General features: G+C 59.6%; 52 protein-coding genes and 1 pseudogene (1 of these 53 only partly in view). 23 read left to right on the top strand and 30 right to left on the bottom strand.

The genetic code is table 11. From position 1 onward, the window contains the following. A protein-coding gene (locus JJD74_RS18090) for a sulfate/molybdate ABC transporter ATP-binding protein (protein WP_042557078.1) crosses the window boundary here: on the top strand, positions 1-148 show its final stretch. The gene continues 842 nt to the left of window position 1, outside the view; only the last 148 of its 990 coding nucleotides appear in the window; its start codon lies off the left edge, out of view; it ends in the stop codon at positions 146-148. A gap of 82 nt (positions 149-230) precedes the next feature. Here the strand turns inward: JJD74_RS18090 and JJD74_RS18085 are convergent, their stop codons facing one another. After that, positions 231-755, bottom strand: coding sequence for an Mpo1 family 2-hydroxy fatty acid dioxygenase (locus tag JJD74_RS18085; protein ID WP_200616388.1), 525 nt, complete (start codon positions 753-755; stop codon positions 231-233). An 82-nt stretch (positions 756-837) separates the two neighbouring features. Here JJD74_RS18085 and JJD74_RS18080 point away from each other — a divergent pair, with 82 nt between their 5' ends. Next, positions 838-1,515, top strand: coding sequence for a Crp/Fnr family transcriptional regulator (locus JJD74_RS18080; RefSeq protein ID WP_200616387.1), 678 nt, complete (start codon positions 838-840; stop codon positions 1,513-1,515). A gap of 65 nt (positions 1,516-1,580) precedes the next feature. On the opposite strand, the gene uraH is transcribed toward JJD74_RS18080, so the two are convergent. Further along, positions 1,581-1,991, bottom strand: a complete 411-nt coding sequence (gene uraH, locus JJD74_RS18075; protein WP_200616383.1) for a hydroxyisourate hydrolase — start codon at positions 1,989-1,991, stop codon at positions 1,581-1,583. A gap of 14 nt (positions 1,992-2,005) precedes the next feature. After that, on the bottom strand, positions 2,006-2,488 hold the full coding sequence (locus JJD74_RS18070; RefSeq protein ID WP_200616380.1) for a GlcG/HbpS family heme-binding protein: 483 nt from the start codon (positions 2,486-2,488) through the stop codon (positions 2,006-2,008). Between the two features lie 136 nt (positions 2,489-2,624). On the opposite strand from JJD74_RS18070, the gene JJD74_RS18065 reads away from it, so the two are divergent. Together JJD74_RS18065 and JJD74_RS18060 are read left to right on the top strand one after the other, a co-directional pair. Continuing rightward, positions 2,625-3,305: a heavy metal response regulator transcription factor gene (locus JJD74_RS18065; protein ID WP_042557086.1), complete on the top strand. Its 681-nt coding sequence runs from the start codon at positions 2,625-2,627 to the stop codon at positions 3,303-3,305. Beyond that, positions 3,295-4,680: a heavy metal sensor histidine kinase gene (locus JJD74_RS18060; RefSeq protein WP_200616377.1), complete on the top strand. Its 1,386-nt coding sequence runs from the start codon at positions 3,295-3,297 to the stop codon at positions 4,678-4,680. The genes JJD74_RS18065 and JJD74_RS18060 overlap by 11 nt, the downstream gene beginning before the upstream one ends. Before the next feature lie 107 nt (positions 4,681-4,787). Here JJD74_RS18060 and JJD74_RS18055 read toward each other — a convergent pair whose 3' ends face one another. Next, a complete protein-coding gene (locus JJD74_RS18055) occupies positions 4,788-5,792 on the bottom strand; it encodes an AraC family transcriptional regulator (RefSeq protein WP_200616373.1) in 1,005 nt (334 codons plus the stop codon). 100 nt (positions 5,793-5,892) lie between these two features. Between JJD74_RS18055 and JJD74_RS18050 the strand changes: the two genes are divergently transcribed. From JJD74_RS18050 to JJD74_RS18030, 5 genes are all read left to right on the top strand, one after another. Next, positions 5,893-6,966, top strand: a complete 1,074-nt coding sequence (locus tag JJD74_RS18050; RefSeq protein ID WP_200616370.1) for a fatty acid desaturase — start codon at positions 5,893-5,895, stop codon at positions 6,964-6,966. Between the two features lie 59 nt (positions 6,967-7,025). Further along, the gene (locus tag JJD74_RS18045) at positions 7,026-7,220 is read left to right on the top strand and encodes a hypothetical protein (RefSeq protein WP_200616367.1); all 195 of its coding nucleotides are present in this window, start codon (positions 7,026-7,028) and stop codon (positions 7,218-7,220) included. A 657-nt stretch (positions 7,221-7,877) separates the two neighbouring features. Then, on the top strand, positions 7,878-8,459 hold the full coding sequence (locus tag JJD74_RS18040; protein WP_200616365.1) for an alpha/beta hydrolase: 582 nt from the start codon (positions 7,878-7,880) through the stop codon (positions 8,457-8,459). A 55-nt stretch (positions 8,460-8,514) separates the two neighbouring features. Beyond that, positions 8,515-9,447 (top strand): sigma 54-interacting transcriptional regulator, encoded by a 933-nt coding sequence (locus JJD74_RS18035; protein WP_200616362.1) that lies wholly within the window; start codon positions 8,515-8,517, stop codon positions 9,445-9,447. Between the two features lie 172 nt (positions 9,448-9,619). Further along, on the top strand, positions 9,620-10,417 hold the full coding sequence (locus JJD74_RS18030; RefSeq protein WP_047299279.1) for a MetQ/NlpA family ABC transporter substrate-binding protein: 798 nt from the start codon (positions 9,620-9,622) through the stop codon (positions 10,415-10,417). Between the two features lie 594 nt (positions 10,418-11,011). Here the strand turns inward: JJD74_RS18030 and JJD74_RS18025 are convergent. Further along, positions 11,012-12,208 carry an AAA family ATPase gene (locus JJD74_RS18025; RefSeq protein ID WP_042557107.1) on the bottom strand — a complete coding sequence of 399 codons (1,197 nt, stop codon included), beginning with the start codon at positions 12,206-12,208 and terminating at the stop codon, positions 11,012-11,014. A 224-nt stretch (positions 12,209-12,432) separates the two neighbouring features. Between JJD74_RS18025 and JJD74_RS18020 the strand changes: the two genes are divergently transcribed. The 4 genes from JJD74_RS18020 (at position 12,433) to JJD74_RS18005 (ending at position 20,004) form a co-directional block, all read left to right on the top strand. Then, entirely contained in the window at positions 12,433-13,536 is a 1,104-nt protein-coding gene (locus JJD74_RS18020) for an efflux RND transporter periplasmic adaptor subunit (RefSeq protein WP_042557108.1), read from the top strand. Continuing rightward, the gene (locus JJD74_RS18015; RefSeq protein ID WP_200616358.1) at positions 13,533-14,600 is read left to right on the top strand and encodes an efflux RND transporter periplasmic adaptor subunit; all 1,068 of its coding nucleotides are present in this window, start codon (positions 13,533-13,535) and stop codon (positions 14,598-14,600) included. Before JJD74_RS18020 ends, JJD74_RS18015 begins: the two co-directional genes overlap by 4 nt. After that, complete coding sequence (locus tag JJD74_RS18010; RefSeq protein WP_042557110.1) at positions 14,597-17,662, top strand: efflux RND transporter permease subunit; 3,066 nt, start codon at positions 14,597-14,599, stop codon at positions 17,660-17,662. The genes JJD74_RS18015 and JJD74_RS18010 overlap by 4 nt, the downstream gene beginning before the upstream one ends. 89 nt (positions 17,663-17,751) lie before the next feature. Then, a complete protein-coding gene (locus JJD74_RS18005; RefSeq protein ID WP_200616356.1) occupies positions 17,752-20,004 on the top strand; it encodes a glycoside hydrolase in 2,253 nt (750 codons plus the stop codon). A 1-nt stretch (position 20,005) separates the two neighbouring features. On the opposite strand, the gene JJD74_RS18000 is transcribed toward JJD74_RS18005, so the two are convergent. After that, complete coding sequence (locus tag JJD74_RS18000) at positions 20,006-20,632, bottom strand: class I SAM-dependent methyltransferase (protein ID WP_047299283.1); 627 nt, start codon at positions 20,630-20,632, stop codon at positions 20,006-20,008. A gap of 206 nt (positions 20,633-20,838) precedes the next feature. Here JJD74_RS18000 and JJD74_RS17995 point away from each other — a divergent pair, with 206 nt between their 5' ends. After that, entirely contained in the window at positions 20,839-22,245 is a 1,407-nt protein-coding gene (locus tag JJD74_RS17995) for a hypothetical protein (protein WP_234451787.1), read from the top strand. Between the two features lie 88 nt (positions 22,246-22,333). On the opposite strand, the gene JJD74_RS17990 is transcribed toward JJD74_RS17995, so the two are convergent. From JJD74_RS17990 to JJD74_RS17940, 11 genes are all read right to left on the bottom strand, one after another. After that, on the bottom strand, positions 22,334-22,978 hold the full coding sequence (locus tag JJD74_RS17990; protein ID WP_042557114.1) for a methionine ABC transporter permease: 645 nt from the start codon (positions 22,976-22,978) through the stop codon (positions 22,334-22,336). After that, positions 22,968-24,089, bottom strand: coding sequence for a methionine ABC transporter ATP-binding protein (locus JJD74_RS17985; protein ID WP_200616353.1), 1,122 nt, complete (start codon positions 24,087-24,089; stop codon positions 22,968-22,970). The genes JJD74_RS17990 and JJD74_RS17985 overlap by 11 nt, the downstream gene beginning before the upstream one ends. A 2-nt stretch (positions 24,090-24,091) precedes the next feature. After that, positions 24,092-24,901 (bottom strand): MetQ/NlpA family ABC transporter substrate-binding protein, encoded by an 810-nt coding sequence (locus tag JJD74_RS17980; RefSeq protein WP_200616345.1) that lies wholly within the window; start codon positions 24,899-24,901, stop codon positions 24,092-24,094. Between the two features lie 125 nt (positions 24,902-25,026). Beyond that, positions 25,027-26,379, bottom strand: a complete 1,353-nt coding sequence (locus tag JJD74_RS17975) for an LLM class flavin-dependent oxidoreductase (RefSeq protein WP_200616342.1) — start codon at positions 26,377-26,379, stop codon at positions 25,027-25,029. Then, positions 26,379-27,572: an SfnB family sulfur acquisition oxidoreductase gene (locus tag JJD74_RS17970; protein ID WP_200616339.1), complete on the bottom strand. Its 1,194-nt coding sequence runs from the start codon at positions 27,570-27,572 to the stop codon at positions 26,379-26,381. Before JJD74_RS17970 ends, JJD74_RS17975 begins: the two co-directional genes overlap by 1 nt. Before the next feature lie 35 nt (positions 27,573-27,607). Further along, a complete protein-coding gene (locus JJD74_RS17965) occupies positions 27,608-28,849 on the bottom strand; it encodes an SfnB family sulfur acquisition oxidoreductase (RefSeq protein WP_047299288.1) in 1,242 nt (413 codons plus the stop codon). 300 nt (positions 28,850-29,149) lie between these two features. Continuing rightward, positions 29,150-29,914: a hypothetical protein gene (locus tag JJD74_RS17960; protein ID WP_200616335.1), complete on the bottom strand. Its 765-nt coding sequence runs from the start codon at positions 29,912-29,914 to the stop codon at positions 29,150-29,152. 473 nt (positions 29,915-30,387) lie between these two features. Beyond that, positions 30,388-31,137 carry an L-cystine ABC transporter ATP-binding protein TcyN gene (tcyN, locus tag JJD74_RS17955; protein WP_115146055.1) on the bottom strand — a complete coding sequence of 250 codons (750 nt, stop codon included), beginning with the start codon at positions 31,135-31,137 and terminating at the stop codon, positions 30,388-30,390. Between the two features lie 4 nt (positions 31,138-31,141). Then, positions 31,142-31,807 carry a cystine ABC transporter permease gene (tcyL, locus tag JJD74_RS17950; RefSeq protein ID WP_200616332.1) on the bottom strand — a complete coding sequence of 222 codons (666 nt, stop codon included), beginning with the start codon at positions 31,805-31,807 and terminating at the stop codon, positions 31,142-31,144. Continuing rightward, a complete protein-coding gene (gene tcyJ / locus JJD74_RS17945) occupies positions 31,807-32,607 on the bottom strand; it encodes a cystine ABC transporter substrate-binding protein (protein WP_042557123.1) in 801 nt (266 codons plus the stop codon). The genes tcyL and tcyJ overlap by 1 nt, the downstream gene beginning before the upstream one ends. 266 nt (positions 32,608-32,873) lie before the next feature. Next, entirely contained in the window at positions 32,874-33,866 is a 993-nt protein-coding gene (locus JJD74_RS17940) for a D-cysteine desulfhydrase (RefSeq protein ID WP_047299290.1), read from the bottom strand. A gap of 190 nt (positions 33,867-34,056) precedes the next feature. Between JJD74_RS17940 and epsC the strand changes: the two genes are divergently transcribed. Continuing rightward, a complete protein-coding gene (epsC, locus tag JJD74_RS17935) occupies positions 34,057-34,983 on the top strand; it encodes a serine O-acetyltransferase EpsC (protein WP_200616328.1) in 927 nt (308 codons plus the stop codon). Between the two features lie 399 nt (positions 34,984-35,382). Next, positions 35,383-37,344 carry a choline transporter BetT gene (gene betT, locus JJD74_RS17930; protein WP_164488118.1) on the top strand — a complete coding sequence of 654 codons (1,962 nt, stop codon included), beginning with the start codon at positions 35,383-35,385 and terminating at the stop codon, positions 37,342-37,344. A gap of 24 nt (positions 37,345-37,368) precedes the next feature. On the opposite strand, the gene JJD74_RS17925 is transcribed toward betT, so the two are convergent. Next, positions 37,369-37,629, bottom strand: coding sequence for a hypothetical protein (locus tag JJD74_RS17925; RefSeq protein WP_200616324.1), 261 nt, complete (start codon positions 37,627-37,629; stop codon positions 37,369-37,371). A gap of 119 nt (positions 37,630-37,748) precedes the next feature. On the opposite strand from JJD74_RS17925, the pseudogene JJD74_RS30855 reads away from it, so the two are divergent. Together JJD74_RS30855 and mgrA are read left to right on the top strand one after the other, a co-directional pair. Then, positions 37,749-37,850: pseudogene (locus tag JJD74_RS30855) on the top strand (type II toxin-antitoxin system HicB family antitoxin); the annotation flags it as partial. A gap of 73 nt (positions 37,851-37,923) precedes the next feature. Next, positions 37,924-38,961, top strand: coding sequence for an L-glyceraldehyde 3-phosphate reductase (gene mgrA, locus JJD74_RS17920; RefSeq protein WP_042557127.1), 1,038 nt, complete (start codon positions 37,924-37,926; stop codon positions 38,959-38,961). A 75-nt stretch (positions 38,962-39,036) separates the two neighbouring features. On the opposite strand, the gene tauD is transcribed toward mgrA, so the two are convergent. The 7 genes from tauD to JJD74_RS17885 all read right to left on the bottom strand — a co-directional run bounded on the left by tauD (position 39,037) and on the right by JJD74_RS17885 (position 47,409). Beyond that, a complete protein-coding gene (tauD, locus tag JJD74_RS17915) occupies positions 39,037-39,879 on the bottom strand; it encodes a taurine dioxygenase (RefSeq protein ID WP_115146051.1) in 843 nt (280 codons plus the stop codon). Positions 39,880-40,022: 143 nt separating this feature from the next. Next, entirely contained in the window at positions 40,023-40,856 is an 834-nt protein-coding gene (gene tauC / locus JJD74_RS17910) for a taurine ABC transporter permease TauC (protein ID WP_042557129.1), read from the bottom strand. After that, positions 40,853-41,647, bottom strand: coding sequence for a taurine ABC transporter ATP-binding subunit (tauB, locus tag JJD74_RS17905; RefSeq protein WP_200616321.1), 795 nt, complete (start codon positions 41,645-41,647; stop codon positions 40,853-40,855). The genes tauC and tauB overlap by 4 nt, the downstream gene beginning before the upstream one ends. Before the next feature lie 16 nt (positions 41,648-41,663). Beyond that, the gene (gene tauA, locus JJD74_RS17900; RefSeq protein WP_200616317.1) at positions 41,664-42,641 is read right to left on the bottom strand and encodes a taurine ABC transporter substrate-binding protein; all 978 of its coding nucleotides are present in this window, start codon (positions 42,639-42,641) and stop codon (positions 41,664-41,666) included. Positions 42,642-42,848: 207 nt separating this feature from the next. Beyond that, positions 42,849-44,432 carry a glutamate--cysteine ligase gene (gene gshA, locus JJD74_RS17895; RefSeq protein WP_200616313.1) on the bottom strand — a complete coding sequence of 528 codons (1,584 nt, stop codon included), beginning with the start codon at positions 44,430-44,432 and terminating at the stop codon, positions 42,849-42,851. Positions 44,433-44,701: 269 nt separating this feature from the next. Next, a complete protein-coding gene (locus tag JJD74_RS17890) occupies positions 44,702-45,085 on the bottom strand; it encodes a PaaI family thioesterase (protein WP_115146048.1) in 384 nt (127 codons plus the stop codon). After that, positions 45,085-47,409 carry a Tex family protein gene (locus tag JJD74_RS17885; RefSeq protein WP_042557133.1) on the bottom strand — a complete coding sequence of 775 codons (2,325 nt, stop codon included), beginning with the start codon at positions 47,407-47,409 and terminating at the stop codon, positions 45,085-45,087. The genes JJD74_RS17890 and JJD74_RS17885 overlap by 1 nt, the downstream gene beginning before the upstream one ends. Before the next feature lie 357 nt (positions 47,410-47,766). Between JJD74_RS17885 and ompR the strand changes: the two genes are divergently transcribed. Then, positions 47,767-48,507: an osmolarity response regulator transcription factor OmpR gene (ompR, locus tag JJD74_RS17880; protein WP_042557134.1), complete on the top strand. Its 741-nt coding sequence runs from the start codon at positions 47,767-47,769 to the stop codon at positions 48,505-48,507. Between the two features lie 114 nt (positions 48,508-48,621). Beyond that, positions 48,622-49,935 (top strand): ATP-binding protein, encoded by a 1,314-nt coding sequence (locus tag JJD74_RS17875; RefSeq protein ID WP_042557135.1) that lies wholly within the window; start codon positions 48,622-48,624, stop codon positions 49,933-49,935. A gap of 89 nt (positions 49,936-50,024) precedes the next feature. Here the strand turns inward: JJD74_RS17875 and rimK are convergent, their stop codons facing one another. Genes rimK through rimA form a run of 3 tightly spaced genes read right to left on the bottom strand, consistent with a single transcriptional unit; the run spans position 50,025 to position 52,202 of the window. Continuing rightward, positions 50,025-50,930, bottom strand: coding sequence for a 30S ribosomal protein S6--L-glutamate ligase (gene rimK / locus JJD74_RS17870; RefSeq protein WP_007952690.1), 906 nt, complete (start codon positions 50,928-50,930; stop codon positions 50,025-50,027). Beyond that, entirely contained in the window at positions 50,927-51,406 is a 480-nt protein-coding gene (rimB, locus tag JJD74_RS17865; RefSeq protein WP_042557136.1) for a retropepsin-like aspartic endopeptidase RimB, read from the bottom strand. Before rimB ends, rimK begins: the two co-directional genes overlap by 4 nt. A gap of 16 nt (positions 51,407-51,422) precedes the next feature. Beyond that, positions 51,423-52,202 (bottom strand): S6 modification regulatory phosphodiesterase RimA, encoded by a 780-nt coding sequence (gene rimA / locus JJD74_RS17860; protein WP_200616308.1) that lies wholly within the window; start codon positions 52,200-52,202, stop codon positions 51,423-51,425. Positions 52,203-52,318: 116 nt separating this feature from the next. Between rimA and JJD74_RS17855 the strand changes: the two genes are divergently transcribed. Then, entirely contained in the window at positions 52,319-52,726 is a 408-nt protein-coding gene (locus tag JJD74_RS17855) for an RNA-binding S4 domain-containing protein (RefSeq protein WP_047299299.1), read from the top strand. A 135-nt stretch (positions 52,727-52,861) separates the two neighbouring features. Here JJD74_RS17855 and JJD74_RS17850 read toward each other — a convergent pair whose 3' ends face one another. Further along, positions 52,862-53,662, bottom strand: coding sequence for a phosphatase PAP2 family protein (locus JJD74_RS17850; RefSeq protein WP_042557139.1), 801 nt, complete (start codon positions 53,660-53,662; stop codon positions 52,862-52,864). Positions 53,663-53,765: 103 nt separating this feature from the next. Here JJD74_RS17850 and hslO point away from each other — a divergent pair, with 103 nt between their 5' ends. Then, the gene (gene hslO / locus JJD74_RS17845; protein WP_047299300.1) at positions 53,766-54,668 is read left to right on the top strand and encodes an Hsp33 family molecular chaperone HslO; all 903 of its coding nucleotides are present in this window, start codon (positions 53,766-53,768) and stop codon (positions 54,666-54,668) included. Positions 54,669-54,849: 181 nt separating this feature from the next. Then, on the top strand, positions 54,850-56,391 hold the full coding sequence (locus JJD74_RS17840) for a phosphoenolpyruvate carboxykinase (RefSeq protein ID WP_042557141.1): 1,542 nt from the start codon (positions 54,850-54,852) through the stop codon (positions 56,389-56,391). A gap of 70 nt (positions 56,392-56,461) precedes the next feature. Here JJD74_RS17840 and JJD74_RS17835 read toward each other — a convergent pair whose 3' ends face one another. Further along, positions 56,462-56,911, bottom strand: coding sequence for a hypothetical protein (locus JJD74_RS17835; protein ID WP_200616303.1), 450 nt, complete (start codon positions 56,909-56,911; stop codon positions 56,462-56,464). Positions 56,912-57,039 lie beyond the last annotated feature (128 nt).

The raw sequence follows: 57,039 nt of genomic DNA, 5'->3' as shown, positions 1-57,039 counted from the left end.
GACCACGCGGGTGACGCTGAAGGTAGAGGGGCAGACTGATTTGATCGAGGCCGAGGTGGTGAAAGATCACGACAGCCTGATCGGTTTGGCCAAGGGTGAGACGTTGTTCTTCAAGCCGAAGGTCTGGCAGAAAGTCGCCAGCCTTTAAAAATCAAAAGCTTCGCGAGCAGGCTCGCTCCCACATTTGGAATGCATTTCCCTGTGGGAGCGAGCCTGCTCGCGAAAGCTATCTAGACAGCCGCCCGATTCGGATTAACCCGCACCACCCCCGCCCGCGCCTCGATCTGCTCTTTCAACTCATGCCGCATCCCGAGCATGAACGCCAGCTCCACCACGACAAACAGCGGCCCGACGATCAAACCGCTGACGTCATCGACAAACGCCGGTTTGCGTCCCTCGTAGTGATGCCCGACAAACTGGATCACCCAACCGATCACAAACATCGCCAGACCGCTGCTCAGCCAGACCATGGTGCTCTGCTGCGCCAGGACATGCCCGGCCCAGACTGATAACCCCATCAGCACCGTCATCAGTACGCCGAGTTTCACCTCCAGGCGCAGGTAAAACCACGCCGAGGCCAGCGCTACCACCACGGCCGGAGATATCCACAAGCCGCCCAGCGACCATTCCGGACGCGACAACAAAACCGCCACCGCCACCACGATCAGCGGGATGCCGATAAAGTGGCTGGCGATGTTGCGCGGGTCACGGTGGTAGGCGGCGTATTGACTCAGATGATCGACGAGGCTTTTCATTGTTGTTCCTCCTGTAGGGTGATCGCAGCATGCCCGGGGTTCAGCGTTCGCTCTGTCAGGCAGGCGACAATTAGGAGTGTTCATGGATAAGCGTTCACGGCTGCTGACCGGGCAGTGGTTCAGTCATTTGCCTGCGTCCTTTCAGGATAGTCTGCTGGCGGCTGCGCGGGAGCGGCGGCTGACGGCGGGGCAGCGGCTGTTTCAGCGTGGCGATCCGCCGTGTGGTCTGTACGCTGTGCTCGATGGCGCCGTGCGCATCGGCGCGGTGAGCGAGCAAGGCAAGGAGGCGTTACTGAGTCTGGTCGAGGCGCCGCACTGGTTTGGTGAAATCAGCCTGTTCGACGGTCAGCCGCGCACCCATGACGCCTATGCCGTGGGGCCGTGCACGCTGCTGAATATCCCGCAGGCCACGTTGCTGAAACTGCTCGATGAACAACCGGTGTACTGGCGGCATCTGGCGCTGTTGATGAGCCACAAGCTGCGCCTGACTTTCATCAATCTCGAACAGCTCAGCCTGCTGCCAGCCCCGGCGCGACTGGCTCATCGCTTGCTGATGATTGCCGAGGGCTACGGCGAAATCGACGCGCCCCGCCGGTTGCTGCAACTGCCGCAGGAGCAGTTGGCATCGATGCTCTCGCTGTCGCGGCAGACCACCAATCAGATCCTCAAGGACTTGCAGGGGCAGGGGATTATTGGCTTGGGGTATGGCGAGATCGAGATCCTTGATGCGGTGCGGTTGCGAGCGCTGGCCACGATTTAGCGAACACCTGAAATCCTGTGTGGGAGCGAGCCTGCTCGCTCCCACATTTTTGATCCGTGTTGATTTCAGGAACCGCGATAGGTCGAGAAGCCGTACGGGCTCAGCAGCAGCGGGATGTGGTAATGCTGATCGGTCTGCTTCACTTCGAAAATCACCGGAATTTCCGGAAAGAACGTGTCGTGTTTGGTCTTCTTGAAGTACTCGCCAGTCTTGAACACCACCCGGTATTCGCCCGCTTCAAATGGCTGTTTGGCCGGGAACAGTTCGGCAATGCGCCCCTGCTCATTGGTGGTGCCTTCGGCCAATGGCTGCCAGTTCTGGCCAACGTGCTTTTCCAGGGTCACGTTGATGCCCGGCGAGGGCAGGCCGTTTTCCAGGTTGAGTACGTGCACGCTGAGCGGATTGCCAGCGGCGAGTGCCAGGCTGGAAAACGCGCTGAGGCCCAGCGCAGCGAAGGTCATGCGCAAAGTCGTCATGGTGAATCTCCTTATCAGGAACGGGTGATGGACAGGCCAGCTTTGTCAGCGGCCCGGGTTGCACAGTTTTCGTCTTGCTCACCGCCGCCGGATCCAGCCACGCCCATGGCGCCAACCAGCTCATCGCCTGCGAACAATGGAATGCCGCCGCCAAGCAACAGCAATTCGTCGAGGGTGTTGAGGTTGGCGGTTTCCGGGTTGCTGCGGGCGCGCTCGGCGAACAGGCGCGTTGGGGTTTTTGTCGACAACGCGGTGTAGGCCTTGCGCTGGCTGGCAGCGGTGTTGTGCGGGCCGACACCGTCGCCGCGCAGGGTCACCAGCAAGTTGCCGCCCCGATCGAGTACCGACACCGTGCCGGTGCAGCTGCTCATTGCCGTGTCGGCCAGCAGGCGCGCAGTTTTCAGGTCGAGGTCGGCGTGGCGTGGCAGTTCAGGGCTGGCGAAAACGCTGGCGCTGAGGCCGAGGGCCAGGCTCGCAACGAGGTATTTGACGTTCATAAACAGGCTCCGGAAGCGAAGGCCACCACCTTAGCCGCCGGACTTCGTCAGAACGCCGTCAGTCGGATTACAAGTTTGTAATGGGCAACGAGGCCGAAGGCGCCTAGCCTGTGCGTCTGAATAATCGAGGTGTGCCATGCGTTTGCTGGTCGTAGAAGATGAAGCCAAAACCGCCAATTTCCTCGCCAAGGGGCTGGGCGAGTCGGGATTTGCCGTGGATGTGGCGCTCAATGGCCTCGACGGGCGCTATTTCATCGAGCAGCAGGAATACGACCTGATCATCCTCGACGTGATGCTGCCGGGCCTCAACGGCTGGCAATTGCTGCAACTGATCCGCCAGCGCGGCGCCACGCCGGTGCTGTTCCTCACCGCCAAGGACGCCATTGAAGATCGCGTGCGCGGTCTCGAACTCGGCGCCGACGACTACTTGCTCAAGCCCTTCGCCTTCGCCGAACTGCTCGCGCGCGTACGCACCCTGTTACGTCGCGGACCAATGCGCGAAGCCGAGTCGTACAGCATTGCCGATCTGGAGATTGACGTTTTGCGCCGTCGCGTCAGTCGTGGCGGCCAGCGAATTGCCCTGACCAACAAGGAATTCGCGTTGTTGCAATTGCTCGCCAGCCGCCAGGGCGAAGTGCTGTCGCGCACACTGATTGCCTCACAGGTGTGGAACCTGAATTTCGACAGCGACACCAATATGGTCGAAGTCGCGGTAAGGCGTTTGCGCTCGAAAGTCGATGATCCGTTTATGCCGAAACTGATCCACACCGTGCGCGGCGTCGGGTATCAACTGGAAGCGCCCGACGATGCGCTCTAGGTCGATTGCCTGGCGCCTGGCGCTGGCGTTCGCGATGGTCTGCGCTTTGGTATTGGGCGCGATTGGCGTGTTTCTCTACCGCTCCCTCGCCGCTGAAATCGCCTACCGCGATGACTTGGCGTTGCTTGGGCGACTGGAACAGGTGCGTGCTCTGCTCGCCGACAGCGACAGCCTCGACGCGTTGCAGGCGCGGCCGCGGCTGTATCAGAACATGCTCGGTAATCTCGACAGTTTGCTGCTGGTGCGCCGCGCGGATGGATCAAATGTGATCGCGATCAACCCGCGCCAGCGAACGCTTCCAGCGCTGAACTCAATCGCGCGCGATCAGCCGCCGCAACGTCGCGACGTGATGACCTGGCAGGCGCCCGACGGCGCCGAAGTGGCGCTGCTGTCCGGCGAAGCTCAGGGGCCGAACGGCGAATCGCTAACCGTGATTGCCGGTAAAGTACTAAGCGAACGCGAGCAGATGCTCGCCAGCTACCGGATGCGGCTGTACGTCGCGATCGGGCTGGGTGCGTTACTGGCGTTTGCGTTGGGGCTGGTGCTGCTGCGCCGTGGCCTGCAACCTTTACGGCAATTGAGCGAAGCGGTGCGCGGTATTGACCTGCGCAGCCTTGATCAGCGTCTGCCTGCCGTTGGCACGCCGGCGGAACTGCTTGAGCCGGTAAACGCGCTGAACGCCATGCTTGCGCGGCTGGAGGACAGCTTCCAGCGCCTTTCGCAGTTCTCCGCCGACCTCGCTCACGAAATTCGTACGCCGCTGCATACCTTGCTCGCCAGTAATGGCCAGGCGCTGAATCACTCGCGCAGCACGGCGGAGTATCAGGAATTGCTGGCCTCGAACATGGAAGAGTTCGAACGGCTCAAACGTATGGCGGAAAACCTGATGTTCCTCGCCCGGGCCGAACAGGCGGAGCGTGCGCTCGACTTGCGCACGCTGGATCTGGCTGACATCGGCAATGAGCTGTGTGACTACTTTGAAGCCCTGGCCGACGATCGTGGGATTCTCTTGAGAAACACGTTCAGTGGGCAATTGTTTGCCGACCAGCAACTGTTGCAGCGCGCCCTCGGCAACCTGCTGGCCAACGCGGTGCGCCACGCTGACGTCGGCTCGGTCATCAGCTTGCGCCAGCGCGATGAGCCGGGCATGTGCTGGTTGCAGGTGAACAACTATGGCCCGGCCATCGCGCCTGAACATCTGGGCAAACTGTTCGATCGCTTCTACCGCGTCGACCCCGCCCGCGCTGAACCGGGTGATTCCGGCGGGTTAGGTCTGGCGATCGTGCAGTCGATCATGCAACTGCATGGTGGGCAGGTGCGGGTGAGCAGTGATGCGACGGGGACTGTGTTTGAGCTTGGGTTCGTGGTGAATTAGAGGGCCTCTTCGCGAGCAGGCTCGCTCCCACATTTGGAATGCGGTTCCCTGTGGGAGCGAGCCTGCTCGCGAAGGCGCCGGAACCGACGATTCAATGCTCGGATCGCTCAGCGCAACTGATCGCGAAACTGCCCCGGCGTCATCCCCGTCCAGCGTTTGAACGCGCGGCTGAAACTGCTGGTATCGGCAAACCCCAACAAATAACTGACCTCACTCAACGAACACTGCGGATCGCGCAGATGCAGCAGCGCGAGGTTTTCGCGGCTTTCGTTGAGCAGCGTGTCGAAGCGGCAGCCTTCATCTGCCAAGTGCCGTTGTAGGCTGCGCAAGCTCAAGTGCAGAGCCTGGGCGATGCGTTCGGCGCTGGGCTCGCCTTCCGGTAGTTGCTCCTCAATGGCGTCGCGCACCTTGCGCTCCCAGGTCAGCGGTTTGAGCTGGGCCATGGTGCGCTTGAGTACAGCTTCGTTGTGTTCCGCCAATTCGGGGTTGGCGTCGTCGAGGTGGCTGTCGAAGTCGTTGAGGGCGAACTCCAGGCGATCTTCGGCAGAGGCGAAATGCACCGGGGCGCGAAAGACTTTGTGCCATTGGTGGACATCGAGCGGTTCCGGGCGACGCAGGTAAACGGCCAGCGGCGCGTAGTCGCGACCGAGGCGATTGCGGCAGGTGCGCACGTAGATCGCAGCGAAGGCATCAATGGCTTCGAAGGCTGGCGCGGGATTGCCTGCGGGAATTTTCAGACGGAACAGATAGCGGTCGTCGGTGCGGCTCAGATCCAGTTCCAGCGCATCGCTGACCACCGGGTGATAGCGCGCGATGCGCTCGAACACCTCACGCAAACTGCCGCTGGCCACCAGCGCGTAACCGAGCGCGTGGAACGTGGTCGGGCTGACGAATCGCGACACGCGCAAACCAATCGCCGGGTCGCCGCTGACCTGCACAGCTAACTGCCACAGGCGCGTGGTGGCGGACAGGGGATAGCAGCCGTTGGGGTCGTCCATCAGTTGCGGATCGAGCCCGGCCTGTTGGCACAGGTCAGTACTGTCCAGCCCCAGCGCGTCGAGTTGCTTGCGCAGGGCACGGGTCCAACTGGCGAGGGAGGTCGGTTCCTTCATGCTGATTGGCGCTTCCGGTCAACAGGTTGGCGTTCTCGGCTACCGTCATTGCAAACATCACGACGCAAGATACGAACATCTTAAACCCGAGGATGGAAGCATGGACGGTACTTCTGCAAGCCCCCAGCGACACAATGCGGCGCAGCGATCAGCGCATATTCGCCAAGTGGTGCTGGCCAAAGGCATGGAATTGCGCGAGCGCTACCCGATTCTCAAGCATCAGGATGCGCTTGGCGCGGGGATTTTGGCATTTGCCCTGGCCGGAATGATCGGCTCGGCGGCGCTGTACATCACTGGCCACATGGCCTGGTGGGTGTGCCTGCTGCTCAATGCATTTTTTGCCTCGCTCACCCATGAGCTTGAGCACGACCTGATCCACAGCATGTATTTCCGCAAGCAACGCGTGCCGCATAACCTGATGATGGGCCTGGTCTGGCTGGCGCGGCCGAGCACGATCAATCCGTGGATTCGCCGGCATCTGCACCTCAATCACCACAAGGTTTCGGGCACTGAAACCGACATGGAAGAGCGGGCGATCACCAACGGCGAACCGTGGGGTTTTGCGCGGTTGCTGATGGTCGGTGACAACATGATGTCGGCGTTCATCCGCTTGCTGCGGGCGCCGACCTGGGCGCATAAGTGGAACATTCTCAAACGAGTTTTCAAGGTTTACGCGCCGCTGGCACTGCTGCATTGGGGCGCGTGGTATGTGTTTTTAGGCTTCCACGCAGCCAATGGCATCGCGTACCTCATGGGCTCGCCGATTGAATGGTCGGCGACCACATTGTCAGTGATGCAGGTAATCGATATTGCTGCCGTGGTGATCATCGGCCCGAATGTGTTGCGTACGTTTTGCCTGCACTTCATCAGTTCGAACATGCATTACTACGGCGATGTCGAGCCGGGCAATGTGATGCAGCAATGCCAGGTGCTGAACCCTTGGTGGCTATGGCCGTTGCAGGCGTTCTGTTTCAACTTTGGCAGCAGCCACGGCATTCATCATTTTGTGGTGAAGGAGCCGTTTTACATTCGCCAGATGACCGTGCCTGTGGCGCATAAGGTAATGCGCGAGATGGGCGTGCGGTTCAATGATTTCGGCACGTTCGGGCGGGCGAACCGGTTTGTGCGCCGGGATGACGTGGTGAGTGAAGAAGCGCGTACAGCCCGGGCCTGATCGCTGAATTCAAGGACCTTTTCGCTGGCAAGCCAGCTCCCACAGGTTCTGTGTGGTTCATGAAATTTTTGAACGACATCGCCCCCTGTGGGAGCTGGCTTGCCAGCGATAGCTATAGCTCAGACAACCTCAATCCGGCCGCAATGGTGAAGCACGCAAAATCCCCCTCGTTACTCAACACACAGCCGCAGCCAGACCATGAATCTCCCCAGATCAATTTCCAGGTGATAACGCTGCTGTGTCGCGGCTGGTGAATACGGAGCGTTTGCTGGCCTAAAAGGGCGCCAACCGGACGGCATCGAGAATCGATTTCGTACTGTACAGGGTGTGGTATGAAACAAGTACAGTTGCTAGTACCAGCAGTGCGGTGTGATGTACGAAAAATGCAAACGCCAGAATTTCTCGCGTTCCTCATCTATGAATTCGATAGCGCAATTTTTAGTGTAGTCAGCTTCTGCGTGTTCGCCCGCGGTAGTTGCGGGTGCACGTGGCGGCCAAGCAGGCTGATGTCGTCCAGGTCGGCTGGGTCAGCGTGCCCGTCGATTTCAAAATTCATCAAACCGAAACCAAATTCGCGCGAAATGTTTACATGGGGGAATACATCATGAGGCTACCGCTATCTGCCAGGAGTCGATCTGGCGCGGTTAGCTGGCGGCTGGTCGGGTTAACAGCATTTAAGATTTTCCGGGGCCGTCTCCTTGGCAGGGTGCGGCCCTTTTTTATGTCTGGATTTAGGGCTGAAGCCCCTCACCCTCACCCTAGGCCTCTCCTGGGGGGTGAGGGCCGTTGACCTAAAGCGTTCCGGGAAACGTTTATGCAATTAAGGTCTTAATAAATAGCTTCTTATTCCTTAACGAATATATATCCAATCCCTATACTCGTTCAGGAACAGACACGCAGGAGAGCTCCCCATGCGCAACGAATCAATTCGCTACCTGATTGTGCCGGGCTGGCAAGGATCGCCAGAAGATCATTGGCAAACCCACTGGCAGAACAGCCTGCCGAACAGCGCGCGGGTGGAACAGGCCGACTGGCTGACACCTCGCCGTGAAGACTGGGTCGCCGCGTTGGCCGAGGCGATTGCCGCCGACAGCACGCCGGTCATCCTCATCGCACACAGCCTTGGCTGCGTCACCGTTGCCCATTGGGCAGCCACCGCACCGCTGCAATACCTGCGTCAGGTACGTGGTGCCTTGCTGGTCGCGCCGGCAGATGTCGAGCGCCCGACGTGCGCGCCGGCACTGCGCAATTTCGCACCGATTCCGACCGATCTGCTGCCATTCCCGAGCCAGGTGGTCAGCTCCGACAACGACGCCGCCGTCAGTGCGCCGCGTGCTTTGGAACTGGCGCGCAACTGGGGTGCCGAGGCCGGAATTCTGGCCGGCGCCGGACACATCAATGTGAAGTCCGGGCATCAGCGCTGGGAGCAGGGTTTTGCTTATCTCTATCGCCTGCAAAACCGTATGGAAGACCACGCACGCCGTCGCGCCTGATTTTTTATTTCTTTAAACGCCCCCGTCTGCCGGCGGTTCTGGGCGGGAGTCTGCCATGAGTTTCGATACTTTCGGTCAGCCGTTGCTGACCTTTCCCGATGCGGAAAAAAGCCCCCTGAGCATTCGCGCCAAAGCGCTGGTGTTTGTCGATCCGCGCTCGCGTCAACTGCGTGAAGAACTTGAGCAGTTGGCGCCACGATCAATATCAGTGTTGATCCGTGGCGAGACCGGCACCGGTAAAGAACTGCTCGCCCGCCACATCCATCGCGCCAGTGATCGCAGTGGCCTGTTCGTTTCGGTCAATTGCGGTGCGATCAGCCCGACCTACGCCGACGCCGAACTGTTTGGCTACGCCGCCGGCAGCTACACCGGCTCGGCCAGCAGCCGCGCGGGCTGGTTCGGCTCGGCCAATGGCGGGACGTTATACCTCGATGAAATCGGCGACCTGCCGCTGCCGATCCAGATCAAATTGCTCGCCGCCCTGGAAAACCACGAAGTCACCCGCGTTGGTGCGCATCAGCCGAGCCCGGTGGATGTACGGCTCGTCGCGGCGACCAGCATCGATCTGGCGCAAGCGGTGGACGCCGGGAAATTTCACGAGCGGCTCTATCACTACCTCAGCGAAGGCCAATTGGAACTGCCGGCCCTGCGTGCGCGAATCGGTGACATTCTTTCGCTGGCCGAATATTTCCTCGGCATTTACAGCCAGCGCCTGGATCTGCCGGTGCCGCTCATCAGCGAAGCGGCGCAACACGCGCTGGAGCGACACAGTTGGCCGGGCAACACCCGCGAGCTGGAAAACGTCATTCACTTTGCCTTGTTGGTGAGCACCGGCGACGAGATTCTGCCGGAGCACCTGAACCTGCCCGACGCGTCTGGCCCGCAGGTTCAGATCGAGCGGCTGGTGACGCAAATCAACATCGGTGGCAGTGTCGATGAGCGTAAGGCGTTGAAAGAATTGCTGATTAGTTTGAGCGACCGGTTGTAACCGTTTCGTCCAACATGAACAAAATGGAATATGAAGCTGAATAAACGTTATTGTCCGGGAATAAAAAATCCCGGTATTGTCCGCTTCACGCCAGAGATAGCACTTCACTGGCACTCGTATTTAATTAATAGCCGTCGCCATCGGCGATCGTGATTTTCGATAAGGACACTGCATGAAAAAGGTTCTGTTGTTTACCGCATTGGCGGCTGCTCTGACTGCTTCCCTGGCCCAGGCCGGCGAGAAACTGGTAGTCGCGGCGACCCCGGTGCCGCACGCTGAAATTCTTGAGCTGATCAAACCGACCCTCGCCAAAGAAGGCGTGGATCTGGAAGTCAAAGTTTTCACCGACTACGTTCAGCCGAACGTACAGGTTGGCGAGAAGCGTCTGGACGCCAACTACTTCCAGACCAAGCCTTACCTGGACAGCTTCAACGCCGGCAAATACAAGGACGACAAGTCCAAGTACCTGGTGACTGTGCAAGGCGTGCACGTTGAACCGTTCGGTGGCTACTCGAGCAAATACAAAACCCTGGCTGAACTGCCGGACGGCGCAACCATCGCCATCCCGAACGAAGGCAGCAACAGCGGCCGCGCTCTGATCCTGCTGCAGAAGGCTGGCCTGATCGAACTGAAAGATCCGAAGAACGCCCTGGCAACGCCGAAAGACATCGCCAAGAACCCGCACAACTTCAAGTTCAAGGAACTGGAATCGGCCCTGCTGCCACGCGTTCTGAAGGAAGTTGATCTGGACATGATCAACACCAACTACGCGCTGGAAGCAGGTTTGAATCCGAATAAAGATGCGTTGGTGATCGAAGGTGCTGACTCGCCTTACGTGAACTTCCTCGTTGCCCGTGAGGACAACAAGAACAGCGACGCCATCAAGAAACTGGCCGCTGCCCTGACCAGCCCGGAAGTCAAAGCGTTCATCGAGAAGAAGTACAACGGCGCGGTACTGCCGGCGTTCTGATCTGACGTTTTAAAACACCCCCTTCAGGTGTAAAAACGCCGATGGCCAGTGATGGGCATCGGCGTTTTTGTGTGTGCCTTTAAAAGCCCCTCACCCTAACCCTCTCCCGGAGGGAGAGGGGACTGATCGGGGGATGCTTTAGAAGTACACCGACGTGAAAGAACTCTGCTGAATCCATAATCGACTCGATTTTTCAGGTCGATGTAAAACGCCAGACACCTCGGTCGCCCCCTCTCCCTCCGTGAGAGGGCTTGGGGTGAGGGGCTTTTGATTCTCAGGCCACCCGGGCCTTCAAAGCCCGCCTCAACGCCATCAACAATTTCACAATCTCCTGCGGATCCAGTCGCTGCGGCACTTTTACGTCCATGTTTTCTTCCTTGTTATGGGGGTTGGCCGGGGGAGTCTGGCCAAAAGCTGTTCGTCCTTGGAGGGCTTTCGTGAAAAAAAGATCCTTCCTACAGCGAAAAGGAAAATAGCTTTCTTATTCCTTCCCGGCAAATTCAAGGACAGGTTTTTGCTTGATACCAATAGGCTTTAACCGTTTTCGTGGCAGCCCAGAATCTGCCGCAGGCCACGATCTTTTTGGTTTCGGGATCAGTCAGGCCAATGCCACGCCGGCTCATCCAGCACGCGCTGCCCGACAATCCCGGTCTGCCCCAGCGTCTTCTCCAGCACAATGCAATTGCACTCCGGGTCTTCCTGCAACGCCGAAATCAATCGCCGCGCATGGGATACCACCCACACCTGACACTCTTGCGACGCCTTGATAATCAACCGCGCCAGCGCCGGCAGCAGGTCCGGGTGCAGACTGGTTTCTGGTTCGTTCAGCACCATCAACGACGGTGGTCGTGGCGTGAGCAATGCCGCGACCAGCAGCAGATAACGCAACGTCCCGTCCGACAGCTCCGCCGCCGACAATGGTCGCAACAACCCTTCCTGAAAAAACTCGATGGCAAAGCGTCCGCCGGCCTGGGATTCGATGTGCAACCGCGCGCCGGGAAATGCATCGGTGATGGCGGCCCGCATCGCGTCGGCATCGCCTATTTCGATGATCGTCTGCAACGCCGCTGCCAGATCGCGACCATCGTGATGCAATACCGGCGTGCGCGTACCCAGTTGCGGCTGGCGCACCGCGGCGTCGGCATCGCTGCGAAAGTGATCGTAGAAGCGCCAGCGGCGGATGAACTCGCGCATCTGGAACACTTCCGGCGAGCTGCGCAGGCTGCCGACCTGGTCGAACAGGCTGTCGAAGTTCGGTGTGTGTTGTGCCAGAACGTCCCATTTTCTCTCTGAGCGGGCACGGATCATTGGCCCGTCTCGGTCCACCAGCAGGCTGGCGGGCCGGTAATGAGGGCCAGCCCAGATGCATTCGCGCTTGATTTGCGGATCAAGGCTGAACCGCGAGGGAATCGGCCGCGGATTCTCCGGCAACATGAAGTGGCCGTTGGAATCGGGCAGCCCGAGGCTGATCGAATAACTGAAATCCTCCCCGGCAAACCCCAGGCGCAGGCGTTTGACGCCTTGGCGCACCGTCGGCTCGATCGCCACCTCACCGTTGCGCATCCGGCGACTGATGGTTTCCGGCCCGGCCCAGAACGTCGAATCCAGCCCGCCTTCACGGGCCAGCGCATTGACCACGCCGCCCTGCGCAGTTTCCGCCAACAGGCGCAGCGCCCGGTACAGGTTGGACTTGCCGCTGCCGTTGGGGCCGGTGATCAGGTTCAGCCGACCCAGCGGGATCACCAATTTATTGATCGAGCGGTAATTGGCCACCGCGAGGGTCTTGAGCATGGAAATCCTTCTCTTGATCGTTCCTGCGCGGGGCAGAGAAACGATCGCATTGTAGGCGTTGCCGCCGGCGGCGAGCTTTTGATCTTGATCTAAAAAGTAAAAGATCGTCGCCGGCTGCAGCGTCTACAGGGGTAAATGCAGCATCATGCGAGCAATGGCGGAACCCTGTTCTAAGCTCACAGTCGTATCGTCACTTGCACGTTCGTACACAGGAAGGAGTCTGCATGGCGAGTCCCGGATTGAAAACAGTGGTCGTGCTCGGCCTGCTCACATTGCTGGCCGCCTGTGGCGACAAGAAACAGGTCGAAAAAGAACTGCCCCGGGTCTTCGTGCAAGAGGTCAAACCGGCCGATTACGCGGCTTCGGTGACGCTGACCGGCGACGTTCAGGCGCGGGTGCAGACCGATCTGTCGTTCCGTGTCGGCGGCAAGATTATCCAGCGTTCGGTTGACGTCGGCGACCGCGTCACCGCCAAACAGGTGCTGGCCAAACTCGATCCGAAAGATTTGCAGACCAACGTCGACTCCGCACAAGCACAAGTGGTGGCCGAGCAGGCGCGGGTCAAACAGAGCGCAGCGGCTTTCGTCCGCCAGCAGAAACTCTTGCCCAAGGGCTACACCAGCCAATCCGAATATGACGCCGCGCAAGCACAATTGCGCAGCAGCCAGAGCGCGCTGACGGCCGCTCAGGCACAACTGGCCAATGCCCGCGAACAACTGAGCTACACCTCGCTGATCGCCGAAGCGCCGGGGATCATCACCGCGCGCCAGGCCGAAGTTGGCCAGGTTGTGCAAGCCACCGTGCCGATCTACAGCCTGGCCCGTGACGGTGAGCGCGACGCGGTGTTCAACGTCTACGAGTCGCTGTTGGCCGGACCGCCGACGGATCGCTCGATTGAAGTCAGCCTGCTCGATAATCCGAAAATCAAAACCACCGGCACGGTGCGTGAAATCACTCCGGCGGTATCCGCGCAGACCGGCACCGTGCAGGTCAAAGTCACCCTCGATAGCCTTCCGGAAGGTATGCAGCTCGGCTCGGTGGTCAGCGCCACGGCCAAGACGCCCGGCCAATCCGCCGTGGAACTGCCGTGGTCGGCGCTGACCAAAAACCTCAGCGAACCGGCGGTGTGGATCATTGATGGCGAGGGCCGCGCGCAACTGCACACGGTCACGGTCGGACGTTACCTGACCGGCAAAGTCATCGTCAGCGACGGCTTGAAGGCTGGCGACAAAGTCATCATCGCCGGCGGCCAGTTGCTGCATCCGGGGATGAAAGTCGAGATTGCCGAAAACACTTACAAGGATCTGCAAGTGGGAGCCCAGCCATGACGCGCCTGTTGTTGCTCACGGCGCTGCTGGCGCTGGCCGCGTGCTCGGAAAAAGAAGCGCCGCCGGAACCGGTGCGTCCGGTGTTGTCGGTGGAAGTGAAAACCCTCAATCAGGAAGACCTCGGCCGTTTTGCCGGGAGCATTCAGGCACGCTACGAAAGCAACGTTGGTTTCCGTATTCCGGGGCGTATCGCCAGCCGTAACGTCGATGTCGGCGCTGAAGTCGAGAAGGGCGCCTTGCTCGCCACACTCGACCCGACCGATCAGCAGAACCGGTTGCGCGCTGCCCAAGGGGATCTGGCGCGCGTTGAAGCGCAGTACATCAATGCCCAGGCCAACGCCCGTCGCCAGCAGCAATTGTTCGACCGTGGCGTCGGTGCGCAGGCGCAACTGGACATCGCCCAAACCGACCTTAAAACCACCAAGGCTTCGCTGGATCAAGCCAAAGCGTCGTTGAGCCAGGCCAAGGATCAGCTCGACTACGTGCAACTGCGCACCGATCACAAAGCCGTGGTCACCGCGTGGAATGCCGAGGCCGGGCAAGTGGTTACCGCCGGCCAGCAAGTGGTGACGCTGGCGCAACCGGACATCAAGGAAGCGGTGATCGACCTGCCCGATACCCTGGTCGATCAACTGCCACCGGATGTGGTGTTTCTGGTCGCCGCGCAACTCGACCCGAGTATCAACACCACCGCGACCATCCGCGAGATCGAACCCCAGGCCCAGAGCGCCACCCGCACCCGGCGTGCACGCCTGACGCTCACCGAGACGCCACCCGGTTTTCGTCTCGGCACAGCGATCAGCGTCACCCTCAGTTCGGCAATCAAACCTCGTCTCGAATTGCCGGTCAGCGTGTTGCAGGAAGTCGACGGCAAAACACGGATCTGGGTCATCGACCCGCAAGCGCAAACCGTCTCGCCACGTGACGTCACCCTGATCAGTCGAAATGACAGCACCGTGGTGCTGTCCGGCGGCGTCAAGGCTGGCGAGCGGGTGGTAACGGCCGGTGTGAACAGCCTCAAACCGGGGCAGAAAGTCAAAATCGACGAGGACAGTCCACGATGAAAGGGCCTTTCAACCTATCCGAATGGGCTCTGAAACATCAGTCGTTCGTCTGGTACCTGATGTTCGTCGCGCTGCTGATGGGCGTGTTCTCGTACATGAACCTGGGTCGCGAGGAAGACCCGTCGTTCACCATCAAGACCATGGTCATCCAGACCCGCTGGCCGGGTGCGACGCAAGAGGAAACCCTCAAACAGGTCACCGACCGCATCGAGAAAAAACTCGAAGAACTCGACTCCCTCGACTACGTGAAAAGTTACACGCGACCCGGAGAATCCACGGTGTTCGTGTACTTGCGCGATACCACCAGCGCCAAGGACATTCCGGACATCTGGTATCAGGTGCGCAAGAAGATCAACGACATTCGTGGCGACTTCCCCCAAGGCCTGCAAGGGCCGGGGTTCAACGATGAGTTCGGTGATGTGTTCGGCTCGGTGTATGCGTTTACCGCCGACGGCTTGTCGATGCGCCAGTTGCGCGATTACGTCGAACAGGTGCGTGCCGAGATCCGTGAAGTGCCGGGGCTGGGCAAGGTCGAGATGGTTGGCGAGCAGGATGAAGTGCTCTACCTGAACTTCTCCACGCGCAAACTGGCGGCGCTGGGCATCGATCAGCGTCAGGTGGTGCAGAGCCTGCAATCGCAAAACGCGGTGACTCCGGCGGGCGTTATCGAAGCCGGGCCGGAGCGCATTTCTGTGCGCACCTCTGGGCAATTTGCCTCGGAGAAAGACCTGGCTGACGTCAACCTGCGCCTTAATGACCGCTTCTATCGCCTCGCCGATATCGCCAACATCACTCGCGGCTACGTCGACCCGGCGACACCGGAGTTTCGTTTTGACGGTAAAAAAGCCATCGGCCTCGCGATTGCGATGAAGAAGGGCGGCAACATTCAGGAATTCGGCAAGGCGCTGCACCAACGCATGGAGGCGCTGACCGCCGACTTGCCGGTGGGCGTCGGCGTGCACACGGTTTCCGACCAGGCGGACGTGGTGGAAAAAGCCGTCGGCGGTTTCACCAGTGCGCTGTTCGAAGCGGTAATTATCGTGCTGGTGGTGAGCTTTATCAGCCTCGGCGTGCGCGCCGGTCTGGTGGTGGCGTGCTCGATTCCGCTGGTGCTGGCGATGGTCTTCGTGTTCATGGAATACAGCGGCATCACCATGCAGCGGATCTCCCTTGGCGCATTGATCATCGCCCTCGGCCTGCTGGTGGACGACGCGATGATCACGGTGGAGATGATGGTCACGCGCCTGGAAATGGGCGAGACCAAGGAGCAGGCGGCGACCTACGCCTACACCTCGACCGCGTTCCCGATGCTCACCGGTACGCTGGTGACCGTCGCCGGGTTCGTTCCGATCGGCCTCAACGCCAGTTCGGCGGGTGAGTACACCTTCACCCTGTTTGCGGTGATCGCCGTGGCGATGCTGGTGTCGTGGATTGTCGCGGTGCTGTTTGCACCCGTAATCGGCGTGCACATTCTCAGCGCCAACGTCAAACCGCACAGCGCTGAACCGGGTCGCATCGGCCGCGCGTTCAACTACGGCATGTTCTGGGCCATGCGCAACCGCTGGTGGGCGATCGGCATCACCATCGCGTTGTTCGTGGCGTCGGTATTCTCCATGCAGTTTGTGCAGAACCAGTTCTTCCCGTCTTCGGACCGCCCGGAAATCCTCGTCGACCTCAACCTGCCGCAAAACGCCTCGATGGCCGAAACCCGCAAGGCTGTGGACAGGCTCGAAGCGACGTTCAAGGATGACCCGGACATCGCGCGCTGGAGTACCTACATCGGCGAAGGCGCGATCCGTTTCTACCTGCCCCTCGACCAGCAATTGCAGAACCCGTACTACGCGCAACTGGTCATCGTGAGTAAGGGGCTGGAGTCGCGTGAGGCCCTGAGCCAGCGCCTGCGCGAACGTCTGCGAAAGGACTTTGTCGGCATTGGCAGTTACGTGCAGGCACTGGAGATGGGCCCGCCGGTAGGGCGGCCGATCCAGTACCGGGTCAGCGGCAAGGACATCGATCAGGTGCGCAAGCACGCGATCGAACTGGCCACCGAACTCGACAAGAACTCGCACATCGGCGAAATCATTTACGACTGGAACGAACCGGGCAAAGTCCTGCGCATCGACATCGCCCAGGACAAGGCGCGGCAACTCGGCTTGTCCTCGGAAGACGTCGCCAACCTGATGAACAGCATCGTCGTCGGTTCGCCGGTGACCCAGGTCGATGACGACATCTACCTGATCAACGTTATCGGTCGTGCCGAAGATGCCGAACGCGGTACGCCGGAGACCCTGCAAAACCTGCAGATCGTCACGCCGAGCGGCACATCGATTCCACTGCTGGCATTCGCCACCGTGCGCTATGAGCTGGAGCAGCCGCTGGTGTGGCGTCGCGACCGCAAGCCGACAATCACCATCAAAGCGGCGGTGCGCGATGAGATTCAGCCGACCGATCTGGTCAAGCAGCTCAAGCCCGACATCGACAAATTCGCCGCCGGGTTGCCGGTGGGCTACGAGGTCGCCACTGGCGGTACGGTCGAGGAAAGCGGCAAGGCTCAAGGGCCGATTGCCAAGGTCGTGCCGCTGATGCTGTTTTTGATGGCGACGTTCCTGATGATCCAGTTGCACAGTGTGCAGAAGCTGTTCCTGGTCGCGAGTGTCGCGCCGCTCGGCTTGATTGGCGTGGTGCTGGCGCTGATCCCGACGGGCACGCCGATGGGCTTCGTGGCGATCCTGGGGATCCTTGCGCTGATCGGTATCATCATCCGCAACTCGGTAATTCTGGTCACGCAGATCGACGAACTGGAGAAAGAAGGTCTGGAACCCTGGGATGCGGTGGCGAAAGCGACCGAGCACCGACGCCGCCCGATCCTGCTGACCGCTGCGGCGGCGAGCCTGGGCATGATTCCGATTGCCCGCGAAGTGTTCTGGGGGCCGATGGCTTACGCCATGATCGGCGGGATCATCATCGCCACCTTGCTGACGCTGCTGTTTCTGCCAGCGCTGTACGTCGCCTGGTACAAGATTCGCGAGCCGAAGAAAGACTCATCGCCGTCGGCACATTGATCGGTCTTGTTACACCTTTGGGAACGGTCTGACTTACAAGCGTCGTCCATTGCGTTACCGTCCCTCCTCCATTTGGAGGGGGACGCCTGATGTCTACGATTGCTTGCTGGCCGCGTCAGCTGCTGCTGATGCTCGGGTTGTGCCTGTCGCCCTCGACGCTGGCCGCAACGCTGTTGGCCAACGCACTGTGGCAGGTGCAGATCGACCCCGCGACCCTCGCCGTGCAGGTCACCCCGGTCGACCGCGCCAGCGTGCAGGCATCGACGGGGGTTGAAGCGCACAAGGTCAGTCAATTGGTCAGAAGCGGCAATCGCCTCGACTGGCAATGGGATGATGGCGCCTGGACCCTCAGTGCTGAACTCGATCAGCGCGACCTTTCGTTCTCGATTACCGCGCGCAAGCCAGGTGACTTCGAGTTCCTGCGCCAACCCGGCAGCGCCATGGGCAAAGGCTTGATCTGGCCGCTGGCCGAAGGGCACTACGTGCCGCGTGGGGATCAGGTCTGGCAGAAATTTCTGCTCGGTGAGGGCGCATTCAATACCACCCAGGATCTCGGCTTGCCGCTGTGGGGCGTTGTGCACGAGGGGTTCAGCCTCAATTGGCTGCTGAGCAATCCGTACAACAATCATCTGCTGTTCAGCGCTGATGGTCAGACCCTGGCGTTGTCCGCGCGGCATCAATTCACCTCATTGCAACCCTCGACGCCGCTGACGTTCAGCCTGTTTCTGGGCGACGCCGAACCGTTGGCGGGGGCCAAACGCTACCGGCAATGGCTGATCGATAACGGCCAATATGAAACGCTGAGCAGCAAGCTTGAGAAAAACCCGCAGGCCAGCAAGCTGCTGGGGGCCAGCCATGTCTACCTGTGGGGCAACGATCTGTTGGGAGCGAAAGATGTGCGCAACTGGCCGGCGCTGCTCGGCAAACTGCGCAGTCAGACGCCGCTGGCCAGTGCGCTGCGCGGCGCGATGGATCACGAAGCCTTGCAGATGCTCGCCGGCGAAGCCGTGCTCAATCGCTACCAGAAAACGGTGCTGCTGCGCAGTCTCAATCGTGCGCTCAACACCCTGGCGCGCAAAACCTGGCAAGCCCGCGCGGTGCCGGACATGCAGGCACTGGTCAGTGGTTATGGCGCCCTTCGCGGGCAACTGGCCGGCGAATTCGCGGGCGCTTTGACCGCCGATCCCAAGCGCTGGGGCAGCACCTTGTCGCTCGATACCCTCGAACGCTTGCACAGTGCAGGGCTGACGCGCTTGTGGCTGGGGCTTGGCGAGGGTTGGGAGGGCGGACTCTGGCATCCGGAGGTGGTTCGCGCAGCGGTTAAGGCGGGGTATCTGATCGCGCCGTATGACTCCTACCAGACCGCCCTGAGCCGGGACGAAAACCCGGACTGGATCACCGCGCACCTGGGCGACATGGCGAACACCGAATGCGCCATCGTGCTGGAAAACCGCACGCTGAAAACCGGATTCCAGCAGTCGGGACATTACACCGATCCGCGTTGCGTACGGCCGTTGCTGGAGAGACGCGTCACCGCCATCAGCGCCGCTGCCGGTTTCAACAGTTGGTTTCTCGACGCCTACGCCACGGGCATGGTGCTCGACATTTACCGCCCTGGTGCCACGATGACGCAAGCGCAAAATGCCGAAAGCAACGTCGAGGCGTCACGCTGGATCAATCAGGTCTTGCAACTGCCCACCGGCTCCGAGGATGGCAACGCGACCACAGCGCAAGGCGTGCTGTTTGCCCATGGCATGCAGACGCCCGTGATCGGCTGGGGCGATGTCGACATGAGCAAAAATCCTGCCTCTGAATACTTCGTCGGCAAATGGTATCCGCCGGAGCAACCGGCGGTGTTCTTCAAGCCTGTGCCGATCAAAGAACCGTACCGCCGCATCCACTTTGATCCGGCCAGCCGTTTGCCGCTGTATCAGGCAGTGTTCCACGGTTCGGTCATCACCACGCATCACTGGTTGTACGACAGCCTGAAGCTGAGCAACGTGCGGGCGGCGAATGAGCTTACGCAGTTGCTCTACAACGTGCCGCCGCTGTATCACCTGAGCGCGGCGACGCTTGCGCAGCGGCTGCCGCTGATGGCGCGGCAGGACGTTTTTTTCCGCCCGTTGCATGAACGTCTGGCGAAGCAGGAGATGACCGGATTCGAATGGCTAAGCGATGATCGGCGCGTGCAGCAGACAACCTTTGCGGACGGTACTCGATTGCTGGCCAACTTCGATCAAGCCGCGCGTGAAGTGCGCGGCAAGACCCTGCCGGGCGAGAGCCTCACGGTGTTGCTGCCCGACGGTACGGTGAGCCACTACCGGGTGCAGAACGCTCCCTGAGTCAGACCTTGCGCCAAACACTCGCCAGCCACGGCTGTTGCTCTCGCGGCAGCCCCGCTGGCCGGAAGTAGTGTTCCAGCTCGACGAAACCGGCCGCCGTGAGCAACCCGCGCCACGCCTCCAGATCGTGATAAGAGCCATAACGCGGGCCGTTCCAGCCCTCGCTGTTATCGCCGCGTGGATTGGAACTGAACAGCACGCCACCGGCTTTCAGGCTGCCGTGCAGTTGCTGCAAAACCCGCGGCAGTTCCTGCAACGGCACATGGAACAGCACCGCGTTGGCGAAAACGCCGTCGAAGCGCGCTGCGGGCAAATCCAGCTTCAGGAAATCTTGCTGCAGCACTTCGCAACCACTGTCCTCACGCGCCATCTGCGCAAATTTTTCCGAGCCGTCGAGGCCGACAGCAACATGGCCCATGCGCGTGAACGTCTGCAGATCCCGCCCCGGCCCACAGCCGAAATCAAGAATCGTGAACGGTGCCGTACCCTGAATATGCCGCAACAGCGCGTCGATGTTCTGGCTGACATCGTGATCGCGGGTGCCCTCGCGAAAGTCCTCGGCCACCGAATTGTAGTGGCCGAGGGTGGTGGCGGTGATCTGCTCGAGGTCGGTAGGGGTCTGCTTCATGATCGTTTCGTGACTGGACGGATAGAGGCCGACTATAGCGTGAAAGGTTGCGAACCAAGCACAAAACCGCCACTCATGTGCAATACATATGTACCGCACTCCAAGTGCTGCCATCGGATGTACTGACGCCCACGCGATAGACCACTGTCGCGATGTCTGTCCTGTTTATATTCGGGAGGATTCACTTAAAAAAAGGATTTTTTTTCATGGGCATTGTTCGTCAATCCGCCACCTCGCCATACAGCCGTAGCCCGGCGGATGCGCGGCCATCACGTAAAACGTCAGGCAGTGGACTGCCCGACCACCCACCTGCGGTGAAGAACTTTCGTCCAGACGTCGAGCATGCGGGCGTAGAAGTGGTTCGGCCAAGTGACACGCCATTCGCCGCCGTCACCGTTGAATCGTTGCCGCCTACCGAGGTGGTGCCTATCCACCCGGCGGTCACCACACTTGAGCGCTATCGTTTGAGAGCGCCGGCGACCCTGCCTGCGGCCAACGACTCGGGTCTCAGGATCATCAAGGGGCGCACTTACGCCGATATCGGTGCCGGCGAGATTGTCCAGGTTCGGCAGAGCGCACCCACTGGTGAGTATCGCGCGACACTGGTCTCTGAACTGAAGGCGTCGGGGCCGGAACTGTTCTTCGATCCGCAAAGCGCAACGTGGAAGCCTGGGCGTGCTCAGCGCCTCGGTAACCGTGGCACTGTCATTGATATCGATATTGATGCGCTCATTCACCAAGTAAGAAATCATTCGGCAAAAAAGCAGCGGGTTCACACCGGATTCAATGATGCGTTTGAACGCAAGACCGCAAACGACGCCCTGCTGGTTGCGCGCGGGTTGAAGCAGTTTGCGCCGGAGGAGGCAGCCTTGATTCGTTCGGAACTGCGCGTGGTTGAAGGCATTTTCGCGGATGCCGCTCACGTCGCAGGTCTGAATGACACAGAAACCGCGGCCGTTCATGAAAGTTTCTTTGGCAGCGAGCATCGCGCCGTTGCCTCGCAGGTTGCTGAATCAGTCGCGCGAGGTCTGGCGCTTTCCAGGGAGTATCAAGGTCGTTGGGGGGAGGAAAAATTCCTCGGGGTTGATACCGATACCAACAGCGAAGCCTGGATGTACAAGGGCAATTTTCATGGCCGGTTCTTCCTCAATCGCAAGTACATGCGGCAGGGGGAGTTGAGCATGTCTTTGGGTCATGAAATGTTGCACACCAACAGAATCGACCGTTTCCATTCGATTGGCCCAAACGCGGCAGATTTTTTCTATCTGGACGGCGATATGCGCAGCCTGCTGGGTGGGGACCCGCCAACCCGTTACGACGTTGCCGAGCGCGGCGTTTCCGAGTTGATCATGCGCGGTGGTTTGACCGTCGATTATCTGAACGCCTTTTCGGATTACCACGACAGCTTCCTGTTCGGTATCAGCGATTACTTGGGCATTGGCGACGATCTGGACCTGAAGACGGCGGTAAAACTGTTCAATGCCAATCCGCTGATGCGTGCGCACATGGCGTCGAACAATGCCGACAGCATTATTTACGCAGCAAAAAGCATGCAGGTGCTGCACCGCGCCAAGACCGAATATGCATGGCTCGACAGCCTGATCGACGATTGATTCGGACGAACGCAAATAAGTAGTTCGCAGCCGGCGGTATTCACCAATTCCCTTGCATAGCCGCAGGCTGCGATCTTTTCATCATGCTTCAGCGCTTGTTCAAGCCCCGCGCCAAGCGATCACCGCCCAACTGAATCACCGCCACCAGCGCCACCAGCAACACAATCACCGTCAGCATGATCTGGCTGTCGAAACGCTGATAGCCGTAGCGGTAAGCGATATCCCCCAGGCCGCCGGCGCCAATCGCGCCGGCCATGGCCGAGGAGTTGATCATCGTCACCAGGGTGATGGTGAACCCGCCGACAATCCCTGGCAGCGCCTCGGGCAGCAGCACATGCCAGACGATGTGCCAGCGCCGGCAACCCATCGCCTGCGCAGCTTCGATCAAGCCGTGGTCAACTTCACGCAAGCTCACCTCGGCGATCCGTGCAAAGAACGGCGTGGCAGCAATGGTCAGCGGCACCACCGCCGCCCACACGCCGTAGGTAGTGCCGACGATCAGCCGCGTAAACGGGATCAGCGCGACCATCAGAATCAGAAACGGGATCGAACGGAACAGGTTCACGAATGCGCCCAGGGCGCGGTTCAGCACCGGTGCTGCGTAGATCCCGCCCTTGTCGCTGGTGACCAGAATCACCGCCATGGGAATGCCCACCAGCAGCGCGATCAACGACGACACGCCGACCATCAAAAACGTGTCGATGAAACCCTGCAGCAAGCGATCAAACCACATAACCCAGCACCTCCACCCGTTGCGCCCATTGTCCGGCGCGTTGGCGCAATGTTTCGGCGTCCAGCGAAGCACCGCTGACCGCCAACAGCAACTGCCCCAGCGCGTGGCCCTGAATCCGTTCGACGCCGCCCTGCAACAACTTCACCCGCCCACCGAGGGCCGCGAATAACGCGGCCAGATCGGGCTCGTCGCTGGCGCTGCCAGTGAACTGCAAACGCAGAACCACAGCTGCTTCGCTGGAGGGCGAATGCGCGTGCAGACGGCTTTGCAACTCTTGCGGCAACGCATGTTGCAGCGGCGCAAGCAGTGTTTGGCTGACCTCGTGTTGCGGGTTGCCGAACACTTCCCAGACCGGACCTTGCTCGACGATTCGTCCGTGTTCCAGCACCACCACGCGGTCGCAGATTTCGCGAATCACTGCCATTTCGTGGGTTATCAATACGATGGTCAGGCCCAGACGCTGGTTGATCTCGCGCAGCAAACCGAGGATCGATTGCGTGGTCTCCGGATCGAGCGCCGAAGTCGCTTCGTCACACAGCAGAATATCCGGGTCATGCACCAGTGCGCGGGCGATGCCGACACGCTGTTTCTGCCCGCCTGAGAGCTGCGCCGGATAAGCCTTGTGCTTGCCTTGCAGGCCCACCAGTTCCAGCAGTTCGCGGACCTTGTTCTCGCATTGCTCTTTGGGCACACCGGCGACTTTCAGCGGCAACTCGACGTTCTGCCAAACGGTCTTGGCCGACATCAGATTGAAGTGCTGGAAAATCATGCCGATTCGCCGACGCAGAGCGACCAAACGGTTTTCATCGAACTCGCCAATGTCCACTTGATCGATCAGCACCCGCCCTGAAGTCGGTTGTTCCAGTCGATTGATCGTACGAATCAGCGACGACTTGCCGGCGCCGCTGCGGCCGATAATCCCGAACACTTCGCCGCGCTGGATCGCCAGGTCGATGCCTTGCAGCGCAGCGACCGGGCCTTGCCGGCCGTTGTAGGTTTTGCCGAGGTTGATGAAGCGCACGTGGGCGCGGTTCAGTTCCGGGTGCAGTTCTGTGCGTTCAGCATTCTTTGGCTCTGGAATCTCCAGTCGCCGTTGGGTCGCGGCCGTCATGCTCAGCTTTCCCAACCGGCCTGGTACAGCTTGCCGTGGGCCTTATCCAGTGCCGCGCGAACGGCTGGGGAATGCTGGTAGATATCGACGAATTTGATCAGGCGCGGGTCGGTTTTGCTCTTTGGCTGAATCACGAACTGGATCACGTACTCCTTGTGATCGAGGCCATCGAACAGCAGCGCCGAGCCGGCATCGAAGGTCTTCGCCAGGCGAATATAGGCCGGGTAGCCCTGGACCAGATCAGCGTCGTCGTAAGCGCGCACCAGTTGCACGGCTTCAACCTGGAGGATTTTGATTTTCTTCGGGTTGGCGACGATGTCGTCTTCGGTGGCTTTGTAGCCGACGCCCGGTTTGAGTTTGATCAGACCGGCCTTGGCCAGCAGTTGCAGACCGCGACCGCTGTTGATCGGGTCGTTGGCGATGGCAACGCTGGCGCCTTCCGGTAACTCGTCGAAGCTTGTGTATTTCTTCGAGTAGAGACCGACGTTGTTGATGATCCCCGGGGCGAACGGCACCAGGTCAAAACCTGCGGCGGCTTTGGCATTTTCGAGGAACGGGATGTGCTGAAAGTAGTTCACGTCAATGTCGCCGGCGGCGAGGCTGACGTTCGGTGCGATCCAGTCGGTGAACTCCACCAGCTCGACTTTCAGGCCTTGTTTGCTGGCCTCTTCGACGGCGGCTTCCAGCGGGATGGCGAAGGCTGCGGTGGTGCCGATTTTCAGCGGGGCGTCGGCGGCGAAAACCGCCGAGCTGAACAGGCCGAGGGCCAGGGCCAGTGCTTTGACTGGGTGGGACAGGATTTTCTTGGTCATGATGAGTTTTCCAGTCAGTGCATAAATTTGTGGTGTCTGTTCGGGCCTTATCGCTGGCAAGCCAGCTCCCACAGGTTTTGTGAACGCCACAGACCCTTGTGGGAGCTGGCTTGCCAGCGATGCTTTTAGCGGCGAAACGCGGAACCCGTGTGTTGCTCCGGCAACTGCGCCTCCCGGTGAAACAGTTTTTCCCGCAGGCTGCCCGTGTCATAAGCGGTCTTGTACGACCCACGCCGCTGCAACTCCGGAATCACCAAATCAATGAAATCCACGTAGCTTTCAGGCGTGACGATGCGGGTCAGGTTAAAACCGTCCAGACCGGTTTCGGCGATCCACGATTCCAGCTCATCCGCCACTTGCTCAGCCGAGCCGACCACGGTGATATAGCGACCACCGAGGGCGTGCTGGTCTAGCAACTTGCGCCGGGTCCAGTCGTTGTTTTGCAGGTTTTTGGTCGCGGATTGAATGGCGTTGCTCTTCACGTACTGGATCGGTTCGTCGATCTCGTACTGGGAAAAGTCGATGCCAGTGGACGCCGAGAAATGCGCAACACCCGCCTCGGCGCTGGCGTAACTCAGGTACTCGGCGTGCTTGGCCCAGGCGGCTTTTTCAGTTGCACCGACGATCACGTTGAGGCCCATGAACACCTTGATGTCCTCGGGATTGCGCCCGGCCTCTATAGCGCTGGCGCGGACCTTGTCGACCTGAACCTTGGTCGACGATTTGTTCTGGCCGCTGATGAACACGCACTCGGCGTGACGCCCGGCAAACAGCAAACCGCGATCAGAACTGCCGGCCTGAAACAGCACCGGCGTGCGCTGTGGCGACGGCTCGCAGAGGTGATAACCCTCGACCTGATAGAACTCGCCCTTGTGCTCGACCTTGTGCACTTTTTCCGGTTGGGCGTAGATACGCTGTTCGCGGTCGTTGAGCACCGCACCGTTTTCCCAGCTGCCTTCCCAGAGTTTGTAGAGCACTTCAAGGTATTCGTCGGCCTGGTCGTAGCGCCGGTCATGCTCGACTTGCTCGCTCAGGCCCATGGCTTTGGCGGCGCTGTCGAGGTAACCGGTGACGATGTTCCAGCCCACGCGACCACGGCTCAGATGATCGAGTGTCGACATGCGCCGGGCGAACAGATACGGCGGCTCGTAGGTGAGGTTGGCAGTCAGGCCGAAACCGAGGTTTTGCGTCACGGCAGCCATCGCCGAAACCAGCAACAACGGATCGTTGACCGGTAACTGGATCGACTCCTTCAGCGTGACATCTACCGAGTTCTGATAGACGTCGTACACGCCGACGATGTCGGCGATGAACAGCCCGTCGAACAGCCCTCGCTCCAGCAACTGCGCCAATTCGGTCCAGTATTCGATTCTATTGAATTGGGTCGACGTGTCGCGCGGGTGCGTCCACAAGCCATGGTTGATATGGCCGATGCAGTTCATGTTGAACGCGTTGAGCAGGATTTTTTTCTTGCTCATCAGATGGTGCCCCGCAGTGGCGGGTTTTCATCGTTGAGGTAGTAATTGCCAACCGCGTGATACTTCCAGCGCACCGGGTCGTGCAGGGTGTGCACCCGGGCGTTGCGCCAGTGGCGGTCGAGGCCGTGTTCGATCAGCGTGGCCTGGCTGCCGGCCAGTTCGAACAGCGTGCTGCCGGCGGCCAGCGAAATTTCAGTACTGATGGCGCGTGCTTCGGCGACGGCAATCGATGCCGCGGCGACGGTGTCCGCGTTGGTTTCGGCTTGCGCGACATCTAGGAATTCGCCTGCGCGTTCAAGCAAAGCCTCGGTCGCGTGCAGGCGAATACTCAAGTGGCCGAAGCTTTTCAGTGTCAGCGGATCTTCAGTGGCATTGTCATTACCCGAGTCGATCCATGGCCGGGTTTTGCTGCGCACAAAGTGCAGCGCATCTTCATAAGCGGCGCGGGCGATACCGGTGTCGATGGCGGCGTGAAGGATCTGCGCAAGCGGGCCGACGGTGGTCGGGCGTTCGAAGGCGCTTTGAAACGGCAGCACGTCTTGCGCTGCGACATACACGTCTTCGAACACCACTGAACCGCTGCCAGTGGTGCGCTGGCCGAAGCCGCTCCAGTCGTCGATCACGCTCAGGCCTTTGCTGTCAAGCGGGACGAAGGCCAGTTGCTGCACGCCGTTTTCATCGACCACGGAGGTAGGAATGCGCTGCGCGTAAATCGCCCCGGTTGCGTAGAACTTGCGGCCGTTGATGCGATAGCCGTCGCCATCACGTTTGAGGCTGGTAACGCGGTCGTGGGCGGTTCTGGTGCCCAGTTCCGCCAGTGCATTGCCAAAGCGCTGACCGGCCAGCACCTCGGCGTACAACCGTTGTTTCTGCGCGTGGCTGCCGTTTACCCTGAGGACTTCGAGGGCATAGAAATGGTTCTGCGGAATCTGCCCAAGAGAGCCGTCAGCCTGAGCGATCAGGGCGATGACTTTGGCCAGCGTGACGTTGGACACAGCGGCGCCGCCGTATTCCTTGGGGACAGTGATGCCCCACAGGCCGGAGCGGGAAAACACGTCGAGTTCGGGCAGCGGCAGGCGTCGTTCACGGTCGCGCAGGGCGCTGTCGCGTTTGAAATCTTCGGCCAGGTCGCTGGCGACGATCAGGGCTTGCTCATCGCTGGTAATGACCGCGACGGGATGGGAAAAAGTCATGTGCTTCTCCAGAGATCTGGTCAAAAGTGTTCTGGTCAAATCCAGGAATGGCGAGCCGGCAACGTGCCGTTCAGGCGATAGGCGCCGACCGCGTGATATTTCCAGCGCACCGGGTCGTGCAGCGTGTGCACGCGGGCGTTGCGCCAGTGACGGTCGAGGTTGAATTCGGCGAGGGTGGCGCGGCTGCCCGCCAGTTCGAAAAGCTTTTCGCTGGCCAGCAGCGAGATCTCGGTGGTCAGCACTTTGGCTTCAGCCACGGCAATCGAGGCGCGGGCGGCGGACTCGGCGGTGACTGGCGCGGCATGTACCTGATCGAGCACTTGCCCGGCCTTGCGCAGCAGCGCTTCGGCGGCATGCAGTTCGATTTTCAGCTTGCCGATGTCAGCTATGACATAGAGGTCATCGCTGGCGCGCTCGACCTTGGCGTCAATCCATGGCCGCGCGCGGGTTTTGACAAACTCGATGGCGTCTTCGATGGCGCCACGGGCGATGCCGGCGTCGATCGCTGCTTGAATCAGTTGTGACACCGCGCCTTGAATGTTCGGGGTTTCGTTGATCTTCCAGTTGTCGACGACAAGGCTCGCTTCGACGCGCACGTTGTTCAGCAGGATCGTGCCGCTGGCGGTGGTGCGCTGACCGAAACCCGACCAATCATCAACAATGCGCAAACCCGGTGTGCCGCGGCGGACGAAGGCCAGCACTTGCTTGCCGTCATCGTTGAGCGCTTTGACCGCGACCCAGTGCGCAAACAGCGCGCCGGTGGAATAAAACTTCTGGCCGTTGATCACGTACTCATCGCCGTCAGCGGTGATGCGCGCTTTCAGTTCCAGGGTGTTTTTGGTGCCGCGTTCAGGGCCGGCATTGCCGATGCGCCAGCCTTCCAGAACACTTTGGAACAGCTGCCTTTTCTGCGCTTCGGTGGCGCAGCCAAGCACCAGGTTGATGATGCCGAACTGGTTCTGCGGGATCTGTCCCAGCGCCGGATCGGCGGCGGAAATAATTGCGAACACCTCGGCCAGCGTGACGAACGAAACCTGCGGACCACCGTATTCGCGCGGAATGGCAATGCTGCCCAGACCACTGCGGGTGAACTGTTCGATTTCCGACCACGGCAATTTGCGTTGGCGGTCGCGCTTGGCGGCCTGCACGCGGGCGACTTGCGCCAGCTCAAGGGCGGCCTCTAGGGCTTGGGCGTCGTTGCGCAAGACTTGCGCGGGCAACAACAGCGGGGCGATGTCCAGATCGGACTGGACGATTGCATCTGCCAGACTGGACATCAGTGCCGCTCCTTGGCTGCACGCAATGCCCTGGCGATCTGCACTGGGGTGATTGTGTTCCGGACCATACTACCTACCTCACTTCTCATGAAAACGCCGCACAGTGCAGCGAAAGAAAGAATGTCCGGTGGTCCGGTTCATATACCCTAAACGTGTATAAAAATTAAATAAACTAACTTTTAGGAATATGTATAGAAGGGTTGATGGTCGAGTTGGTCAAGATTTCCAAGGTTGGTAAAACACTTGCGGTGAACGTGAACGATGGTGAGGCGAACGTTCCCTCACCCGTTGGATTCACTGCTAAGGCTTGCGCATTTCGGCCGCCTTGAGTGCTTGCCTCAATGGCACCTTCAAGTAGGGGTTCACGCAACCGATCTTCAGTGTCCGTGGCGGTGCCCAGCGCGAGTTGTTGCCGACCCGGTCGAGGATGCAGTAGGTCACGTCCAGGCGCATATCCTCGCCGGCTTCGACGATGACCGCCGGCGGCACCCAGACCTGAATCGGCAGCCCGATATCGGCAGCCGTGATCGGCGCGAGATCCATACGGACATCGCCCCAGCGCAAAGTGATGGCGTCGTCTTCCGCCATGTTCAGGTAGGGCTCTATGGTCAGTGGCACACCGCGTTTGATCTGATTCGGATTCACCCCCTGACGGCGAATGGCATCGGGAATTATCACCGGCGCCAGTTGCTGGTTTTCGTCACCGCACACGGCGGCTGGCTGGCCGCCAGGACAATCGAGTTTGACCCGCACGCGCGTTGCCGCCGACAGTGCCGCGCCGTGACCGACTTGCATCACCCGGTAGTGGATACGCGCGGTGCCGTTGGCAATGAAACTCTCCGGCACACGCATGCTGATCGACTCGCCAACGTCCTCGGCGGTCAGCACCTTTGATGCGACGTAGCACTTGTTCCAGAACAGTTCGATCAGGTCGCCGCAGTCCATGTCGGGATAGGGCGAAACGGCGACCAGCAGATGTGCGGCGGCGGTCAGGTTGATGCCGGTTTTTTGCGCTGGCGACAGTGTCGGTGCTGCCAGTTCGGGGGTATGCGAAGTGCGAGTCATCGATTTCTCTCCTTGAAGCCTTGCAGCGAAGTCCGTTTCTGGAAGAACAAATGGCATGAATCAACTGGCAATAAAGCAATGAACATTTTGTTCAACTTGAGAGCGAGTTGATTAAACTAAGTAGTGCCGGTTGGCGACTAGATAAGAGGGTGCGGGGAGGGGTGTCAATAGTCGGCGGTAGTTAATCTGGGAATCGAGGTTCTATCAGAAGTTTCCTACGCTTCTGAAGTCGAACTCCTAGGCGTAAAGGCGAATCTGACTACCTTTCACAGGCTTTTTTAGCCGTTTTGACGCAGAGTTATTCATACTCACGCCAGTGACATTCGATAAGTTTCAGACGAGTTTTATCTGTTGCAGAACATATATACATGTAGTGCATTGAGTGTGTCTGCTGTGTATATAGTCGGGAGGGGATTGAGCGGGGTGAAGATAACTTCCATCCATGGAAGTTTGAGAGGGTGCATTAAACAATCTCAGGCGTGATTCAGGAACTTGCTGAGAAACTGTTGAGTGCGTTCTTCTTTCGGGTTGGCAAACAACGCTTTGGCTTCACCTTGTTCAACGATCACGCCCTTGTCGAAAAACACCACGCGGTTGGCCACGTCACGGGCGAAGCCCATTTCGTGGGTGACGATCACCATGGTGCGTTTTTCTTCAGCGAGACCGCGGATGGTCGCCAGCACTTCGCCGACCAGTTCCGGGTCGAGGGCCGAAGTCGGCTCGTCGAACAGGATCACTTCCGGCTCCATCGCCAACGCACGGGCAATCGCGACGCGCTGTTGCTGACCCCCGGAAAGTCGACGCGGATAAGCGTCTTCCTTGCCGGCGAGACCGACCTTGGTCAGTAGCTTCTTGCCCAGGGCAACCGCTTGTTCGCGCGGCATCTTCTTGACCACGATCGGCCCTTCGATGACGTTTTCCAGAGCGGTGCGATGGGGGAAGAGGTTGAAGTTCTGGAACACGAAGCCCACGTGCTGGCGCAGATTGCGCACCAGACCTTGCTGCTGGTTCAGCGGGCGGCGGGTATCGATTTCGATATCGCCGACCTTGATCCGGCCGCTGGTGGGTTCTTCAAGGAAATTCAGGCAGCGCAGGAACGTCGTCTTGCCCGAGCCGCTAGGGCCGATGATCGCGACGACCTCGCCTTCCTTTACCTCAAGGTCAATGCCGTTGAGCACCACTTGACCCTTGAACTGCTTTGTCAGTTTTTCCACGACAATCATGGGGTCAGTACTCCTGGTCGTGCCGATTGACCCGCTCTTCCAACTTGTTCTGCAAGTGCGACAGCACCGTGGCCAGAATCCAGTAGATCAGCGCGGCGGCAAGATACATGGTGAAGACTTCGAAAGTCCGGGCGGTAATCAGCTGCGCCTGACGGAATAGTTCCGGCACCTGAATGGTTGCGGCCAGTGCCGTGTCCTTGACCAGTGAAATGAAGCTGTTGCCCAGCGGCGGCAATGCCGTGCGCATCGCTTGCGGCAGAATGGCCCGACGCAAGGTTTGCGCGCGGGTCATGCCGATGCTCGCAGCGGCCTCCCACTGGCCGCGTTCGATCGAGCCGATCGCGGAGCGCAGGATTTCACAGGCGTAGGCGGCCATGTTCAGCGAGAAGCCGATCAGCGCCGCTGGCAGCGGATCAAGCTCCAGGCCCATTTGCGGCAAGCCGTAATAGATCACGAACAGCTGCACCAGCAACGGCGTGCCGCGAAAGAACGACACGTAGATGCGGGCCAGCCAGCTGACCGACTTGAAGCGCGACAGGCGCATCAACGCCAGGCCAAAGCCCAGCAGCAGGCCGAAGAACATCCCGCCGAGGCTGAGGACAACCGTGTAATACGCGCCCTTGAGCAGGAAGGGCGCGGAATCAAGTGCGAGTTGGAAAGCTTCTTCCATTATTTAGTGACGTCTGCGTTGAAGTATTTTTCCGACAGCTTCTTCAGGGTGCCGTCTGCACGCAGTTCGTCGAGGGCCTTGTTCAGGGCGGCCAGCAGTTCCGGCTCGTTTTTGCGCAAGGCAATGCCGGACTCCTGACGGGAAAAGGCTTCACCGGCAGCGACAGTTTTCGGAGCTTTTTTGGCGTACTCAAGGGCGGCCAGACGGTCGATCAGGATAGCGTCAGTGCGGCCATTGTTCAGGTCGGCGAACTTGGTCGGATCATCATCGTAGGTACGCACGTCTGCACCCGGCACGTTGGCGCGGACCCACTGCTCGTAGTTGGTGCCCAGACCTACACCGACTTTCTTGCCGGCCAGGTCAGCGGCGGTCTTGATGTTCAGTGCGGATTCCTTGTTCTTCAGCACCAACGCCTGGATACCGGAGACGGTGTACGGTTCGGAGAAGTCGTACTTCTTCTTGCGCTCCTCGGAGATGGTCACCTGATTGACCACGACGTCCAGGCGCTTGGATTCCAGCGCAGCGAGGATGCCATCCCATTTGGTTGGCTGGATCTTGGCTTTGACACCGAGTTTTTGCGCCAGGGCTTCGGAGAGCTCGACTTCGAAACCGGAGAGTTTGCCGTCGGCATCGACGAAGCTGAACGGTGGGTAAGTGCCTTCCAGGCCGACGTTGATAACGCCTTTGTCCTTGATCTGTTGCAACTGCTCACCGGCCACTGCCTGGCCGATCAGACCGGCGCTCAGCGCCAGGCCCAGCGAACCAACCAGCAGATTGCGACGTAGTGCGGAAAAATTCATGACAAGCCCCTGTGTTTTCTTATGGAAGACGCTTAAGGAATGTAGGCAAATGGGTGATTTGAACGACAGCGCTATCCTGCCTTAAAGCAGCTTATGCGTCTCTCGCGAAATTCGCCTGCGGCGAGACTATATGGCTTCTGTCTTAGACTTGAAAATACTAATTATTTAATTTGATATTCATTTTTAGAATATATGGCGAATTCGAAAAAATCGCAGCCTTTCTCCTCTCAGGAGCTGCCGAAGGCTGCGATCTTTTGATCTGTCGGCTACAGAAAATCCTTATAGGCGAACAACGCCGGGGCCCCACCGGTGTGCAGAAAAATAATCGGACCTTGATCGAAGCGCGAACGGCCAATGCCATCGAGCAAACCCGCCATGGCCTTGCCGGTATACACCGGGTCGAGTAACAGGCCTTCCTGACTGGCTAACAACTTTACCGCCGCCAGTGTCCCGGCATTCGGTTCGCCGTAGCGCGGGCCGAAGTATTCGTCCCACAATTCGACTTTGAAGCTTGCCGGCAGCGCTACACCGAGCAGCTCCGCCGTGCGTTCGGCCAGACCCTGCACCTTCGGGCGCTGGTCTTCTTCGCTACGCGAAACGGTTACGCCGATCACCGGCAATTCGGGCAACGCTTCGCTCAGGGCCAGCGCCAGACCGCTGTGCGTGCCGGCGCTGCCCGAAGCCAACACCACGGCAGCAAAGTCGAGGCCGGTGTCTTTGATCTGCTCGGCCAGTTCCAGGCCTGCACGCACATAACCCAGCGCACCGAGCGCATTCGAGCCACCGATCGGCACCAGATACGGCTTCTTGCCGTTGCTGCGCAGGCGCGCGGCGAGGGCGGCCAGTTGTTCGTCGGCGTTGTCGAGGTTTTCGACCAGCTCGACTTTGGTGTCGAACAGATCCAGCAGCAGTCGATTGCCGTTGCCGGTGTAATTGCTGTCGTCAGTGCCCAACGGATTTTCCAGCAGCGCGACACAACTCAGGCCCAGTTTGGCGGCCAGCGCTGCGGTCTGGCGAACATGGTTCGATTGCAGTGCGCCGGCGGTGATCAGCGTGTCGGCGCCCTGCGCGAGCGCATCGGCGGCGAGGTATTCGAGTTTGCGTAATTTGTTGCCACCCATGGCCAGCGGCGTCAGATCATCGCGTTTGATGTAAACGTCGCGGCCGAGCCAGGCAGAGAGGCGCTCAAGTTTTTCCAGTGGGGTTGGTTGGCCGAGCAGGTCGAGACGGTTAAAACGGTCCAGCTGTTGTTTAATCATGAGTCCGTACTGGCGGAGAAAGATGAAAGGACTATAGGCAGTCGATTTTGCAGGGGCAACCGCGAATCGCTTATAGCCAAATGGACTGAGGCCAGCACTATCGGTTCTTAATTCGCCCTCGCAAGCATGCCGTAAAGTGGTCGCCGTTGACGCGGCCAGACAGTCCGGCCGCCCGTGAGGAGTCTTTATCGTGAGCGAGCGTTCCAGCCATTGGCAATTGCAGACCATCGTCAGCCAACTGCGCACCGCGCGGGATCAGTGGCGCGCACAGAATGGCCGGGCCACCGGCGAGCAGGGTGGCCGCGAGTTGCCGTCGCGGGCGGCGATGGCGGAGATTCTCGAGGCTTTATGTGGTGCGTTGTTCCCGATGCGCCTGGGGCCGGTCGATCTGCGCGAAGAAAGTGAAGATTTTTATGTGGGGCACACCCTCGACGTCGCGTTGAATGCCTTGCTGGCGCAGACGCGACTTGAGCTGCGTTATGTTGCCCGGCACAGCGCGCAGGTCGACACCGAAGTTGATGCTCGGGCGATCCAGATCGTCCAGGATTTCGCCGTTGCCTTGCCGGGGTTGCGCACGCTGCTCGACACCGACGTGCTGGCGGCCTATCACGGCGATCCGGCAGCGCGCAGCGTTGATGAAGTGCTGCTGTGCTACCCGGGGATTCTGGCGGTGATTCACCATCGTCTGGCGCACCATTTGTATCGCGCCGGGTTGCCGTTGCTGGCGCGGATCAGCGCGGAAATCGCTCACTCGGCGACGGGCATCGATATCCACCCGGGCGCGCAGATCGGCCGCAGTTTTTTCATCGACCACGGCACGGGTGTGGTGATCGGCGAGACCGCGATTATTGGTGAGCGGGTGCGGATTTATCAGGCAGTGACTTTGGGCGCCAAACGCTTCCCGGCAGATGAAGACGGGCAGTTGCAGAAGGGCCATCCACGGCATCCGATTGTTGAAGATGACGTGGTGATTTATGCCGGGGCGACGATTCTTGGACGGATCACCATTGGCAAGGGCTCGACCATTGGCGGCAATGTGTGGCTGACCCGCAGTGTGCCGGCCGGGTGCAATTTGACTCAGGCCAATTTGCAGCATGATGACGGGACGCAGAAGTAGGTTTCTGAATCTGCGTTGCTGCTTCGGGCCTCATCGCGAGCAGGCTCGCTGCCACAGTGGAACGCACTCCAAAGTGGGAGCGAGCCTGCTCGCGAATGTTTTAAGGTTGTATCGAGATAATGGCCTTCCGCCAATTGTTCAGTGAACGATTCGCCCAAAACCAACGTCATACCCCTCCTTGAGCTAGCGTAGGAAAGCTACCGCTTAGCCGTGCGATTAGTCCTTAGCGCCCTATCCATGTTTAACTTGAACGTTCATTCAAGTTAAACCGGTGGTTCGCTGCCCGCTCACAACAGGAGGCTTGCCTTTGCTGAGTCCGATCATTTCAGCCACGTTTCAACCCCTAGAGGTGCACGTTTCATGAGTGCATCGTCTACCCCCGCCAGCGGTCTGGTGCGGATGAATCCGCCGGTGTTCTATTTCGCCGCGACGTTTATTCTGCTGTTTGGTCTCGTTGTCATCGCCATGCCGCAACAGGCCGGTGCCTGGCTGCTTGAAGCACAAAACTGGGCGGCCAACACGGTCGGCTGGTATTACATGCTCGCGATGACGCTGTATCTGGTCTTCGTGGTGGTCACCGCGTTATCCGGCTACGGCAAGATAAAACTCGGTGCCGACCACGACGAACCCGAGTTCAGTTATCTGTCCTGGGCCGGCATGCTGTTCGCCGCCGGGATCAGCATTACGCTGTTCTTTTTCTGCGTTTCAGAGCCGTTGACTCACATGCTGCAGCCGCCGCAAGGCGAGGCCGGCACCGCGGATGCGGCGCGTCAGGCCATGCAGGTGCTGTTTCTGCACTGGGGCCTGCATGGCTGGGGCGTTTTCGCCTTCGTCGGCATGGCCCTGGCGTACTTCGCCTATCGGCATAACCTGCCGCTGGCCCTGCGCTCGGCGCTGTATCCACTGATCGGCAAACGCATCAACGGCCCGATTGGTTACGCGGTGGATGGCTTCGGCATCATCGCCACGGTGTTCGGTCTCGGCGCCGACATGGGCTTCGGTGTGCTGCACCTCAACTCGGGTCTCGACTACCTGTTCGGCATTGCCCACACACAGTGGATTCAGGTCGGCCTGATCACGCTGATGATGGGCGCGGCGATCCTCGTCGCCGTGGCCGGGGTCGATAAAGGCGTGCGGGTGATGTCCGACATCAACATGCTGCTGGCCTGTGCGCTGCTGCTGTTCGTGCTGTTCGCCGGCCCGACTCAGCACCTGCTCAACACCTTGATCCAGAACATCGGCGACTACCTCGGCGCTTTGCCGATGAAGAGTTTCGACCTCTACGCCTATGACAAACCGAGCGACTGGCTCGGCGGCTGGACAGTGTTCTACTGGGCCTGGTGGATTGCATGGTCGCCGTTCGTGGGCCTGTTCATTGCGCGGATTTCCCGTGGTCGCACCATCCGTGAATTCGTTTTCGGCGTGCTGTTGATTCCGCTCGGTTTCACCTTGGCGTGGATGTCGATCTTCGGCAACAGCGCCATCGATCAGGTGCTCAATCACGGAATGTCGGCGATGGGCATGTCGGCGATCGAGAATCCGTCGATGACCCTCTACCTGCTGCTGGAAACCTACCCGTGGAGCAAAACTGTCATCGCCGTGACGGTGTTTATCAGCTTCGTATTCTTCGTCACCTCTGCTGACTCCGGCACGGTGGTGCTCTCGACCCTGTCCGCCAAGGGCGGCAACCCTGACGAAGACGGGCCTAAATGGCTGCGGGTGTTCTGGGGCGCGATGACAGCGTTGATCACCAGTGCGCTGCTGTTCTCCGGCAGCATCGATGCACTCAAGTCAGCGGTGGTGCTGACCTCGTTGCCGTTCTCGTTGATTCTGTTGCTGATGATGTGGGGCCTGCACAAGGCGTTCTATCTCGAATCGCAGAAGCAGATCGCGCAACTGCATTCGCTGGCGCCGGTGTCCGGTTCGCGGCGCGGCACGGGTGGCTGGCGACAACGCCTGAGCCAGGCTGTGCACTTCCCGTCGCGTGATGAGGTGTACCGTTTCATGGACAGCACGGTGCGCCCGGCGATCGAAGAAGTGACGGCGGTGTTCGTCGAGAAGGGCTTGAATGTGGTCACTCAGCCCGATCCTGCGCACGACAACGTCAGCCTGGAAATCGGCCATGGCGAGCAGCATCCGTTCATCTATCAGGTGCAGATGCGCGGCTACTTCACGCCGTCGTTCGCACGTGGCGGCATGGGCTCCAAACAGCTCAACAATCGCCGTTACTACCGCGCTGAAGTGCACCTGAGCGAGGGCAGTCAGGATTACGATCTGGTGGGTTACACCAAGGAACAGATCATCAACGACATCCTCGACCAGTACGAACGCCACATGCAGTTCCTGCACCTGGTGCGTTGATCATGAGCTGGGCGCCGGGTCTGTTCAGGACTCGGCGCTCAGCGCCATGAACAACACCATCGCCGCCACCGGCACGCCGAACACCACACTGCCGATCCCCAGCTCCGCTCCCACGGACTGGCCGGCATGCACCACCCCCACCGCGCCATTAATCACCGTCAACGCCAGCCACAGCGCGGCGAAGCCGTAGGCCAATGTCTGCCGGCTGAAGCCGATACGCTCGCCGATGTAGAGCATCAGGGCCAGAAGGACCAGGCCGAAGAAAATGATGATGGCGGTGTGCATGGGTGTGCCTGCCTGTGGATGTGCATTGCCCGAAAGATCGCCTCCTCGGTACTACTTGTTGGAGCATAGTCAAACCAGACCCACTATTCTGCATTCGTCCGTTGACTCGTCTGACGACCACTGCGCTGGAGCGTATTGACCAGACGGTCCGGGTTGATCAGCGCTACAGTTCCCACCCGGAGTTTCTGGCTGGCGCAGCTTTGCGCGAACTATCGGCCTGACTGAGATCCTGTGGGAGCGAGCTTGCTCGCCAAGCAGTCGACACCTGTTTCAAGACAAACAAGAGAGGATTCGATGACTTACACCGCTGCCGAAAATCGCTACGACTCCATCCCTTACCGCCGCGTCGGCCGCAGCGGTCTGGTACTGCCGGCGCTGTCACTGGGCCTGTGGCACAACTTTGGCGACAGCACGCCGATCGACACCCAGCGCGCCTTGCTGCGCACCGCGTTCGACCTGGGGATCAACCACTTCGACCTGGCCAACAACTACGGCCCGCCGTATGGCAGTGCCGAAATCAATTTCGGTCGCCTGCTGCGCGAAGACTTCAAGCAGTATCGCGATGAGCTGATCATCTCCAGCAAGGCCGGTTGGGACATGTGGCCAGGCCCGTACGGCCAGGGCGGCGGTTCGCGCAAATACGTGCTGGCCAGCCTCGATCAGAGCCTGCAACGCCTCGGTCTGGACTATGTGGATATCTTCTACTCGCACCGCTTCGACCCGGACACCCCGCTGGAAGAAACCGCCAGCGCCCTCGCCACTGCGGTTCAGCAGGGCAAGGCGTTGTACATCGGCATCTCGTCGTATTCGGGCGTGAAGACCCGTGAGATGGCCGCGCTGCTCAAAGAGTGGAAAGTGCCGCTGCTGATTCATCAACCGGCCTACAACCTGCTCAATCGCTGGGTGGAAAAAGACCTGCTCGACACCACCGAAGAACTCGGCACGGGCGTCATCGCTTTCACGCCATTGGCGCAAGGTCTGCTGACCGACAAATACCTTAACGGCGTGCCGGAAGATGCGCGGGTCAATCGTCCGGGTGGTGGTTCGTTGCAGGCTTCGCACTTGTCCGAGGCGAACATCGCGCATGTGCGTGCGTTGAATGAGATCGCCAAGCGTCGCGGCCAGAGCCTGGCGCAACTGGCGCTGGCGTGGACCCTGCGTGATCCGCGAGTGACCTCGGCACTGATCGGCGCGAGCCGACCGGAGCAGATTATCGAGAACGTCGGGGCGTTGAAGAATCTGAGCTTCAGTGCTGAAGAGTTGGCGGAGATTGACCGGTTTGCCCAGGAGGGCGGGATCAATCTTTGGGAGAAGCCGTCGACGGCGGAATAAGTGACTGGCGCCGAATTATTCGGCGCCTGCTCTGATGCTTTCGCGGGCAAGTTCAGACAACGAGGAAATCGAGTCTTATCTGAAGAACGGCACATCCCCCAACACCGTAGCCCGCTGCATCACCCGCCGCGCCGGGCGGTAATCATCCACCGCGTAATGCTGCGTCACGCGGTTGTCCCAGAACGCAATGTCGTCCTGCTGCCAACGCCAGCGAATGGTGAACTCCGGCCGCGTTGCATGGGCAAACAGAAACTTCAGAATCGCCTCGCTTTCGGTTTCCGACAGCTCATTGATCTTCGACGTAAAGCCTTCGTTGACGAACAGCGAGCGCCGCCCGCTGACCGGATGCGTGCGAATCACCGGGTGCGACAGAGGTGGATTCTTGCGCCGCGCCTCTTCCCACTGCGCCAGCGCTTCGGGCGTGTTGCCATAGCGCTCCAGCGGAAACGAACGGGTGAAATCGTGAGTCGCAGTCAGCCCTTCGAGCAGGGTTTTCATGGGCGCCGACAGCGCCTCATACGCCGCAATCCCGCTGGCCCATAACGTGTCGCCACCAAACTCCGGCAGCAGCTTGGCGCTGAGTACCGCGCCCATCGCCGGCGTCGGCAGGAAGGTCACGTCGGTGTGCCAGATCGCGTTGTCGCGCACGTCGGTAACGGCGGTGTCGAGGATCAGCACTTCCGGTTGTTCCGGCACGTTCGGGTAGATCGGGTGAATGTGCAGGTCGCCAAAATACGCGGCGAAACGCGCCTGTTGCGGCGGCTCGATCGGCTGGTTGCGGAAGAACAGCACTTGAAACTTGAGCAGCGCCTGCTCGATGTCGTCGCGGTGTTCCAGGCTCAACGGCTGGCTGATATCGACGCCGCTGATCTGTGCGCCGAGGGCCGAGCTTAACGGGGTGATGTGCAGGCTGCTCATGGTGGTTCTCTAGAATTCGGGATTTAGCTTTTGTGGGAGCGAGCCTGCTCGCGAAAGCGGAGTGTCAGGCAGCAAAAATGTCGACAGAAAGTCAGCATTCGCGAGCAGGCTCGCTCCCACAGGGTTCTTTACATAGCAATTATTCAGTGGGCCTGGCCGTGCCACGGCACCAGTTTGCGTTGCAGGGCGCGCAGGCCCATCTCCATGGCGAAGGCGATCAGGGCGATGACCAAAATCCCCAGCACCACCACATCAGTCACCAGAAACTGCGCGGCCGATTGCACCATGAAGCCCAAACCGCTGGTGGCGGCGATCAGTTCGGCGGCGACCAGCGTCGACCAACCGACCCCCAGACCAATGCGCACACCGGTAAGAATGTCCGGCAGGGCGCTGGGCAGAATCACGTGGCGAATCAATTGCGCGCGAGTGGCGCCGAGCGATTGCGCGGCACGCAATTTCGCCGGGTCTACGGTGCGCACGCCGGTAGCTGTGGCGATAGCGATCGGCGCGAAAATCGCCAGGTAGATCAGCAGCACTTTCGACAACTCGCCGATGCCGCACCAGATCACGATCAGCGGCAGATAAGCCAGTGGCGGAATCGGCCGGTAGAACTCGATCAGCGGATCAAGCACGCCACGGGCGATGCGGTTGGCACCGATGGCGATACCCACTGGCACGGCGGTCAGAATCGCGAAACCGAGGCCCAGGCCTATGCGGCTCAGGCTCGCGCCGAGGTGCTGCCACAGCGTCGAATCCATGTAGCCGCTGGTCGCCAGCAACCAGCCTTTTTGCAGAACGGCAGACGGTGGCGGCAGAAACAGTGGTTCGATCAAGCCAGTGGCGGTTACTGCCCACCAGACTGCCAACAAAGCGAACAACGTCAGGAGGCTGATCCAGCGAGTGCTGAGGCTGCGGCGCACTGGAATTACGACCGAAGGGGTTTTTACTGCCGCAGCGGAAACGTCGTAACTGCTCATGCGCGCTCCTGCCGTTGAACGGCGCTACGTTGCGAGAACACTTTGCTCAGCACGTGCTCGCGGGTTTCGATAAAACGCGGGTCGGATTTGATCGCCCGTGCCGATTCACCCGCGGCGTAGCGCTGACCGAAATCCAGGTGCAAACGCTCAACGATCTGCCCCGGATTCGGCGCCAGCAGAATCAGGTCAGTGGCGAGGAACACCGCTTCTTCGATGTCGTGGGTAATCAGGAACACCGGCTTGGCCGTGCGCTGCCAGACTTGCAGCAACAGCTCCTGCATCTGTTCGCGAGTAAAGGCGTCGAGGGCGCCGAAGGGTTCGTCCATCAGCAGAACGCGCGGGTCGGCAGCGAGGGCACGGGCGAGGCCGACGCGTTGCTTTTGCCCACCGGAAAGTTGCCAGATACGGCGGTTTTCAAAACCGGATAGATCGACCAGCGCGAGCATTTCGCGGGCGATTTTTTCGCGTTTGTCTTTGGCGAGGCCGGCCAGTTCAAGACCGAATGCGACGTTGGACAACACGTCCTGCCAAGGCAGCAATGCGTCGTCCTGGAACACCACGCCGCGTTCAGCGCTCGGGCCTTTGACGGGCACGCCGTCGAGGGTGATGCGCCCGGCGCTCGGTTCAACGAAACCGGCAATCAGGTTCAACAGCGAAGTCTTGCCACTGCCGGACGGGCCGAGGGCGACCAGCAATTGCTGCGGCCCCAGGGTCAGAGAAATATCCGCCAGCACCGGTTCCGGGCTGCCCGGGTACTGTGCGCTGATGCGCTCCAGCTGTAGCAAGGCCATTGCGGTTAACTCCCGATCAGTTGGTGATGTATTTGGCGCTGACGTACGGCGCGTAGTCCGGCAGAACGGCTTCGACCTTGCCTTGTTCCTTGAGGAACGCGGCGGTGTCGGTAATGGCTTTGGTGGTCGGCGCCCCGAGGTCGCTGACCTGATCCGCCGCCAGTGGGTAGACGTTGCCTTGCAGCAGCAATGGAATGTCGCTGGCCTTGGCGCCGGAGAGCTTCACCAGTTTGTCGACGTTGGATTGATCGGCGAGCCAGGCTTTCGGGTCCTTGCGGTAATCGGCATAGGAGTCGAGGGTGACCTTGGCGAACGCGGTGACGATTTCCGGGTGTTTCTCGGCGAAGTCCTTGCGCACGATCCACGCATCGAAAGTCGGCGCGCCGAACTTGGCCAGCTCACCGGAAGTGATCAGCACTTTGCCGTTTTCCTTGGCCACACCGAGGGCCGGGTCCCAAACGTAGGTGGCGTCGATATCACCGCGTTTCCACGCCGCGATAATCGCTGGTGGGGCGAGGTTGAGGACGGTGACTTTGGAAGGATCGATGTTCCAGTGCTTCAGCGCGGCGAGCAGGCTGTAGTGACCCGTGGACACGAACGGCACGGCAATTTTCTTGCCGATCAGATCCTGTGGCGTCTTGATCCCGGAACCGTCGCGGGCGACCAGCGCTTCCGCGGCGCCGATCTGGGTGGCGATGAGGAAAGTTTCTACCGGGACTTTGCGGGTGATCGCTGCGGTCAGCGGGCTCGAACCGAGGTAGCCAATCTGCACGTCGCCGGAAGCGATGGCGGCGATGATGTCGGCGCCATTGTCGAACTTGCGCCAGCTGATATCGGCTTTGGTGGCTTTCTCGTAGGCGCCGTCGGCCTGAGCGACTTTCGCCGGGTCAACAGTGGTTTGGTAGGCGACGGTGAGGTCGGTGGCCTGAGCCAGAAAACTCGCGGCAGCCAAAGAGGCCACGGCCAGCAGGCGAAGCGGGAAATTCAGTTTCATTGAAAAGCTCCATATCAGGCGACCGAGTGTCGGCGTGAAAGGAGACTAAATGATCTAAGAATCGAGAAATAAATAACTTTTTCGAATGAGCTTATGAGCGGAAAAATCTAAGGATCAAAAGATCGCAGCCTCCGGCAGCTCCTACATGGGACAGGCGTACACCCTGTTGGAGCTGCCGAAGGCTGCGATCTTTTTTATCGACAACGCTTAGTTACTGATCGCCAGAATACTCGCCTGGTACGACCCGACAAACACGTCGAAATCGCCCACCTCGTTCTGCTCCAGCTCAGCCTGCGCCGCCAGCGAAGTTCGCGCCAGTTCCTCAAACTTCGCTTGCTCATCAGCCGCCAACGGCTCGCTGCGGAAGAACTCGGCATGTGCCTGACTCTGGCGCAGAGAGAACTGCGCGAAGCTTTCCTTGTGTTCGGCCATCGCGGCCAGCACCTGTGCCGACGGCGTCAGGGACGGATCGCGGACCTTGGCCAGTTGCGCATCCAGCGCGGTGCTGTGCGCATCAAAGCCATGGCTCTGATCCAGCAGCGCCGCCAGCGGAGCAATCTGTTCCAGCAATTCGGCTGCCCAGGACTTCATGTCGACCGGCTGGCCGTCACGCTGCAATTGCAGGCCCGGACGGCGACCTTCCTTGACCACGCTGAGGAAGTTCGAGGTGGCATTGCTGCACGAGGTGTTGGTCAGCAGCGGGCTGTCGTTCAGCGCGCAATACAGCAGGAAGGCGTCGAGGAAGCGCGACTCGGTGAGGTCGATGCCCATCGGCAGAAACGGGTTGATGTCCAGGCAGCGCACTTCGACGTACTGAATGCCACGGGCGACCAGCGCCTGGATCGGCCGCTCGCCGGTGTAGGTCACGCGTTTCGGGCGGATGTTGGAGTAGTACTCGTTTTCGATTTGCAGGATGTTGGTGTTCAGTTGCACCCATTCGCCATCCTGATGCGTGCCGACCTCAACGTACGGCGCGTAAGGCGTAGCAACGGCTTTGCGCAGGCTGTCGGTGTAGCTCGCCAGATCGTTGTAGCACGGCGTCAGGCCGGCCTGGGCGTTGCTCTGATAACCAAGGTCGCTCATGCGCAGGCTGGTCGCGTACGGCAGGTACAGCGTGTCCGGGTCCAGTTGTTCCAGCTGATGCGAACGACCGCGCAGGAAACCGGCATCCAGCGCCGGCGACGCACCGAAAAGGTACATCAGCAGCCAGCTGTAGCGACGGAAATTGCGGATCAGCGCAATGTAGGAGACTGACTGGAAATCCCGGTCGGTACCGACAAAACCTTCCGCTGCCTTGAGCAGCGGCCAGAGTTTTTCCGGCAGGGAGAAGTTGTAGTGAATCCCGGCGATGCACTGCATGGTCTTGCCGTAACGCAGGGCCAGGCCTTTGCGATAGACGTACTTGAGCTGACCGATGTTGGAGGTGCCGTAATAGGCAATCGGGATGTCTTCCTCGGCCGGCAACGGGCACGGCATCGATGGACTCCACAGGTACTCGTTGCCGAGTTTGCTGTAGGCAAAGCGATGAATCTTGTCCAGACTCGCCAGGGTGTCTGCCGGGTCGGGCAGGGCGGGCGTGATGAATTCCAGCAACGACTCGGAATAGTCGGTGGTGATTTTTTCATTGGTCAGCGCGGAACCCAAGGCTTCCGGGTGCGGCGTTTGCGCCAGTCGACCTTCGCTGGTCACGCGCAGGCATTCACGTTCGATACCGTGGAGGCACTGTTCGAGCAGAGAGAGGTTGGCGCGCTCGCCGAGCAGAGCCAGGCGGCGGTTGAGAAGTTCGCTCAATTTGGATTCCTTCACGCGTCAGTCGCCCCAATATGGGGGTGGGCAGGACGGTCTACAAGGGTGAAGTTGAAACTGGCGTTTTCGCCTGGTTTTTTGCGGCAGGCCATTTGCCGGTCGGTCAAGAACTGCACAATCCCTGTGGGAGCGAGCCTGCTCGCGAAGAAGGTTTTCCAGCCGACATCATCGCCGACTGACACACCGGCTTCGCGAGCAGGCTCGCTCCCACAGGATTCATTGCGCCGAAATTAACTCAAAATGATGATCAACATCTACAGGACAGCGAACGTGCCTTGCGCTTTTGCGACCAGTTTGTCGCCCTGCATCACCTCGGCCTCGACCACCAGCGTGCGCCGGCCCGGGTGAATCACCCGGGCCGTGCACAGCACCTCGCCGTCCGAGACGGCGCGGATATAGTTGATCTTGCACTCGATGGTCGCGCTCTGCTGATCAAAGCCGTGGGTGCTGGAACAGGCCAGCCCCATGGCGATATCGACCAGACTGAACAGCGCGCCACCGTGCAACTTGCCGCCGCGGTTGCGCAGTTCGGGTTCCAGCCCCAGGGCGACTTGCGCCACCCCGGTTTCCAGGCTGTGCAGGCGACAGCCCAACAGCTTGAAAAACGCGCTCTCGACGAGCCCGGCCGGAATTTCCATCAGCGTTTCTTCAGCTGTTTGGCGTTGGCGAACAGCGAGGCCATTGCATTGTTTACTGGCGCTGCGGTCGCGGTTTCCTTGCGCGGCGCGTTGTTCGACGGCTGACGCTGCGCCGAGCCCGGACGCGAGCCGCGGGCACCGTCGATTTTCTCGCCCGGGGTGTCGCCCATGCGCATCGACAGGCCGACGCGTTTGCGCGGGATGTCGACTTCCATGACCTTCACTTTCACCACATCACCGGCCTTCACCGCTTCGCGTGGGTCCTTGATGAACTTCTCCGACAGCGCCGAGATGTGCACGAGACCATCCTGATGCACGCCGATGTCGACGAATGCGCCGAACGCGGTCACGTTGGTGACGACACCTTCAAGGATCATCCCCAGTTGCAGGTCCTTGAGGTCTTCTACGCCTTCCTGGAACTCGGCAGTCTTGAACTCCGGACGCGGGTCGCGGCCGGGTTTTTCCAGTTCCTGGAGGATGTCGGTCACCGTCGGCAGACCGAAGGTCTCGTCGGTGAATTTCTTCGGATCCAGACGCTTGAGGAAACTGGCGTCGCCGATCAGCGAGCGGATGTCGCGGTCGGTTTCAGCCGCAATGCGTTGCACCAGCGGATAGGCTTCCGGGTGAACGGCCGAGGAATCCAGCGGGTTGTCGCCGTTCATCACACGCAAGAAACCGGCAGCCTGTTCGAAGGTTTTTTCGCCCAGACGTGCGACTTTCTTCAGCGCCGCACGGGTCTTGAACGCGCCGTGTTCGTCTCGGTGAGCAACGATATTCTGCGCCAGCGTGGCGTTGAGGCCGGAGATCCGCGCCAGCAGCGCCACCGAAGCAGTGTTCACATCAACGCCTACGGCGTTCACGCAGTCCTCGACCACGGCATCCAGACCGCGCGCCAGTTTCAGCTGCGAGACGTCGTGCTGGTACTGGCCAACGCCGATGGATTTCGGATCGATCTTCACCAGCTCTGCCAGCGGATCCTGCAGACGGCGAGCGATGGACACCGCGCCACGGATCGACACGTCCAGATCGGGGAATTCCTTGGCTGCCAGTTCCGACGCCGAGTACACCGATGCACCGGCCTCCGAAACCATGACCTTGGTCATCTTCATCGCCGGATATTTTTTGATCAGTTCGATGGCCAGTTTGTCGGTTTCGCGGCTGGCGGTGCCGTTGCCGATGGCGATCAGGTCAACCGAGTGCTTGGCGCACAGGGCGGCAAGAATGGCGATGGTCTGATCCCACTTGTTGTGCGGCACGTGCGGGTAAACCGTGGCGTGATCGAGCATCTTGCCGGTCGAATCGACCACGGCAACCTTGCAACCGGTACGCAGGCCCGGGTCGAGGCCCAGGGTTGCGCGTGGGCCGGCCGGTGCGGCCAGCAACAGGTCATGCAGGTTGTGGGCGAAAACGTTGATCGCCTCGGTTTCGGCGCCGTCGCGCAGCTCGCCCAGCAGGTCGGTTTCGAGGTGGGTGTAGAGCTTGACCTTCCAGGTCCAGCGCACCACTTCACCGAGCCATTTGTCGGCCGGACGGTTCTGGTTCTGGATATTGAATTGCTGGCCGATCATGCCTTCGCACGGGTGCATGGTGCCTGGCAGTTCGTCGCCGACTTTCAGCGCAGAGCTGAGAATGCCTTCGTTGCGGCCACGGAAAATTGCCAATGCGCGGTGCGACGGCATGCTTTTCAGCGGTTCGTCGTGTTCGAAGTAGTCGCGGAACTTGGCGCCTTCCTCTTCTTTGCCGGCGATGACGCGGGCACTGAGGATGGCTTCCTGCTTGAGATAGGTACGCAGTTTTTCCAGCAGGCTGGCGTCTTCGGCGAAACGCTCCATCAGGATGTACTTGGCGCCTTCCAGCGCAGCCTTCACGTCGGCCACGCCTTTTTCGGCATCGACGAAGCGTGCGGCTTCGGTTTCCGGTGTAAGGTTCGGGTCGTTGAACAGGCCGTCGGCCAGGTCGCCGAGGCCGGCTTCCAGGGCTATCTGGCCCTTGGTGCGGCGCTTCTGCTTGTACGGCAGGTACAAGTCTTCGAGGCGGGTCTTGGTGTCGGCGAGTTTGATATCGCGCTCAAGAGCAGGAGTGAGTTTGCCTTGCTCCTCGATACTGGCCAGGATGCTGATGCGCCGTTCGTCGAGTTCTCGCAGGTAGCGCAGACGCTCTTCCAGATGACGCAACTGGGTGTCATCGAGGCTGCCGGTGACTTCTTTCCGGTAGCGGGCAATGAAGGGTACGGTAGAGCCTTCATCGAGTAGCGCGACGGCCGCTTCGACCTGTTGTGGGCGTACGCCGAGTTCCTCGGCGATGCGGCTGTTGATGCTGTCCATAAAACCACCTGACATATTGTGAAAGCAGGCTCGCAGGCACGGAAATAAAGGCCCGGAGTCTGGTTGAGCGGCTTGAAGATTGCCGCTGCCTGGGTCAAAAGGCAGCCCATTGACCCGTGAAATCGAACTATTACTGCGCTGGCCGGGAAAAAAGACGGCCACTTGCGGTAACGATTCAGACGTTGCCTGGCACAAAACGCCGCGCATTATAACCAGCGTTCTGTCATTCGGGGGCGTCACAGTCTGTAGGCTTAAACCCCGGTTTTCTGGCAGTGAAGGAAAAATCTGCTAACAATGCACACGGTGCGTATAACGGCAGCTACGCCATAATGCGCGCCGAGCTAAAAGGAGCATCCAATGAGCAGCACTGCACAAACTGCTGAAGGCGAAAAAATTCTTATCGTTGATGACGATCCGGGGCTGAGCAGCCTGCTGGAACGTTTCTTCGTCAGCAAGGGCTACCGTGCCCGTACCGTACCGAATACCGAGCAGATGGACCGTCTGCTGGCGCGTGAAGTATTCAATCTGGTCGTCCTCGACTTGATGCTGCCCGGCGAAGACGGTCTGACCGCATGCCGCCGCCTGCGGGCCGCGAACAACCAGATTCCGATCATCATGCTCACCGCCAAGGGCGATGAGATGAGCCGCATCAAGGGCCTGGAACTGGGCGCTGACGATTACCTGGCCAAGCCGTTCAACCCGGACGAGCTGATGGCCCGGGTCAAAGCGGTGTTGCGTCGCCAGGCCGCACCAGTGCCGGGTGCGCCGGGCAGCGAAGACGAAAATGTCACCTTCGGTGATTACGTGTTGTCGCTGGCCACTCGCGAACTGAAACGTGGCGACGAAGTGCACATGCTCACTACCGGTGAGTTTGCGGTACTCAAGGCCTTGGTGATGAACGCGCGTCAGCCGCTGACCCGCGACAAGCTCATGAACCTGGCCCGTGGCCGCGAGTGGGATGCCCTGGAGCGTTCCATCGACGTGCAGATCTCCCGTCTGCGCCGGATGATCGAGCCTGATCCGTCGAAACCGCGCTACATTCAGACTGTCTGGGGCGTTGGCTACGTGTTCGTACCGGATGGCGCCGCCACCAAGTGATCGGCGATTTGTAGGAGCGGGTCTGCTGGGGGTTGGTCAAACGACCATTCCCACAGACTCGCAATCCGCAATATGCGAGCATTGCTCGCTCCTGCAAGTGTGTAGCGGTTATTGATGAAGACGCCCGTCTGGTTCCCCCAAAGTTTTTTCTCCCGCACCCTCTGGCTGGTGCTCATCGTCGTCCTGTTTTCCAAGGCGCTGACCCTGGTTTATCTGTTGATGAACGAGGACGTGCTGGTGGATCGTCAATACAGCCACGGCGTCGCCCTGACGCTGCGCGCCTATTGGGCCGCTGACGAAGAAAATCGCGCGAAGATCGCCGATGCCGCGACCCTGATCCGGGTGGTGGGTGCCGGTGTGCCGGAAGGCGAACAGCACTGGCCGTACAGCGAGATCTATCAACGACAGATGCAGGCAGAACTCGGCGCCGACACCGAAGTGCGATTACGCATGCATTCGCCGCCGGCCCTGTGGGTTCGCGCCCCGAGCCTGGGCGATGGCTGGCTGAAAGTGCCGTTGTATCCGCATCCGTTGCGTGGCCAGAAAATCTGGAACGTGCTGGGCTGGTTCCTCGCGATCGGTTTGCTGTCGACGGCCTCGGCGTGGATTTTTGTCAGCCAGCTCAACCAACCCTTGAAGCGTTTGGTATACGCCGCCCGGCAACTCGGCCAGGGTCGAAGCGTGCGTCTGCCGATCAGCGACACGCCGAGCGAGATGACCGAGGTCTATCGCGCCTTCAATCAGATGGCCGAAGACGTCGAACAGGCCGGACGTGAGCGTGAGCTGATGCTGGCCGGCGTCTCCCATGACTTGCGTACGCCGTTGACGCGCTTGCGTCTGTCGCTGGAGTTGATGGGCGACCACAACGACCTGACCGACGACATGGTGCGCGACATCGAAGACATGGACGCGATTCTCGACCAGTTCCTCGCGTTCATTCGCGATGGTCGTGACGAGTCGGTGGAGGAGGTCGACCTCAGCGATCTGGTGCGTGAAGTGGCGGCGCCGTACAACCAGACTGAAGAGAAAGTTCGTCTGCGTCTGGAGCCGATCCAGCCGTTCCCGTTGCGTCGGGTATCGATGAAACGTCTGCTCAACAACCTGATCGGCAACGCCCTGAACCATGCAGGCAGCGGCGTTGAAGTGGCGGCTTATGTGTCCGGCGACACCAGTGCGCCGTATGTGGTGCTGAGTGTGATGGACCGTGGTGCGGGGATTGATCCGTCGGAGCTTGAGGCGATTTTCAACCCGTTCACCCGTGGCGACCGTGCGCGCGGCGGCAAGGGTACGGGGTTGGGCTTGGCGATCGTGAAGCGGATTGCTTCGATGCATGGCGGCAATGTTGAACTGCGTAACCGGTCCGGGGGTGGGCTGGAGGCGCGAGTAAGGTTGCCGTTGGGGTTGATGCTGCCGCGGGATGCGGTATAGAAGCAGCTGCAAGTTTCAAGCGGCAAGCGGCAAGCGGCAAGCAAGAGCGACTTTACTTGTCGCTTGGGGCTTGCCGCTTGAAGCTGGCTTTAGCCTTTGCCTTTGGTGCGGGTCATATTCGGCCCGCCATTCTTCTCAAGATGCTCAATGATGATTCCCGCCACGTTCTTCCCGGTGGTGGTCTCGATCCCCTCCAGCCCCGGCGACGAATTCACTTCCATCACCAGTGGCCCGTGATTGGAGCGCAGAATATCCACGCCCGCCACCGACAGACCCATGACCTTGGCCGCACGCAGCGCCGTCATGCGTTCTTCCGGGGTGATCTTGATCAGGCTGGCGCTGCCGCCGCGATGCAGGTTTGAGCGGAATTCACCCGGTTTGGCCTGACGCTTCATTGCCGCGATTACCTTGTCGCCGACCACGAAGCAGCGGATGTCTGCACCGCCAGCCTCCTTGATGTATTCCTGAACCATGATGTTCTGCTTCAGGCCCATGAACGCCTCGATCACCGACTCGGCGGCGGTCGCGGTTTCGCACAACACCACGCCGATGCCCTGGGTGCCTTCCAGCACTTTGATCACCAGTGGCGCACCGTTGACCATGTCGATCAGGTCGGGAATATCGTCCGGCGAGTGAGCAAACCCGGTCACCGGCAAACCAATGCCACGGCGCGACAGCAGTTGCAGCGAGCGCAATTTGTCCCGCGAACGGGCAATGGCCACCGACTCATTGAGGGGGAACACGCCCATCATTTCGAACTGGCGCAACACCGCGCAGCCATAGAACGTCACCGACGCGCCGATCCGCGGTATCACCGCGTCGAAGCCTTCCAGCGGTTTGCCGCGATAGTGGATCTGCGGCTTGTGGCTGGCGATGTTCATGTAGGCGCGCAAGGTGTCGATCACTACCATTTCATGCCCGCGTTCAGTGCCGGCCTCAACCAGACGACGGGTGGAATACAGACGCGGGTTCCGCGACAGCACAGCGATCTTCATGCAACACCTGTGGAGGAGGTAGATACCGGGAACACCGGCTTGTCTTGTACATATTTGATGCCCGGATTGACCACCAGTTGGCCATCAATCAGGGCTTTGGAGCCAAGTAACAGGCGATAGCGCATGGACTTGCGGCAGGCCAGGGTGAACTCGATTGGCCAGACCCGATCACCCAGAGCGAGGGTGGTGCTGATCACGTAGCGCTCCTGGGCATGGCCGTTGGAGCTCTTGATGGTTTTGCGTGTCACCAGTGGTGCTTCGCAACGCCGGTGACGCAACTGCACCACCGTGCCCAGGTGCGCGGTAAAACGCACCCATTTCTCGCCGTCACGTTCGAACGGTTCGATGTCGGTGGCATGCAGGCTGGAGGTACTGGCACCGGTGTCGATTTTTGCGCGCAGGCCCGCAACTCCCAAATCCGGGAGCGCCACCCACTCGCGCAGACCGACAACGGTCAAATGGTCAAATGTCTTCAATATAAAAAACCAACGATTAACGCGCCCAGGCGTCAGGTGATATCTGAGCCAACGCTTTGAACGCAGGTTTGGCGAACCAGTATCCCTGCATCAGAAATATTCCACAGTCCGCCAGGAAATCCCGTTCTCCGGCGCTCTCGATGCCTTCGGCAATGACTGTAACGTCCAATTCCGCACAGATTGTGACAATCCCCCGCACGATTGCCTGACGGACACGGTCTTGATCGACATCGCGGATCAACGCCATGTCGAGTTTGATCAGGTCCGGTTGGAAATCAGCCAGCAGATTGAGCCCCGAATAACCGGCACCGAAATCGTCGATGGCGGTCTTGAAGCCGAATTCGCGGTATTCACGCAGAATATTGGTCAAATGGCGATAGTTATCTACGTGCTGGCTTTCCAGTGTTTCAAAAATCAGCCGGTCGACCGGGAAATTGTGTTTTTTTGCCGCCTCCAGGGTGCTGCGAATACATAACTCTGGACGATAGACAGCGTTGGGCATGAAGTTGATCGACAAGTGTGTCTGCATATTAAGATTGGCCGCGCCTTCGATGGCGCGCATCCGGCAGAGCTGGTCGAAACGGTAGCGGTTTTCTTCTGTAACCTGATCTAACACCGTCAATGCCCCTTCGCCGGCTACACCGCGGACCAGCGCTTCATGAGCAAAAACCGACTGGTCGCGCAGATCGACGATAGGTTGGTAGGCGAAGGCAAAATCGAAGTCCAGCGGCTCGCTTTGCTGGCATCCCTGGCAACCCGTCTTGGGCGAAGTCAATGAAGACGGAAATTTAGTCACTCGATCACTCCTTGCCGCTGAAACGGTCAAGATCACAGTCTATCTGGAGGGCCGAGTTCTTGCGCCCGACAGAAACGGTAGTACAGTTCCGACTACTGGCTGAGCGAGGAATTCATATGGCACAAAAACAGGAAGAGGACGACAAGGTCCGTCTCGATAAATGGTTGTGGGCGGCGCGCTTTTATAAAACCCGTGCCTTGGCCAAAGCCGCCATCGAGAGTGGCAAGGTGCATTGTCGAGGCGAACGCTGCAAGCCCGGCAAAGAGCCACGCGTCGGCGATGAGTTTGAGATACGTACCGGCTTCGAGGTGCGCATCGTGAGGGTCGAAGCCTTGTCGATCGTGCGTCGTGGGGCCCCCGAGGCGCAGGCTTTGTACGCGGAAACCGACGCGAGTATTGCCAAGCGCGAAGCGGCCGCAGCAATGCGCAAAGCTGGCGCGTTGGGCATGAGCACCGACGGCAAACCGAGCAAGAAGCAGCGGCGGGATCTGTTTAAATTTCGTGGGAACAGTAACGACGACTAAGGCTGATGTTTCAGTGTTGTCTGTGCCGACCTCATCGCCCGCAGGCTGGCTCCCACAGTTTGAAATGCAATCCGACTGTGGGAGCCAGCCTGCTGGCGATTCGAGTGCGCAGCACTCGCCGGGGGTGACGCGGTATCAGGCGCTACGCACAACGCTCATCCGCGAAACCAGCGGCAACTTGCCCAGCAGATTGAAAATCGGCGCCGTCACCTTCAACCAGAAATTCGCCGCGTGATAGGCAAACGGCGTGTAGTAACCCCAGCCCAATGCCCACACCGCCAGCAACATCCCGCCGATGTAATCGTCCTGACCCCAATGCGCGCCAGCCACCAGTCGCGGCAGCATGAACAGCAGCGTCAGGCTCCAGATCGTCACGAACTGTCCGACCGTACGGCTGAACACACCCATGAACAGGGCCCAGATCAGCAACACCGACGCATGGTCACCGGGGAAGCTCTGGCCCGAGCGATCCTTCAGCTCCCAGGCCTTTTCCAGATGCGGGAAGTAGTCGCTGAGGTGCACCGCGCCTTCCAGCACCATCGACGGACTGCTGTGCTGCCAGCCCATGTGGTCGGCGAACTTGGAAAACAGTGCGCGAATCACCACCATCAACAGCAGGATCGAGAAAAAACCGAAAAACGCGCGACGCACGTCAATCGCCTTGAACACCCAGTCGCCCTTGATCAACAGCATCAGCAGAATCAGTCCGACGACGATGTCGAAAGGGCGCAGACTTGCAATTGCCCAGATGTGGAGCCATATCGGGTTGCTGGCCAGCGGTGCATTGAGCGAGCGAAACAGCCACTCGTCGAAAATCACACACAGCATGTTGCCCGTAGGCCATAACCAGAAAGCCAGCAACGCTAATGGCACGACGTTGCACAGAACCAGCCGGCCGAGGTTCCACCTTGATTGGAACAAACCCGGATTGTTCATAAAATGCCTCCCGTGGCTGAACGATCGCACCAAACAGGTGCAAAGAAGCGCGGCATTTTCATATTTTGTAACCAATTTGTCATCAATTCAGATACCCAAACCTATGACCGATCTCCCGGATACCGATTACACCCAACGCTTCATCTTCGATGACAGCGATACTCGCGGCGAACTGGTAGCGCTCGAGCGCAGCTACGCCGAAGTCCTCGCCAAGCACCCGTACCCGGAGCCGGTTGCGCAACTGCTGGGCGAATTGATGGCGGCGGCCTCGTTGCTGGTGGGCACCCTGAAGTTCGACGGTTTGCTGATTCTGCAGGCGCGTTCCGAAGGCCCGATCCCGATGTTGATGATCGAGTGCTCCAGCGACCGTGAGATTCGTGGTCTGGCGCGTTATCACGCCGATCAGGTCTCGGCGGATGCGACCCTCAGCGACTTGATGCCCAACGGCGTCCTGGCCCTGACCGTCGACCCGACCGTTGGCCAGCGCTATCAGGGCATCGTCGACCTCGATGGCGAAACCCTGTCCGATTGCTTCACCAACTATTTCGTCATGTCGCAGCAGGTGGGTACCCGCTTCAAGCTGTTCGCCGACGGTCGTCGTGCCCGTGGCATGTTGTTGCAACAACTGCCGGCCGATCGCCTGAAAGACGAAGAAGATCGCGCCGCCAGCTGGCAGCACATCACCGCGTTGGCCAGCACCCTGAGCGCCGATGAACTGTTGAGCCTGGACAACGAAACCGTGCTGCATCGCCTTTATCATGAAGAGCAAGTGCGCCTGTTCGATGTGCAAAATCTGCGATTCCACTGCAGCTGCTCGCGTGAACGCTCGGGCAATGCGCTGGTCAGTCTGGGTCTGGAAGATGCGCAGGCACTGGTGGCCGAGCAGGGCGGTACAGTCGAGATCGATTGCCAGTTCTGCAACGAGCGCTACCTGTTTGATGCGGCCGATATCGCTCAATTGTTCGCAGGTGCGGGCGTCGACACGCCGTCAGATACCCGGCACTAAAACGGTTCAGCGCAGGTAAATTCACTGCTCAACGACGGAATTACGCCGTTACGACGGGAGGGCCCTACTATTTTTGGGCTTTTCTGGCATAATCCGGCCCACTTTTTTCGCGGTAGTAGTGCACGACTTTCTACTACAAAACGTTTGGAGCACACTCGGCCACTGGCCGACGGGGAACCTCATGACGCAAGCCAATAACGCCGTGTACACCGATCTGAGTGTTGATGATCTGGTAAAAGAAGCCCTGAACCGCGGTGAAGGCGAGCTTGCCGATACCGGCGCTCTGGTTGTTCGCACCGGTCATCGCACCGGCCGTTCGCCAGTCGACCGTTTCATCGTTGAAGAGCCTTCCACTCAGGCCGCTATCGCCTGGGGCCCGATCAACCGCAAGTTCCCGGCCGACAAGTTCGATGCCTTGTGGGCTCGCGTAGAAGCCTTCAACAACGCGCAAGAGCACTTCGTTTCCCACGTGCATGTAGGCGCAGCTGAAGATCACTACCTGGCCGTGAAAATGACTACCCAGACTGCCTGGCAGAATCTGTTCGGTCGTTGCCTGTTCATCAACCCGGCCCAGTACAATCCGGCTGGCCGTGATGAGTGGCAAGTGCTCAACGTCGCCAATTTCGAGTGCGTGCCTGAGCGTGACGGCACCAACTCCGACGGTTGCGTGATCATCAACTTCGCACAGAAAAAAGTGCTGATCGCTGGCATGCGTTACGCCGGCGAGATGAAGAAAGCCATGTTCTCCGTGCAGAACTTCCTGCTGCCGGCCGCTGACGTGCTGCCAATGCACTGCGCTGCCAACATCGGCGAAGAAGGCGACGTGACCCTGTTCTTCGGTCTGTCCGGCACCGGCAAGACCACCCTGTCGGCTGACGAAAGCCGTTACCTGATCGGTGACGACGAACACGGCTGGGGCGAAGGCGTTGTCTTCAACATCGAAGGCGGCTGCTACGCCAAGTGCATCGACTTGTCCGAGAAGAACGAGCCGGTCATCTGGAAAGCCATCAAGCACGGCGCTGTGCTGGAAAACGTCGTCATCGACGATGCCAAGCACGCTGACTATGCCGATGTCAGCCTGACCCAGAACAGCCGCGCTGCGTACCCGCTGGAACACGTTGCCAAGCGTTCCGAGCACAACCTCGGTGGCGAGCCGAACGCTGTGATCTTCCTGACCTGCGACCTGACCGGCGTCCTGCCACCAGTGTCGATCCTCAACGAAGAACAAGCGGCCTACCACTTCCTGTCTGGTTACACCGCACTGGTGGGCTCGACTGAAATGGGTTCGGGCAGCGGCATCAAGTCGACCTTCTCCACCTGCTTCGGCGCACCGTTCTTCCCGCGCCCGGCCGGCGAATACGCAGAGCTGCTGATCAAGCGCATCCGCGGCTTCGGCTCCAAGGTTTACCTGGTCAACACCGGCTGGACTGGCGGTGGCTACGGCGTGGGCAAACGCTTCAACATCCCGACCACCCGCGCGGTGATCGCAGCGATCCAGAGCGGCGCCCTGATCGGCACCGAAACCGAACACCTGGACACCATCAACCTCGACGTGCCACTGGCCGTACCGGGCGTTGAAACCAACCTGCTCAACCCACGCAACACCTGGGCTGACAAGGCTGCATACGACGAAGCCGCAAAAGCACTGGCCGGTCTGTTCATCGAGAACTTCAAGAAGTTCGAAGTGAGCGACGCGATCAAGGCTGCTGGGCCGAAGTTGTAAGCATCGGTTTGTAGTGAATGAAAAAGCCGCCCTTTAGGGGCGGCTTTTTTGTGAGGTTTAAAAAGTTATACTAATTTCTCTTTCTGATATTGGTTAACTCCTGCTCAAAATCTTTAATGAGATTGATATCTTCGAGTATTTCATTTGCTGCTGGCATTGATTCATATACACCTGGTGCACAGTCATGCCCCTTAAATAATCCGCTGCACTTAGCCATCGCATTGCTTACCTTGTCCAAATCTTCGTCGCAAATATCTTTCAGTTTATTTAGGCGTTGCGTTTGTACTCCTCGGCCAAATCTCTCTACCACTTTGTTTAGCAATTTTTCTTCTACTAGTCTTTCCCAGGCCTCTCTTAAGAAGCCGTAGAATTGCCCGGCGAGCTTGTTGTATTCAGACTCTGTATCAGTAGCTTCTGATTTTTTTAGCTCACCATAAAGCACGTTAAGATATTTGATTCTTTTTGCCGTGGTGAGCGCATCCCATGGTGGGGAGTTTCTAACAATCCCAGTCGAGGTCATGGGCGGTTACAGGAGCTGAGTGCAACACGGTTATTGAATTGAAGCTGGAGCATCATGCCGCATAGCCATAGCTTCCTGCATCACCTCGTCCATAACCTCGATCGGACACTTGAAGTCGAAGCGCTTAC

The sequence above is a fragment of the Pseudomonas sp. MF6776 genome (assembly GCF_016613125.1).
In the GTDB taxonomy this organism is placed as follows: domain Bacteria; phylum Pseudomonadota; class Gammaproteobacteria; order Pseudomonadales; family Pseudomonadaceae; genus Aquipseudomonas; species Aquipseudomonas iridis.
The sequence above is the reverse complement of the archived record's forward strand: the minus strand, read 5'-3'. Positions and strand labels throughout refer to the sequence as shown.

Bases quoted from the DNA above. Each gene is read 5' to 3' on its own strand.
- JJD74_RS17925 (WP_200616324.1), bottom strand. From the start codon at position 37,629: ATGCACACCGCCATCATCATTTTCTTCGGCCTGGTCCTTCTGGCCCTG.
- JJD74_RS17835 (WP_200616303.1), bottom strand. From the start codon at position 56,911: ATGACCTCGACTGGGATTGTTAGAAACTCCCCACCATGGGATGCGCTC.
- tcyL (WP_200616332.1), bottom strand. From the start codon at position 31,807: ATGGAAGAAGCTTTCCAACTCGCACTTGATTCCGCGCCCTTCCTGCTC.
- tauC (WP_042557129.1), bottom strand. From the start codon at position 40,856: ATGAGCAGTTACGACGTTTCCGCTGCGGCAGTAAAAACCCCTTCGGTC.
- JJD74_RS17980 (WP_200616345.1), bottom strand. From the start codon at position 24,901: ATGACCAAGAAAATCCTGTCCCACCCAGTCAAAGCACTGGCCCTGGCC.
- JJD74_RS17970 (WP_200616339.1), bottom strand. From the start codon at position 27,572: ATGACTTTTTCCCATCCCGTCGCGGTCATTACCAGCGATGAGCAAGCC.
- tauD (WP_115146051.1), bottom strand. From the start codon at position 39,879: ATGAGCAGCCTGCACATCACCCCGTTAAGCTCGGCCCTCGGCGCACAG.
- tcyN (WP_115146055.1), bottom strand. From the start codon at position 31,137: ATGATTGTCGTGGAAAAACTGACAAAGCAGTTCAAGGGTCAAGTGGTG.
- JJD74_RS17960 (WP_200616335.1), bottom strand. From the start codon at position 29,914: ATGACTCGCACTTCGCATACCCCCGAACTGGCAGCACCGACACTGTCG.
- ompR (WP_042557134.1), top strand. From the start codon at position 47,767: ATGAGCAGCACTGCACAAACTGCTGAAGGCGAAAAAATTCTTATCGTT.
- JJD74_RS18085 (WP_200616388.1), bottom strand. From the start codon at position 755: ATGAAAAGCCTCGTCGATCATCTGAGTCAATACGCCGCCTACCACCGT.
- JJD74_RS17985 (WP_200616353.1), bottom strand. From the start codon at position 24,089: ATGACGGCCGCGACCCAACGGCGACTGGAGATTCCAGAGCCAAAGAAT.
- JJD74_RS17890 (WP_115146048.1), bottom strand. From the start codon at position 45,085: ATGGAAATTCCGGCCGGGCTCGTCGAGAGCGCGTTTTTCAAGCTGTTG.
- uraH (WP_200616383.1), bottom strand. From the start codon at position 1,991: ATGACGACTTTGCGCATGACCTTCGCTGCGCTGGGCCTCAGCGCGTTT.
- JJD74_RS17840 (WP_042557141.1), top strand. From the start codon at position 54,850: ATGACGCAAGCCAATAACGCCGTGTACACCGATCTGAGTGTTGATGAT.
- JJD74_RS18065 (WP_042557086.1), top strand. From the start codon at position 2,625: ATGCGTTTGCTGGTCGTAGAAGATGAAGCCAAAACCGCCAATTTCCTC.
- JJD74_RS18045 (WP_200616367.1), top strand. From the start codon at position 7,026: ATGAAATTTTTGAACGACATCGCCCCCTGTGGGAGCTGGCTTGCCAGC.
- JJD74_RS18005 (WP_200616356.1), top strand. From the start codon at position 17,752: ATGTCTACGATTGCTTGCTGGCCGCGTCAGCTGCTGCTGATGCTCGGG.
- JJD74_RS17940 (WP_047299290.1), bottom strand. From the start codon at position 33,866: ATGATTAAACAACAGCTGGACCGTTTTAACCGTCTCGACCTGCTCGGC.
- tauB (WP_200616321.1), bottom strand. From the start codon at position 41,647: ATGGCCTTGCTACAGCTGGAGCGCATCAGCGCACAGTACCCGGGCAGC.
- JJD74_RS17855 (WP_047299299.1), top strand. From the start codon at position 52,319: ATGGCACAAAAACAGGAAGAGGACGACAAGGTCCGTCTCGATAAATGG.
- JJD74_RS17965 (WP_047299288.1), bottom strand. From the start codon at position 28,849: ATGTCCAGTCTGGCAGATGCAATCGTCCAGTCCGATCTGGACATCGCC.
- rimK (WP_007952690.1), bottom strand. From the start codon at position 50,930: ATGAAGATCGCTGTGCTGTCGCGGAACCCGCGTCTGTATTCCACCCGT.
- JJD74_RS17975 (WP_200616342.1), bottom strand. From the start codon at position 26,379: ATGAGCAAGAAAAAAATCCTGCTCAACGCGTTCAACATGAACTGCATC.
- JJD74_RS18040 (WP_200616365.1), top strand. From the start codon at position 7,878: ATGCGCAACGAATCAATTCGCTACCTGATTGTGCCGGGCTGGCAAGGA.
- mgrA (WP_042557127.1), top strand. From the start codon at position 37,924: ATGACTTACACCGCTGCCGAAAATCGCTACGACTCCATCCCTTACCGC.
- JJD74_RS18060 (WP_200616377.1), top strand. From the start codon at position 3,295: ATGCGCTCTAGGTCGATTGCCTGGCGCCTGGCGCTGGCGTTCGCGATG.
- JJD74_RS18050 (WP_200616370.1), top strand. From the start codon at position 5,893: ATGGACGGTACTTCTGCAAGCCCCCAGCGACACAATGCGGCGCAGCGA.
- JJD74_RS18015 (WP_200616358.1), top strand. From the start codon at position 13,533: ATGACGCGCCTGTTGTTGCTCACGGCGCTGCTGGCGCTGGCCGCGTGC.
- JJD74_RS18035 (WP_200616362.1), top strand. From the start codon at position 8,515: ATGAGTTTCGATACTTTCGGTCAGCCGTTGCTGACCTTTCCCGATGCG.
- JJD74_RS18030 (WP_047299279.1), top strand. From the start codon at position 9,620: ATGAAAAAGGTTCTGTTGTTTACCGCATTGGCGGCTGCTCTGACTGCT.
- hslO (WP_047299300.1), top strand. From the start codon at position 53,766: ATGACCGATCTCCCGGATACCGATTACACCCAACGCTTCATCTTCGAT.
- JJD74_RS18010 (WP_042557110.1), top strand. From the start codon at position 14,597: ATGAAAGGGCCTTTCAACCTATCCGAATGGGCTCTGAAACATCAGTCG.
- JJD74_RS17850 (WP_042557139.1), bottom strand. From the start codon at position 53,662: ATGAACAATCCGGGTTTGTTCCAATCAAGGTGGAACCTCGGCCGGCTG.
- JJD74_RS18000 (WP_047299283.1), bottom strand. From the start codon at position 20,632: ATGAAGCAGACCCCTACCGACCTCGAGCAGATCACCGCCACCACCCTC.
- JJD74_RS17990 (WP_042557114.1), bottom strand. From the start codon at position 22,978: ATGTGGTTTGATCGCTTGCTGCAGGGTTTCATCGACACGTTTTTGATG.
- tauA (WP_200616317.1), bottom strand. From the start codon at position 42,641: ATGAAACTGAATTTCCCGCTTCGCCTGCTGGCCGTGGCCTCTTTGGCT.
- JJD74_RS17875 (WP_042557135.1), top strand. From the start codon at position 48,622: ATGAAGACGCCCGTCTGGTTCCCCCAAAGTTTTTTCTCCCGCACCCTC.
- tcyJ (WP_042557123.1), bottom strand. From the start codon at position 32,607: ATGAATTTTTCCGCACTACGTCGCAATCTGCTGGTTGGTTCGCTGGGC.
- JJD74_RS18070 (WP_200616380.1), bottom strand. From the start codon at position 2,488: ATGAACGTCAAATACCTCGTTGCGAGCCTGGCCCTCGGCCTCAGCGCC.
- JJD74_RS18025 (WP_042557107.1), bottom strand. From the start codon at position 12,208: ATGCTCAAGACCCTCGCGGTGGCCAATTACCGCTCGATCAATAAATTG.
- JJD74_RS18055 (WP_200616373.1), bottom strand. From the start codon at position 5,792: ATGAAGGAACCGACCTCCCTCGCCAGTTGGACCCGTGCCCTGCGCAAG.
- JJD74_RS18080 (WP_200616387.1), top strand. From the start codon at position 838: ATGGATAAGCGTTCACGGCTGCTGACCGGGCAGTGGTTCAGTCATTTG.
- JJD74_RS18020 (WP_042557108.1), top strand. From the start codon at position 12,433: ATGGCGAGTCCCGGATTGAAAACAGTGGTCGTGCTCGGCCTGCTCACA.
- JJD74_RS17995 (WP_234451787.1), top strand. From the start codon at position 20,839: ATGGGCATTGTTCGTCAATCCGCCACCTCGCCATACAGCCGTAGCCCG.
- betT (WP_164488118.1), top strand. From the start codon at position 35,383: ATGAATCCGCCGGTGTTCTATTTCGCCGCGACGTTTATTCTGCTGTTT.
- JJD74_RS17885 (WP_042557133.1), bottom strand. From the start codon at position 47,409: ATGGACAGCATCAACAGCCGCATCGCCGAGGAACTCGGCGTACGCCCA.